This is a genomic window from Pelagibius sp. Alg239-R121, from assembly GCF_947331435.1.
Lineage (GTDB): Bacteria > Pseudomonadota > Alphaproteobacteria > Kiloniellales > Kiloniellaceae > Denitrobaculum.
In genome coordinates this window covers 114802-171888 of the sequence record NZ_CAMZOF010000005.1, presented here as the reverse complement: position 1 = coordinate 171888, position 57087 = coordinate 114802, and the positions used below count along the sequence as shown (strand labels likewise).

The following is a 57087-nucleotide window of genomic DNA, read 5'->3' as shown; positions in this document are numbered from 1 at the left end:
CGCGCATGGCCACGGTCGTCTCCTGGTCCAAGATCGCTTGAACCTCTTCAGTATCGATCACGAGTTTCTTGTTCACTTGGCAGGTAATGCACCAATCGGCTGTCACATCGACAAAGACAAGGGTGCCTTGCGAGACGAGGAGCGCAATCGCACTTTGATCGAGCGGACGCCAGCTATCCAGCACCACCTCTGCCTTTGGCGCTTCGGCGAAGCTGCGCGGCAACGCAAATACACCGAATGCCAGCGCCAAAGCGGCGATTGATACCAGCGCACCACCAGCCCGCGCCGGACCTCGTCCAAGCCACAGCACCACGCCCATGATGACCAGCAGGGCTGCGGCGATCCCTGCCGCGAGCGTGCCGATTTGACTGGCAAGTACCGTCAGGAGCCAGATTGCCGTAGCCAGCAGGGCAAGGCCGAGAACACGTCTCAGCGTTACCATCCACGCACCCGGTTTGGGCAGACTGCTGGCCAGGCCAGGCATAGTCGCAACCAGCAGGAAGGGTGCGGCGAGACCAATGCCGAGCATAGTGAAAATCAGGAATATCTCGGAGGCACCGCGTGCCAGGGCAAAGCTGACAGCGGTTCCCAGAAAGGGCGCCGAACAAGGGGTCGCCAAAAGCGTCGCGAAGGCGCCGCTGCCAAAATGGTTTGCGAGATTGCGAAACCCCGAAGGCTCGGTACCGCTCTGAGGGGCCGGGCGTCCGAGAACATCAGCCAAAGCAGACGGCAGACCGATCTCGAAAAAACCCATCAGGTTAAACGCAAAGAGAGAGACGACAAGTGTAATTGCGGTGAGAAACAACGGCTGCTGAAACTGAATCCCCCAGCCAACAGCCGCACCGCCGGACTTCAGGGCCACCGCAACTGCAGCAAGGACCAGGAAAGACGTGATAATGCCGGCGGCGGAGGCAAGGAAGCCAGCCCTTACGTCACGACGGCTACGCCCGCCCTGCTCGACGACCGACAGCAGTTTGATGGAGAGGACGGGCAGCACACATGGCATCAGGTTCAGGATCAGGCCGCCGAGAAAAGCGAAACCTAAGATCGGAAGCAGTGTTAAAAAGTCGAATTCCGCGACACCAGCTGCCATGCTTTGGAACCGGGCAATGGCCACCTGCTCCATCCCACTGTTGCCATCGGTCACAGTGACCGTCAGGCGTTTTCCCTCGATCACGCCCTCCGCAAGTGCAGTCTTGCCAATCGCGGCCAGCAGCGTCACCGTCTTGCCGCCATCGCTTAACTCAACAACGGGCTTGCCGAACGTAAAGCCCGGCGGCCCTTCCAACAGGAGATCCGGTTGGGAAAACGGAGTATTGGCCCGCGCAATCACCTCGAGTGACGGCGAATCCATTTCACCAACCAAAGATGCTGAGCCGAGTGTCCAACCCGCGCGGCTGCCATCATCAGGAACGAGCGCGGTGTAACTGTCGATCAGAAAACCTTCCGGCGAGCGGCTGTCAGGTCCCGCTGCCAGGTCGAGGGAGATTTCTTGATTGTGGGGAATGCAGATTTCGTCACAAACCAGATAGTTGATTTGTCCGCGTAGCTTCAAAGCTTCTCCAGCGCGCTCGACTTTGGCCGTGATGGGAAAAACAACCTCGTCGCCATAGCCGAAGGTCTCCAACCCAAAAAGCGAGAATCGATGCGGGACCGGCCAAAACTGCGAAAGCTCTGCCAGGTTGTCCGATGCTGACCAGTCGGTCATCGGTGGGAAGCCGGCATCCCCCGGTGAACGCCAGTAAATCTTCCAGCCGGGTTCCAGCTTGAAGTGAAGGCCTAGTTGTATCTCGCCGCTACTGCCAGCCGTAGCACCGGAAGACAGCAACCGCACGGACGCCTGATCGTTCTTCGCCCAAGGACCGGCTGCCGCCAATCCTGCGGCAGAATCGGCAATCGCGATGGGAATTGCCAAGGCCAAAATCGCGCAGAACTGGGCAAATCGCCGGTATAGGTGCGTTAACGGCAAGATTCTTTACATCCCTATTGAAACCATGTGAGATAATATAGGTGTGGATAGAGGTTCTGCACGCGTAACATTATCGTGTTGATGATTTGTTCGCGACTGCGAGCTTTGGCCGCAGGGTAGAGCCTGATTGGTTTTCTTTGAATGAAGGAAAGTTGTGGGTCAGTCTCAAGCTTAACAAGCAGGAGGATGATCTACATTCTTGATTGTTCCAATCGAGAACGACCGCACCCATAGTAAACGACGCGCAGGGCAGTAACCACTTGCGCTTCAACCTTTTTTGAGCGCTTAGGACCGATGAGCGAAGCTAGCGACGAAACCTCCCTTACGGGTCAACTTCTCATTGCCATGCCGCAGATGATGGACCCGAGATTTACGCGCACCGTCATATATGTTTGCGCGCATAACGATAACGGCGCCATGGGGCTGGTTATCAACCGGCTGGTCGGCGCCATCACCTTTCCAGATTTGCTGGAACAGCTTGGCGTGGCGCGCGGTGATGCTTCCGATGAGATCAAGGTGCACTTCGGCGGGCCAGTCGAATCAGCGCGCGGCTTTGTTCTGCACTCAGGTGAGTACATTCAGGACTCCAGTCTCCAGGTCGACGACGCGGTGGCGTTGACCGCGACAATCGACATCCTGCAAGACATGGCCAATGGTAACGGCCCGCGCCGCAGCCTGCTCGCACTGGGTTACGCCGGTTGGGGACCTGGTCAACTGGATGGAGAAATCCAAGCGAATGGCTGGCTGAATGCCAGCGCCGATGAAGATCTGATCTTTGACACCAGTCTGGATGACAAGTGGGAACGGGCAATTGGGAAACTTGGCATCGACGTCTCGATGCTTTCCGGCGAAGCAGGTCACGCCTGACCTCTTGTCCCCAAGATCCACTCCAATCTTATGAGATTGAGTGAATAGGACTCAAGATTGAGGATTCATATTCCTAGCTGGTCCAGCCGACCGGGTCGGAACTGCGTTGGCGCTGATCGTCCCTCAAAACCGCGAAAAGCACATGATCCTGCCATTGCGCATTGATCCGAAGATACTGCCGTGCGTAGCCTTCTTCGGAAAATCCGACTTTCTGTAACAAGCCCTGACTGGCTTCATTGATGGGTAGGCAAGCTGCTTCCAAACGATGAAGCCCAAGCTGGTCAAATCCATAATCCAGAACCGCGACCAAGGCCTCGCTCATAAAGCCCTGGCGTGCATGGCGCCTTCCGATCCAGTAACCGAGGCTCGCACACTGGGCGACACCCCGGCGCAGATTTGACATCGTAATCCCACCCAGCAGAGCATCATCTTCACCGCGAAATACAAAAAAACTGTATCCCACGCCTTGTCGCCATTCGCTGCCGTACTGACGCAGACGGCGTCGAAAGGCACCACGCGTCAGGGCGTCATAAGACCAAGTTGGCTCCCAGGGAGTCAAAAAATCCCTGCTCTGAGCCCGCACATCCGCCCAGGCCCGCCAATCGCTTGATTGCGGTGCCCGCAGGTAGACCCGTTGATTGATAAGGCGTAGCGACTTGGCATCCTGGGCACGGAAGTTCGACAACAGCACCGCTCTTCACCTCAGCCGGCTGACAATTTGATCAAAAGGCATAACTTCGCCGATCGGCCCCATGGTTGCTGCAGTCGGTGCCGATGCTATCATACGCCGCGCCAAATCAGCGATCCGAGTGCTGTCGACTGCCGAAATCTTTTCCACAATCTCAGCGGCACCGACCGGACGGCCGTAGACCAGGAGTTGCTGCGCAAGCTGCTCGCAGCGGGAACCGCTGCTCTCCCGGCTCATCAGGATTGAAGCCTTAAGCTGCGCGGCCGCGCGCGAAACTTCGTCTTCGCCGACACCTTCACAGAGCTTAAGCAGTTCGTCGCATATTACCGGCACCATCTCCGCTGCCTCGGCTTCGCCGGTACCGGCGTAAATTCCGAAAACCCCGTCATCACGATAAGACGAAGCAAAGGAGTAGATGGAGTACACAAGTCCCCGCTTTTCGCGAATTTCCTGGAACAGCCGTGATGACATGCCACCGCCGAAAAGCGTCGAAAGCAACAAAGCGGCATAGTAGTCAGGATCGTGATAATCGACGGCTTGGAATCCCAGCAGGAAGTGTACCTGCTCCAGGTCTCGGCTCTCCCGAAAATTTCCGCCCTTATAGTCGGCTTTTTCCTCGTCCAGGGAAGTGCCGGACCCCAGGCCGCCGAAGTGTGCTTCGACCAGATCAACGAACTTTCGGTGATCGACCTTTCCGGCAGCGGCGATCACCATGTTCTCCGCGCCGTAATGATTTGTCATATAGTCGCGCAGGGTGTCGCGCTGGAAGCCACCGACAATTTCACTGGTGCCGAGGACCGGGCGCCCCAAGGCTTGCGCCGGATAGGCGGTCTCCTGGAAATGGTCGAATATAATATCGTCCGGCGTATCAGCGGCCTGTCCAATCTCCTGCAAGACCACCGCCCGTTCACGCTGCAGTTCTTCCTGATCGAAAATTGAGGACTGAAGGATGTCGCCGATGATATCGACGGCTAATGGCACGTCTTCAGCCAGGACCCGTGCATAAAAAGCGGTGTTTTCACGGCTGGTATAGGCGTTCAGATGCCCGCCGACAGCCTCGATCTCTTCCGCGATCGCATAGGCAGACCGGCGTTTCGTGCCTTTGAAGGCCATATGTTCGAGCATATGGGCAACGCCGTTCACCGCCGCCGGTTCATGACGTGTGCCGACACCGACCCAGGCGCCGAGCGACGCGGTCTCCACCGTATCGATCCGATCGGTTGCGACCCGCAAGCCGTTGGAAAGCGTAGAAACCTCAATACTCATGCCGACTTCTCCGACGAAACTGCCGCTCCCTGGTTGGACGGCCAGCGATTGCTCTCCACAAAAGACATGAGTTGAGCCAGATCGTTCGGCAGGCTGGTCAGGCGCTCATCGCGCTCATAAAGATCAGAGAGGCCATCCGGCAGTTCCGGCCTGATACCGCAAGCGCGTTCGACCGCATCGGGAAACTTCGCAGGATGGGCAGTGGCCATCGCGACCATGACCGGAACGTCGTCCCGGCGTTTGGCGCGGGCGGCAGCAATACCGATTGCCGAATGTGGATCGATCACCTCACCTGTCGTGCGATGCAAACGCGCAACTTCGGCAAGGGTCATTTCATCGTCCAGGCGATAACCGTCGAACAAGCGCTGTGCACGTTGTAAGCGATCGGACGCCAACTCGAACCGGCCGGTGGAGCGGAAGTTGGACAGGGTCTCTGTAACTGCTGCGCCGTCCTGATCAAGAAGGTCAAATAGCAGGCGTTCGAAGTTGCTGGACACCTGAATATCCATGGAGGGCGACAGACTCGCTTCAACGGGCAGCATATCCATCGTACCGGTCTCGAAGAATCGGGTTAGAATATCATTCCGGTTCGAACCCACAATCAATTGCGAAACCGGCAAACCCATGCGGCCCGCAGCGTAGGCCGCAAAAACATTACCGAAGTTGCCGGTCGGCACAGAAAATCCGATGGGACGGTCAGGGGCACCCAGGGCAACGCCAGCCGCAAAATAATAGACGATCTGAGCCATGATGCGGGCCCAGTTGATTGAATTGACCGCCGACAACGAAACCCGGTCACGAAATTCGCCATCGTTAAACATGGCTTTTACTGCATCTTGGCAGTCGTCAAAGTTACCATCCAAGGCAATATTGTAGACGTTCGCCGCCTGCACAGTCGTCATCTGGCGGCGCTGAACTTCCGAAACCCGGCCTTGGGGATGCAGAATGAAGATGTCGATCTGGGAACGATCACGGCAGGCTTCGATGGCCGCCGAACCGGTGTCGCCCGAAGTCGCGCCGACAATCGTCACGCGCTCCCCGCGGCGGGTTAAAATATAGTCAAACAGACGCCCGAGTAACTGAAGCGCGAAGTCCTTAAAGGCCAGGGTCGGCCCATGAAACAGCTCCATGACCCAGAGGTCGGAATCAAGCTGTTTCAACGGCGCCACCGCGGCATGCCCAAAATCCGCATAAGCGTCGTCAATCAGGCCCTTCAGGTCATCCTCCGGAATGCTGTCGCCGACAAAAGGACGGATGATATGAAATGCCAGGTCCGGATAATTCATGCCGACGAAGGAGCGAATCTCCTTGGCTGAAAAGCTTGGCCAGCTCTCAGGCAGATACAGACCACCGTCCCGTGCCAATCCGGCAAGCAGCACATCATCGAACTTCAGGATCGGGGCATTTCCCCGCGTGGAGCGATACATCATCGGCGTTTACTCAAAAGATGGAGGAACAATTTAGACGCGGGCTGGGTCATCAGCAAGCCCGGCCAACGCCCATTCCCCACTGTAACGGCCGCTGCTGGACGATCCGCGGCAGCGACCCAGGGTTTGTGGGATAACAGTCAGTTAAGGTACCGGCTCGTCAGATGCGCTTTGAAGATCTCGGCATCGAGACCCTTGCCTGTCGCCTGTTCCAACAGTTCATCCGTGCTCAGCAATGAACCCTTGCCATGAACGTTTTCGCCCAGCCAGGCCATCAAGCGGCTGAAATCCCCCTTGGCAATGTCAGCGGGGATTTCCGGTTCAGCCGTCTTGGCGGCGGCAAAGAGCTGCGCTGCCGCCATGGCGCCAAGCGTATAGGTTGGGAAATAACCCCATGCGCCATCGTACCAGTGAATATCCTGAAGACAGCCCAGACGATCGTCGGGTGGCGTGATGCCAAGCAATTCCTGCAGGCCGTCATTCCACGCCGCGGGCAGATCGGCCAGCGACATCTCATCCGCAATCAACGCCTTTTCCAAGCGATAACGCAAAATCACATGGGCAGGATAGGTCACTTCATCAGCGTCGACTCGAATGAAATCCGGCTTCACCCGATTGTAAATCGCAAGAAGATTGGCCGGTTCCCAGGCCGACCCCTGACCGCTGAACGCGTCGCGCGCTAGCGGAGCGGCAAAGGTCATGAACTCGGAGCTGCGGCAGGCCTGCATCTCGATCAGCAACGATTGGCTCTCATGAACAGCCATGCCCCGCGCCTCACCCACGGGCTGCAACCGCCAGTCTTGCGGCAGGCCGCGCTCGTACAGCGCATGCCCGGTTTCATGCAAGACACCCATCAGGGCCTTCATAAAATCTTCGCTGTCGTAGCGCGTGGTAATGCGGACATCGTCCGGGACGCCGCCACAAAAAGGATGAAGGCTGACGTCTAACCGGCCATGTTCAAAGTCGAAGCCCACAGCCTGCATCATCTTGCGGGCCAACGATTCCTGAGCATCCAGGGCGAAGGGACCAGCGACCGCGATGGGTTGTGGCTTATCCGACTGACGATCCAGAACATCGGAGAGAAAGTTCGGCAGGAATGCGGCCAATTCATCGAAGATCAGATCGATTTTCTGAGAGGCACCACCGGGCTCGTATTGATCCAACAGAGCATCATAGAGAGAGCAGCCAAAAACTTCCGACTTGGCAGCAGCCGCTTCCCGGGAAAGATTGAGAACTTCGGTCATCGCCGGCAGGACGGCGGCAAAGTCGCTCTTCGGCCGTGCATCTCGCCAAACCATCTCGCAATTCTTGCCGGCTTTGGTCATGGCTTCGACCAGCCGCGAATCCAGGGCCGTCGCGTGGCGCCAGCGCCGGCGCATCTCGCGTAGATTCGCCCGCCGCCAAGTATCTTTTTGCCCGTCTAGCTCCTGTCCGTCTAACTCCTGTTCGGCCGCACCGAAGATCTCGGTCATTTCAGGAGCGGCCAGAAGTTCGTGGCAGGTCACGCTCAAAACAGCCAGCTGTTCGGTGCGCGCCTGGGCACCGCCCGCCGGCATCATAGTCGCCATATCCCAGTGCAGCATACCCGCGGCTTCACTTAGAGCATGCAAACGGCGAAAACGCTGTTGCAGGGTTTCATACGCGGTCATCGAACAGGTCTCGCTCCCGGTGCTGTTAATCTCATTGTGTTCTCAGATGAAGGCGCTCTGCGGAGCGTGTCCATGGCTGGTTACTCTTCTTCCGGCCGGAAATGGTAGACGAAGTAGACAGCAGCCAGAATCAATGCCAGCGCATACCAGGTCAGCACGTACTGAAAATGGTCGTTGCGCAACGTAATTCTGGTCTGCCCGCCAATCGGGTATCCCCCTGCATTTTCCGCCGGTCCCGCATCCAAGTAAGCCGTCTGGATCATATTTTCTAGGCCGGTTGCGACCGCCATGGCTTCGAAATCGACGTAGAACCAGAAGTTTTTGGCCGGGTCGTTATCCGGTCGAATGAAGTCGTAGCCCTTCCAGCCGCCCAAACGAAGCAATCCGTCAACGGTGCCATCTCCCTGGATCTGACCTTCACTTCGGGTTTCTGGATCGCGTTTCTCGCTCGGCACCCAGCCCCGGTCGATCAGCAGGACGCGCCCATCCGACATCTGGAAAGGGGTAACGATATGCTGCCCCACATTGCCGTTCAGAGAGCGGGCCGCGAGGTAGAGTTCCTTGTCGTGCAGGAAACGGCCCGTCACTTCGACATGAAAGAATTCCTTTTCCGCGGGCACATCGAGGACTTCGGAAACGGGAACAACGGGCGCATGCGCCCGCTCCTGACGCAGCTCGATTTGCTCTTGCTTCCACTGCAATCGCTGGACCTGCCAGGTCCCCAGACCGAGCAAAATAATTAGGGCCGGAATTGTGACGGCTGTTGCCCAGAAACTGGGCCGGAACCGGCGCTTGCCGCCGAAGGAACTCTCAGGTGCTGACATGAAAACTCAATCGTAGTCGATACTGCCGGAATCGCTGGCTTTGTGCTTGAACTGCAAAGCGATCATCAAGCCTTTCAGCGGGCGCAGCAGGCCGATTGCGCCGCCCAGGATAACTGCGGGCCAGATTGCCATATGGACCCACATGGGTGGTTCGGCCTTGGCTTCAAGCAGCAGAGCCATCGGTACCACCAGGAAACCGAGAATAAAAATAATAAAGACAGCGGGGCCATCACCGCTGTCCGACTTCTCAAGATCCACTCCGCAAACCGAACAGCTCTTCGCCACAGTCAGAAAACCGTCGAACAGCTTACCCTGGCCGCACCTGGGACAGCGGCAGGCCAGCCCGGTTTTGACTGGCGACGGTGATCCATAATCCTTGTTGTCCGCCATGGAGCACTCTCGGGGTTAGTTAGGAATCAAAAGGGGCGGCGCAAATTTTCGACCGCCCCCCCGATTGCGTCAAAAGCCCCTTGTTCGGCGCCGGTAGCGCGGATCAGCCGCCCCACCAGTAGACACAGGCGAAGAGGAAAAGCCAGACGACGTCGACGAAATGCCAGTACCATGCAGCAGCTTCGAAACCGAAGTGGTGATCTGGCGTGAAATGGCCTTTCACTGCACGTACCCAGCATACTGCGAGAAAAATAGTCCCTATTATCACGTGAAAGCCGTGAAAACCGGTCGCCATGTAGAAGGTCGAGGGGTAGATGCCGTCGGTAAAGCTGAAGGCAGCGTGGCTGTACTCGAATGCCTGCAGAGCGGTGAAGAAGACACCCAATATGACCGTTATTCCCAGCCCGGCGAGAAGCCCGCGGCGGTCGCCTTCCTGCAATGCGTGGTGTGCCCAGGTAACGGTACAGCCCGACAGCAGCAGGATCAGGGTGTTAAGGAACGGGAGATCAAAAGCTTCGAAGGTTACGACACCTTCGGGAGGCCACATGAAGCCGGTGGCTTCCTTCGGAAACAGCGAAGCGTCGAAGTATGCCCAGAAGAATGCGGCAAAGAACATCACTTCAGAAGCGATGAAGAGGATCATGCCGTAGCGCAGGCCGATCTGAACGATCGGAGTGTGGTGTCCCTGGAAGGTCGCTTCATTGACCACCTGAGCCCACCAGCCGTACATGGTCACAAGCACCATTGCGAAGCCGACGGCGACAAGCCACGGCGTAATGTCGTGCATCAGCAGCACCAGCCCAACGGCCAGAATGCCGGCCGAAATAGCGCCGATCAGAGGCCAGGGGCTAGGATCGACCAGATGGTAGGGATGTTGCTGTTCGTGGGCTGCGCTCATGATCTTCCTCTTAGCACCTCACGCCGATCTTACGATACGGCGTCCGTTAAGCAAAACTGCTTCGCCTTCACTAATTCACCTCGGTCGCGGAACCCGATCCGCTTCCAAGCCTGTTTTCCGTCGTCTTCTGTTCTTCTTCCGCCGACTCGTCCAGATCGTCAAGATCGCGGAAAAAGGTGTACGACAAGGTAATGGTATTCACATCATCCAAGTTCGGGTCGTCGAGAATAGCGGGATCGACGAAGAAACTCACCGGCATATCCAGTTCCTGGCCAGGCTCCAAGCGCTGCTCCGTAAAGCAGAAGCAAGCGACTTTGCTGAAGTACTGCCCGGCCTTTAAAGGCGTAACATTGAAGGTCGCCGTTCCGGTAACAGCGCGCCCTCCGACATTCTTGGCACGATAGAAGGCAAGGCGGTTTTCACCAACCTTAACCTGCACTTCCCGCTGCACCGGACCAAAGCGCCAGGGCAGCTTGTCGTTCACATCCGCATTGAAGCGCACGGCTATGACGCGTTCGCTGACTTCAGCCGGGGCCACATCGGCGACCTGTGTGGTTCCCCCCCAGCCCGTCACCTGGCAAAAGAGGCGGTAGAGCGGCACCGTCGCAAAAGACAAACCGATCATACCGAACACGACACCGCCCAGAACAAGCGCTGTGCGCGCGTTCTTGCGCCCTTTACCTGTTGTCTGCAGCTTGTCGTCAGCCACTGTACATTCCCATGCGAACAATCGACACGAAGTAAACCAACACGATGAAAGCGACCAGTGCCGCAAGAAGAGTCCAGTTCTTCGCCTTCTGCCGGCGATGCACTTCGCTCCGTTCCTCTTTCTCAAGCATCGCCATCACCCTCCCAGCCCAATCTGCATGCTTCCATTAAACCCGAGATTCGAGAGAACACCGGGGGCGCGGTCAAGCATCAGGAGCGCAAAGAGCGCAAAGAGATAGACGATGGAAAAGCCGAACATTTGTTTGGCGTAACGAACGCCGTCATCGCGCAAGACCTTCACGGCAAGATGGAGGAATCGCAATCCCAGGAGTGTCGCGGCGAGACCATAAACAATTCCCGCTGTCCCCAGAACGCTGGGCAACAAGGTAATCGGCACCAGCACGAGAGTATAAAGCAGCATCTGGCGTTTGGTCGCCGCAATACCCGCAACGACGGGCAGCATCGGCACACCGGCCTTGGCATAGTCACCTTCACGAAACAAAGCCAGCGCCCAAAAGTGGGGCGGCGTCCACATGAAGATGATCAGAAACAAAATGGAAGACTGAAGATCCACGGAGCCAGTCACTGCCGCCCAGCCGATCATCGGCGGAAAGGCGCCAGCAGCGCCACCGATCACGATGTTATGCGGCGTACTGCGTTTCAGCCACATAGTGTAGACAAAGACGTAAAACCCGCTGGCGAAGGCAAGGAGTACCGCAGCTGTCCAATTGACGGCAAGTCCCATCAGCATCACTGAGAACAGGGTGAGAGTAACGCCGAAGCTCAGTGCCTCGTCCGGAGATACTCTGCCCATCGGAAGTGGCCGGGATTTGGTACGTTCCATGATCGCATCGATATCGCGATCATACCACATATTGATGGCACCCGCGGCACCTGCACTGACGGCGATGCAAAGCACCGCGACCGCCGCAAGAAACGGATGCAGATGGCCTGGTGCCGCAATCAGGCCTGCGAGTCCTGTGAAGACCACGAGAGACATCACGCGCGGTTTCAGCAGCGCTATAAAGTCACCGACACGGGCACCGTCCGCAAGAACGACGCCCGTTGTCTCAGCCTTGATGTCAATCGACGTATCCGTCACGGCACTGACTTACCTGTTCTCACAAGCCGCCGGCCCAACGGGCCAGCGGCGTTCACTGAATGAGTTACTTGATTTGCGGCAACTCGTTGAAGGTATGGAACGGCGGCGGTGAGGGCACCGTCCACTCGAGCGTCGTCGCTCCTTCTCCCCAGGGATTGGCCTGGGCTTTCCGGCCTGCCGCGAGCGTGTAAAGCAGGATTACGACAAAGAAGACCGAGCCAGCGAAGGATATGTAGGAACCGATCGACGAAACATAGTTCCAGCCGGCGAAAGCTTCCGGGTAATCGATATAGCGGCGCGGCATCCCCTGCAGCCCCAGGAAGTGCTGCGGGAAGAAGGTCAGGTTCACGCCGATAAAGGTGACCCAGAAATGCAGCTTGCCCGCCCACTCGGGATACTGCCGCCCGGACATCTTGCCCAGCCAGTAATACATCGCTGCGAAGATCGCGAAGACGGCTCCCAGGCTCAGCACATAGTGGAAATGCGCCACCACATAGTAGGTGTCATGCAGCGCCAGATCGATGCCGGCATTCGCCAGCACAACGCCGGTCACGCCGCCAACCGTAAAGAGGAAGATAAAGCCGATCGCCCAGAGCATTGGCGTGTCAAACCGCAGCGAGCCGCCCCACATGGTCGCGATCCAGGAAAAGATCTTGATGCCGGTCGGCACCGCGATCACCAGGGTCGCCGCGGTGAAGTAGGCCCGGGTATCGACGGACATGCCCACGGTGAACATGTGATGCGCCCAAACCACAAAGCCGACGAAGCCGATAGAAACCATGGCATAAGCCATACCCAGGTAACCGAAAATCGGCTTACGGCTGAAGGTCGAGACGATGTGGCTGATGATGCCGAAGGCCGGCAGGATCATGATGTAAACTTCGGGGTGACCGAAGAACCAGAAAAGATGCTGGAACAGGATCGGATCACCGCCACCGGCAGGATCGAAGAAGGTCGTGCCGAAGTTACGGTCGGTCAGCAGCATGGTGATCGCGCCACCGAGAACCGGCACCGCCAGAAGCAGCAGGAAGGCAGTGATCAGCATCGACCAGACAAACAGCGGCATCTTGTGCAGTGTCATGCCCGGCGCGCGCATGTTGAAGATAGTCGTGATGAAGTTGACCGCACCCAGGATCGAAGACGCACCCGCCAGGTGGAGCGAGAAAATCGCCATGTCGACCGACGGCCCGCCATGTCCTAGCTTTGCGGACAATGGCGGATAGACCGTCCACCCCGTCCCTGCCCCCTGATCGACGAAGGCCGAACCAAGCAGCAGGCCGAAAGCCGGAACCAGGAGCCAGAAAGAGATATTGTTCATGCGGGGGAAGGCCATATCAGGCGCGCCGATCATCAACGGCACGAACCAGTTGCCGAACCCGCCGATCAAAGCCGGCATGACCACGAAGAACACCATGATCAAACCATGGGCCGTGATCACCACATTCCAGAACTGGCCGGGATCGGCAGCGGAGCCGAACATATCGCTGACGCCGGGGTTCTGAAGCTCGGCACGCATCATGACAGAGAAGACGCCGCCGATCAGACCGGCGATGATCGCGAACAGCAGATAAAGCGTCCCGATGTCCTTGTGATTCGTTGAGCAAAACCAGCGTACAAAAAATCCGGGCTTGTGATCGTGATGATCGTCGTGGCCGTGGGCCGCGGTCGTTTCGTTAGCCATATCTTCCACCTCTCTAGGGCTCGTCGCGCGGCTTGTTTACTGGGCGCCGATTTCGTTCATGTTCTGGTTCACAGGATCGGCAGCGTTCTCACCGCCCTCGGGCCCGGACTGGGCTACACGAACCGTCGGCGCCGGTCCATCGACCCTCGCGAATTCTTCCTTAGCCGTTTCCACCCACGCCGCATACTCCTCCTTGGAGACGATCGTGAACATGATCGGCATGTAGGAATGACGCGTGCCACAGATCTCGGAACACTGACCGTAAAAGGTGCCGGTGCGGTCAAAGTAGACGGCCGTCTCATTGATCCGGCCCGGAACCGCATCGATCTTGCGTTGTTGGGTCGGCATGGCGAAAGCATGAAGTACGTCACCTGCCGTAACCAGAACCCTGATCTTCGTATCGACCGGAAGAACGACCGCGTTATCGGTCTGCAGCAAATACGGCTGTCCGTCCTCTAGATCCTCTTTTTCCACCATGTAGGCGTCAAAGGTGAAATTGCCGTGGTCCGGATACTCATACGACCAATACCACTGCTTTCCGATCGCTTTGATCGTCATCTCGGCATCGTCGACTTTTTCCTGGTTATAGAGCAGGCGGAAAGACGGGATCGCGATGACCACCAGGATGATGACCGGCACCGCGGTCCAGATCACTTCGATCAGCGTGTTATGAGTCGTTTTGGAAGGATTGGGGTTACGCTTTTCCGAGAAACGGAACATGACGTAAAGAAGAAGGATCAGAACGAAAACCGTTATCGCGGTAATAATGACCAGCAGCTCAGTGTGGAAGAGCTCAATCTCATTTGCGTTCGGCGACGTCGGATTCTGGAAACCCAAACCCCAGTTTTTCAGGCCGTTGAGATCTGCGGGTTCAGCGAGCACTGTGCCCGAAACAATCGCGGCCATGCTCGCAACCAAGGCGAAAACGCCGGCGATGAGAGCTCCACGCTTCAAAAACGCCATGTAATTCTATCCTGTCTTCTATCGGGTAAGGTACCCATGATCGATCTGGCAACCCCGGCACCCAAGTAATCGAATCCCCTCGCCGGTGCCCCCTAGCTTGGTTGCGCGGCAACCTAACGCAGCCTGTCCGTCCCGACAAGCCTCGGAAACGGGTCTTTAGTCGCAGAAACCTCGGTATTTCCGGTTGCGGGTCTTATACTCAGTTTATTAAGGATTGGGCACTATGCGACGTAATGTCGCAAACTAAGTTGGGGTGCTCAGGATTTTGTTGGCGAAACAGGGCGAAAATCACCTGTTTTCGCTGGCTTTCAGCCCCCTCGATAACTAGGTGTATAGACGACTTAGCACGCTGCTGATCCGCGTCCCGCCTGGTAAGGCCTCAGGGACGCAACAGCCAAGCTTGAACACGGAGTTTCTTGATGAGCCATGTTGCCGATACGGACGATATCTTTTACGCCCGCGCCGGGCTTGACCGTAACCGTCTCGAATCGATCGTCGACGATGCCCTGACCGGCGCCGACGACGGAGAGCTTTATCTTGAATATTGCCAGTCCGAAGGCTTGGCATTTGATGACGGGAAGCTCAAGAGCGCGAGCTTCGATACGACCCAGGGCTTCGGTTTGCGTGGCATTTCAGGCGAAGCCGCGGGTTATGCGCACGCCAGCGAGCTGTCCGAAGCAGCCATAAAACGCGCGGCGGAGACGGTCAAAACGGTCAACGCGGGCCATGGCGGTACCATGGCCGAGGCACCGCAGGGCACCAACGCCAAGCTCTACAGCGATATCAATCCGCTGAACGAGGTCGCCTTTGACGCTAAAGTCAAACTTCTGGCGGACATCGACGCTTATGCGCGCGCTAAGGACCCGAGGATCGTCCAAGTTAGCGCCTCGTTGTCCGGTGAGTGGAGTGCGGTTCAGATTTTACGGACGGGCGGCGAACGCATGGCCGACATCCGTCCACTGGTGCGCCTGAACATCTCCGTCGTGGTAGCCGAAGGCGACCGCATGGAAAGTGGCGGCTACGGCGGCGGCGGACGTTTCGCATACGACAGCCTGCTCGAACCTTCCTATTGGCAAGGCGGTGTCGACGAGGCTTTGCGACGCGCACTTGTAAATCTCGAATCCGTCGCTGCACCTGCAGGTGAAATGCAGGTCGTTCTGGGTTCCGGCTGGCCCGGCATTCTGTTGCACGAAGCCGTCGGGCATGGCCTCGAAGGGGATTTCAACCGCAAGAAAACCTCCGCCTTTTCCGGACTGATCGGTGAACGGGTTGCCGCTCCGGGCGTCACCGTCGTGGACGACGGCACCATGATGGACCGACGCGGGTCGCTTACGATCGACGACGAAGGCACACCAACCCAGTCCACCACCCTGATCGAGGACGGTATCCTGGTTGGCTATATGCAGGATCGGCAAAATGCCCGGCTGATGGGCATGACTCCAACCGGAAACGGACGCCGTCAAAGCTACGCCCACATCCCCATGCCACGCATGACCAATACAGTCATGCTTGCGGGCGAGCGTGACCCCGGCGAAATCCTGACATCGGTGAAAGACGGCCTCTACGCAGCGAATTTCGGCGGTGGGCAGGTCGATATCGTTTCAGGCAAGTTCGTCTTCTCCTGCACCGAAGCTTATATGATCGAAAACGGAAAACTCGGCGCACCGGTGAAAGGCGCGACGCTGATCGGCAATGGGCCTGACGTCATGAAGAAGATCTCCATGATCGGAAACGATCTGGCGCTCGATGACGGCGTAGGCACCTGCGGTAAGGAAGGGCAAGGCGTCCCGGTCGGCGTCGGCCAGCCATCAATCCTGATCGATGGCATTACCGTCGGCGGGACCGCGGCCTGACACTGCGGAAGCAAGATCGAGCAGTTCGCCAAAATAGAAGTAATTCTACTTTTGGGCGCCGCTGTTAATGGCTTCTTAAGACATCGGGACGCAGGATATAGTCATAGTCTCCTAAACACCCTCGCTAATAGAGAGCCGCAGTTTCCCCCGACTGCGGCTCTCTTTCCCTTTTGAGCGGACCGCACCCTGCACCGATTCAGTGAAAACCAATCAGACTCTAAGGTACGGGTTTGCGAAGGTTTAATAGGCGTACTGTTCGAACAAGGGGTCGATTCGCCCGCCCCACTCGCCATGGAACTGTTCCAGTTGCTCGTCCGCGGGCGTTTTTCCACTCTCGGCAACCTTCTTGAGCGGTGCCACGAAGTGCGTTTCATCCAGCAAGCTGCTGTCGAGCCGATTGCGGTGTCTCAAGCCCTGCTCCGCCAAAGCCACCATTTGCTGCGCGACTTCGCGAACACTTGAGTTTTGGAACGGCGTCGCCAAAGCCTGGCGCGGCACCTCGGCGCGAAGGTAGTCGTGATCTTCCATGGTCCAGTTCTTGACCATGTCCCAGGCTGCGTCGAGTGTTTCCTGGTCGTAGAGCAAGCCGACCCAAAGCGCGGGAAGGCCGCAAAGCGAGCGCCAGGGACCGCCATCTGCACCACGCATTTCGATGAATTTCTTCAGTCGGACTTCCGGGAACAGGGTCGTAAGATGATCGGCCCAATCGCCCATGGTCGGCAGCTCACCCTTCCGCCCGGGAAGATTACCCGCCATGAAGTCGCGGAACGACTGTCCGCTGACATCAACATAGGTGCCGTTGCGGTAAATGAAGTACATTGGAACATCGAGAACATAGTCGACATAACGCTCGAAGCTCATGTCCTCGTCAAACACGAAGCTGGGCACGCCACAGCGATCCGGATCGGTGTCGGTCCAGATATGGCTACGATAGCTCAGGAAGCCATTCGGCTTTCCATCGGTAAAGGGCGAGTTGGCAAAGAGCGCTGTAGCTATCGGCTGAAGAGCAAGGCTTGTTCTGAACTTCTTGACCATGTCGGCTTCGGACTCGAAATCCAGATTTACCTGAACCGTGCAGGTTCTCAGCATCATGTCGAGACCAAGGTTACCCTTCTTCGGCATGTAGGAACCCATGATCTTGTAACGGCCTTTGGGCATCCAGCTGATGTCACTCCGGCCCCATTTGGGCTGAAAGCCCACACCGAGCATATGTACGCCGAGCGGTTCAGCCACCTCTTTGACCTGCGCCAGATGGGTATGAACCTCATCGCAGGTCTGATGGATATTTTCGAGCGGCGCGCCCGACAGTTCGAACTGCCCCCCTGGTTCCAATGTGATGCTGCAGCCATCCTTGGTGAGCGCGACCGGATTGCTGCCTTCGCAAATCTTCTGCCAGCCGAAACGATCGCTCAGGCCTTCGAGAAGCGCGCCGATTCCAGCCTCTCCGTCATAGGGAAGCGGCCGCAAATCGCGTGTGTTGAAGGCGAACTTCTCGTGTTCGGTCCCAATGCGCCAATTGCTCCGCGGCTTGCAGCCAGCGGCGAGATACTCGACCAGCTGAGACTTACTGGTGATCGGAGGGTTATCGGCGCCGGTGGCGACGGATTCGGGTTGCGCGGACATTAACTTCCCCAGCTGATAAATCGATTCGCGGCCGAGCCACGATCCTGCAGCACATTGTTACGCTTTAGCCGTCAATCAAGCATCCGTTCGATGCGGCGGCCGTTTTTCCCAATCGCCAAGCACAGCCTGCCAACAGGCAAGCGCCGCTACGGCAGCGGTATCGGCCCTGAGGATACGTGGTCCAAGGCCGACAGACGTAACAAAGGGCAGTTTTGTTAAGGCGTCAAGTTCACCTTTAGTAAAGCCTCCCTCAGGACCGGTCATCACGGCCCACGGCGCCCTGCCCGCTTGGCTGTCTTCAGCACGAACTTCGTGCAAGGCGTCGGCGACCGGCTGCGCCACCCCCGATTCCGCGCAGAGCAGCATCCGCCGATCAGCTGGCCAGCTATCAATAAGTGCGTCGAGCGAAATCACGTCTCGAACCGCCGGCAGGCTCATGCGCTCGCACTGCTCGGCTGCTTCGCGCGCGTTGGCGGCAAGCCGTTCGCTGTTGACCCGGGAGACGTCTGTGTAGCGGGTAAACACCGGTTGTAGGAGCGAACAGCCGAGCTCGACAGCTTTTTCAGCGACAAAGTCGAGGCGTGCCCGCTTGATTGGCGCAAATACCAGCCAGAGATCGGGTTCTGGCTCTGGCCTTCGGCGCAATTCGATCACCTCCAGCGAGCACCAGCCTTTCCCGATGCCATCGATGCGGGCCGACCATTCGCCATCCCGACCGTTGAAGACCGCGAGCATCGCCCCAGGCTTCAGGCGCAGGACCGAACGCAGAAAGTGCGATGCGGCGTGGTCAAGCCCGACAGCCGTTCCCGATTCAAGTGGTGCGTCAATATGCAGTCTGGTCTCAATTTTCGCGGCCATGGTACTACCGGCTTTCCTATGGGCTTTTCGTGAGCTCGCAGGGGGAGTAAAGAATAGGCCATGCGCAGCACAGGAAACGCAACGGTGAATGACACGACGATCAAAAGCGATATCGTCCGAAGCCACTGGACCTTGCGCCTGACACCCAAATCCGTCTGGCCCTACATCAAGCTCGCCCGGCTCGACCGGCCGATCGGTGTCTGGCTTTTGCTGTTTCCCTGCTGGTGGAGCCTTGCCATGGCGGTCTCGGTGCCGGGCACCGACCTGCCCTACGGAACGTTCCTGTGGCTGCTGTTGCTGTTCGGTGCCGGCGCCCTGGTTATGCGCGGCGCGGGCTGCACCTTTAACGATATCGTGGACCGTGACTTCGACATCAAGGTCGCACGCACGTCCGACCGCCCCATCCCCAGCGGTCAGGTCACGACACGACAGGCCATTGCGTTCCTGGGCCTGCAGCTGTTTATCGGCCTGATCATCCTGCTTCAGTTCAATTTCTACGCGGTGGCCGTCGGCGTGGCGTCACTGCTGCTGGTCTTCACCTATCCGTTCATGAAGCGGATCACCTATTGGCCGCAGGCCTGGCTGGGACTGACCTTCAATTGGGGCGCGCTGGTTGGTTGGGCCGTCGTTCAAGCCGGGCTGGACTGGCCAGCCCTGATCCTTTATGCGGCCGGAATCGCCTGGACTCTGGGTTACGATACTATCTACGCCCACCAGGACAAGGAAGACGATGCGCTGATCGGTGTGAAGTCCACCGCGCTCAAGTTCGGCAACGCGACCAAACCATGGCTTTGGCTGTTTTATGCGCTTACCAGCTTAATGTTGGCCGCAGCCGGGACCAGCCTGGAACTTCCCTGGCCCTACTGGCTCGCACTGGCAGCCGTCAGCGCACATTTTTGCTGGCAGATCGTGACCCTGGATATGGATGACCCGCATGATTGCCTAAGCAAGTTTAAGTCAAACAGGCAGGTGGGATGGATCCTGTTCGTCGGCCTGCTCGTTTCCAACGGCATTTAGATCCGGCAGCGGACAGAAAATCGGTATGCTGCCCGATCTTACCAAAGAAACGCAGTTCGTGCGTGCGAACACGGCGCTCCTGACCGCACCGCTGATCCCGGAAATCCGTCTTTTTCTCGCGAGCGAGATCTCGCCCATCTGGCAGGCAACAGAAGAAGAGCTCGCCGCAAAGAATCTGCCACCGCCCTTTTGGGCATTTGCCTGGGCGGGTGGTCAGGCCCTGGCAAGATACCTGTTGGATCACCCGGCGAAAGTTTCAGGAAAACGCGTCCTGGATTTTGCCTCTGGTTCAGGCCTTCAAGCCATCGCAGCCATGCAGTCCGGCGCAAGCCGCGTTGAGGCCGTCGACATCGATCGCTTTGCGGTTGCCGCCCTTTGTCTGAACGCCAAAGAGAACGGTGTAAAAATCGACGTCGCCCTTGAAGACTATATCGGACGCGAAAATGCCGGTTGGGATCTCGTTCTTGCCGGTGACGTTTGCTACGAGGAACCCATGGCGAGCCGGACAATCACCTGGCTTAGGATGCTGGCCGCAAGCGGCGCCACAGTGCTTCTGGGCGATCCGAGCCGGAGTTATCTGCCCAAATCCGGCCTGGAACGGGTGATTTCCTACGCAGTGAAAACCACCCGTGAACTCGAGGACACAGATGTCCGCAATGCCATAGTTTGGCAGGTGTCAGCTGAGGCCTGACTGAGTTTGGGTCAGCGGATCAGTTCGGATACGTAAGGCGGAAGAGCAAAAGCCCCCTGATGAACCTCCGGCGAATAGTATCGTGCTTCCACGGGATCGGATTTGAACCGAGACTCGAGCTCGGTCAGCGCGGTTGTCCGCAAGTCCGGATTATCCGTCGCCCAGCCGAACGCCATAGGTCCACCGACATAGGTCGGGACGGTCGCCAGGTAGCAGGTGGCGTCGTCGAACAGTCCCCGGAAAAACGAGACTGACGAAGTCAGCTCCTCACCCTGCATGAAGGGAACGCCATTCTGTGTCACCAGGATACCGCCTTCGGTGAGACAGCCGCGGCAGTCTCGATAGAAGGTTTCGGTAAAGAGGACCGCGCCCGGACCGATGGGATCCGTGGAATCTATGATCACCAGATCGTAGCGCTCTTCGCAGTTCGCCACGAAGTCGCGCCCGTCGGCAATCACCAGATCGGTCCTGGGATCATCGAAGGCACCGTTTGAAATCGAAGGCAGGTGAGTCGTGCAGAGATCGACGACACTGCGGTCGATCTCCACCATGGTGACTTTTTCGATCGCAGAGTGCTTAAGCGCCTCTTCCAGCATTCCGCCGTCGCCGCCGCCGATGATCAGCACCTTTCGGACAGCGCCGTGGGCATAGATCGGCAGATGCGTTAACATCTCGTGATAGATGAACTCGTCTTTCTCGGTCGTCTGCATGACGCCGTCCAGCGCCATGACCCGCCCGAAGGTCTCGTTCTCGAAGATCACCAAATGCTGATGTTCGGTCTGGCTGTCGAAGAGAATCCTGTCGATCTTCAGTTTGACGTGCAGATCGTCGTGCAGGGTTTCTTCAACCCAGCCGCTCATACCTCGCGGCCCCGGCGGTGCTCCTCCACCTTGACCCGATCAGGCTGAAACGCCTTGCGCAGGACTTCCACCGCCTTGTGCGGTTGTGCGTCACCGCACATGAAGACGTCCAGCGCCGCGTAGCCGCACTCCGGCCAGCTGTGGATGGAGATATGGGATTCGGCGAGAACCGCGACACCCGACACGCCGCCATTGGGCGTGAAATGATGCAGGTGGATATGCAGCAGGGTCGCACCGGCGGCCGTCACGCATTCACGCAGCGTCTCTTCGACGTATTCGAGGTCGTCGAGGCGCTCGGCCTGCATCAGGTCGATAATCAGGTGCGTTCCCGCGAAGCGTTCGCCATCGCGTTCGATAAAGAAGTCCTTGCGGTCTTCATTGTCGTTTTGAGCGTGTGTATCAGGCAATGCCTGGCACTCGAAAGTTAAGTCTTCCGTTTGGGTGGTGCTTGAAACGTCGTCCAAGTCCATCCCCAATTGGAAGAGGGCGTGTACATTGGACATAGTCCGTCCTCCCCAACCAGTAGATGACCCAGGCAATGCCAGGAGCGGCGGATATAGAGAGAGCTGCGGCGAAAAGCAATCAAATTCTTTGCGCTCACCCGCATGCCATCCATGCAATCAGAGCAGGCTGAGGTCATTGTTGGCGGAAATACTCACGCCTGCCGGTGAACTCGAGGCCTTGAGCCTCAAATTCTAACCCTCCGTCGACAGAAAGGAATCTAGCTGTCAGAGGGTCGCGGATCCAGAAATTCGAAATGAGGCGCCTCGAGCGGAACCGCATCAGCGCGTAGGGCATCGATGGTCGAGCGGCGAAATTGCGGATCGGCGATGACGTCCAGGATGACATCATCAAGCGCACGATCGGGGTATAAACGGCTCCGGACGGATTCGAGGGCATCAAGCTGGCTCAGAGCAGGAAAACGCCGTGCCGCAGCCGGTATCGCGGCGATTCCGGCCGGCAGGTTTTGCACCCGCAGGCAACCGGCACTGCTCAAATAAACGAAAACACTCTCCAAGGGCGGCAAAGGTCCAGCGGGCTGTTCCAGTTTTACAGCCCGCAGGCGGCCGAAACGGTAAATTTCACCTCCCAGCTCGGTGTCGTGCATACGCTGCAACTGAGGTTCGTTCAGCCAGGTGATGAAGATCTCGACGACCGCCCCCGGTGCGTGCTGTAGATTGGCCGCAACCGCGCCGTAGCGGGTCATATGTGCCGAATAAACCACTTCATAGTCGTGCAGCCGGGTGAGTGTAACGGGGATTTCCTCGACACCGGATGCCGACGAAGGAGTCGCGGTTTCTTGAGAACCGGATAGCCCTGTGTACTTGCGCGCCAGCTGTTCGGGGGCGCGGTTCGAGCCGTGAGCGATAACAGGAGTGCGGCCTTCAAAGGAATTTTCCGGCCAATGGAGTGGGGGCGACAGTTCAGCAGCGCCGCGGCGGAACAGATAGGACGACGACGGCGCTGCGTAGGGGTAACCCTTCGCGAGTTCGAGCCGCGCAGCCTTACCGCTTGGTAAAGGCCAAGGCAAAATCAGGATCTAATGTTCAGTCGGTGCAGAGCGGCGGTGCGTCGGGGTCGATGCGTTCGATACGATAGCGGGTCGCACAGTCGTCAACCGTCAGCCACGCTCGTTTCGCCCACTCTTCCTTTGCCGCTTCGTAATTCCCAAACGGCCCGATCCACTGTTCGTCGCCACCCACTGCATCCTGAAACCGGGTATCGACGTACTCGCCACCAACTACGTAAAATTGCGCCATGTCTTCTTCTCAGACGTTGCTTCGCCTATTTGGTCCGGCACGGTCTAGCCGACGTAAACCGTCGTCTCTCACCATAACCTCATGGAATCTTATTCCAATTCACATATTTGTAATAGTAACAAATAAACCCTTCATGAACCTTTCTGCCTTGAAAAAAAAACATACCTCGATTATTGCTTTCTTCTGTAGATTGCCCCCGTAGCCGAAAAATTTCGCCAGGGCAAAATCCCCATAAGTCAAAAGCTTACGGCACGACCCTGAGTTGACGGGTAATTTATCGCCCGGCGCTAGTGCTCATCCCGGACTTTACCATTATTATTTCAGCTCTTCTTTAGGCGTAATGAGGGCGGAAATACGGCGGATTTTGGGCAAAAACCGAGTGAAAATAGCGACTTAAACTCAACTCTTCCGCGTCCGAGCCGCCCCTGACAGCAATCCCTTCTCAGTCAAACGCTTTCGCGCACGCACGGATGCCGGTAATATCCCGCCTGCAATGGTACCGCCGAAAGCGGCACATGAAGTGAATTTCCACAGCCCGTCTTCCTGGGCCGTATCTAGAGAGAGTGCATATGCCGTTTGATATCCCGGCCTTTTCCATCTTCGTCATCGTTGTCGTGGTTTTCGCGCTCATCCTCATTTTCATGGGGGTCAAATCCGTTCCGCAGGGCATGGAGTACACCGTCGAGCGCTTTGGCCGCTATACCAAGACCCTCACGCCCGGGCTTAATCTCATCGTTCCGGTTATCGACAAAGTCGGTGCTGAACTGAACATGATGGAAACGGTCATGGACGTCCCGTCCCAGGAAGTCATCACCAAAGACAATGCGGTGGTCCAGGTTGACGGCGTCGTCTTCTATCAGGTCCTGGATGCGGCAAATGCGGCCTATCAGGTACGGAACCTCGAGCGCGCGATCCTCAATCTGACCATGACCAACGTCAGAACCGTCATGGGGTCCATGGACCTCGACGAACTGCTCTCAAAGCGCGACAAAATCAATGCGGAGCTGTTGACCGTAGTCGACGACGCGACCGAACCCTGGGGGGTCAAGGTTACCAGAATCGAGATCAAGGACATCACGCCGCCCAGCGATCTGGTGGATTCCATGGCGCGCCAGATGAAGGCTGAGCGTGAAAAGCGCGCGACAATCCTGGAAGCCGAAGGCGAGCGGCAAGGCCAGATCCTCAAGGCCGAGGGTGCCAAGCAAGCCGCGGTTCTGGAAGCCGAAGGCCGCCGGGAGGCCGCTTTCAAGGATGCGGAAGCCAGAGAGCGTGAGGCCGAGGCGGAAGCCAAGGCGACGGAAGTGGTTTCTTCCGCGATCGCCGAGGGCGATGTCAATGCCATCAACTACTTCGTGGCGCAGCGCTATGTCGACGCTCTGGGGCAGTTCGCCAATTCGCCCAACCAGAAGACATTCTTTCTGCCTGTCGACGCGGCCGGAGTTATCGGGGCAATCGGCGGTATCGCGGAAATCGCTAAAGATTCCCTTGCCGAGCGAGAAGCCAAGAAGGAAGAACGCCGCCGCGGCCCGTGGGACAATGAAGGCGGTGAAGGATGATCGGCTTCGACCAAATCGAATTCTGGCACTGGTGGATCGCCGCGGTCGCTTTTGCGGCCATCGAGGTCTTCGCCCCCAGTGCCGCCTTTATCTGGATGGGTGTGTCGGCAGCGATCGTCGGCTTTGTTCTGATGCTGTTTCCGGGTATCGACTGGGAATATCAGCTCCTGGTCTTCGCCGTATTGTCGGTCGCCTCGGTCGCAATTTGGCGGATTTACAGAAGCCGCAATCCCGCCAAGGCCATCGCCCCCAATCTTAATCGCCGCGGAACCCAGTACGTGGACCGCAGCTTCACGATCGATGACGCCATCGTCGACGGGCATGCCAAGCTGAAGATTGACGGTGTTATCTGGAAAATTCGCGGCGGCGACCTACCGGCCGGAAGCAAGGTGCGCGTCACGGCCATTGAAGGCACTGTACTGCTCGTCGAGCCCGACTAGACCATGCCTCCATAAACTGCGCCGGGTACCGCCGGATTGTACCTGTCCGCAAGGATTCGAACCTCTATGCCATATAATTCGCTCCGCGATTTCATCGACCGGCTTGAAGAGACTGGCCGCCTGACCCGTGTCTCGGCCCCTGTCTGCGCCGAGCTGGAGATAACCGAGATCCAGACCCGCTTGCTGGCCGAAGGCGGCCCTGCTGTCCTGTTCGAGAACGTCCAGCGCGCCGACGGTTCTCCCTATGACATGCCTGTTCTGGCAAACCTCTTTGGGACGGTTGAACGGGTGGCCTGGGGTATCGAACGCGAGCCGGACCAATTGCGCGAGGTCGGTGATACCCTTGCGTTCCTGCGCCAACCCGAACCGCCCGGCAGCCTCAAGGAAGCGTGGGATTCCCTGCCCCTGCTGAAGACCGTTATGGCGATGAAGCCAAAGACCGTCTCCACTGCGCCTTGTCAGGAAGTGGTGCTTCAGGGAGATGATATTGATCTTTCGCAGATCCCTATCCAGACTTGCTGGCCCGGCGAGCCGGCACCACTGATCACCTGGCCCTTGGTGGTGACGAAGGGTCCGGGCAAGGGCAAAACCGACGATTTCAATCTTGGCATCTACAGGATGCAGGTGCTTGGCCGGAACCGGACCTTGATGCGCTGGCTCAAGCACAGAGGGGGCGCCCAACACCATCAGCGCTGGAAGAGCGAAAAGACCGAGCCTCTTCCGGCGGCAGTGGTGATCGGCGCGGATCCTGGAACCATCATCGCGGCAGTAACCCCGGTGCCCGACACCCTGTCAGAATATCACTTTGCAGGATTGCTGCGTGGCCAGAAGGTCGAACTGGTGGACTGCAAAACCGTCCCCCTGAAGGTCCCAGCCCAGGCTGAGATCGTGCTCGAAGGTCATGTCAGCCTGGACGACTACGGTGACGAAGGCCCCTACGGCGACCATACGGGGTACTACAATTCGGTCGAATCTTTTCCGGTCTTTACCGTGACCGCCATAACCATGCGCCGTAAGCCGATCTACCTAAGCACCTTTACCGGGCGTCCACCCGACGAGCCCTCGATACTGGGAGAGGCTTTGAACGAGGTCTTCATTCCCCTGCTACAGCAGCAGTTCCCTGAAATCGTCGACTTCTGGCTGCCGCCGGAGGGCTGCAGCTACCGTGTCGCTGTCGTATCCATGAAGAAAGCCTATCCCGGTCATGCCAAGCGGGTCATGCTCGGCGTTTGGTCCTATCTGCGCCAGTTCATGTACACCAAGTGGGTGATCGTCGTGGACCACGATATCGATGCCCGGGACTGGAAAGACGTGATCTGGGCCGTCTCAACCCGCATGGATCCGGCGCGCGATATCACCGTTATCGAAAACACCCCTATCGATTACCTAGACTTCGCCTCACCGGAAAGCGGACTGGGATCCAAAATCGGCTTGGACGCGACCGACAAATGGCCGCCAGAGACAAAGCGGGAATGGGGAACACAAATACTTATGTCCGAAAAAGTAGTCGACAAAGTCAACCATCGCTGGTCCGAATATGGTCTTCCCGGCTCGGGGAAATCAATCTGGAAATAAAAATACGTTTGCATCAAGTTAATCAAAAAGCGAGTATTTGGCGCGTTGGAGGGTTGGGGCTTCAACACTTCGGCTTAGGCCAAACTTGTTAGAATGTTCAAAACTTTGTCTCCAAACGGTTCTGATAAAACGAAATCCGATCGCCCTGAGAGCGAAACAGCCACCGAAAGCTTTTTGGTCGCAAAGCCGGGTATTGCCGAGACCCGTATCGCGAACTGCACGCCATCCGTAGCCGCTACGCTGGCGCTTCGCTCGAGCATTAATCGGCAAGCGTTGGATTATTGGATCAAGATAAGGGACTCACGTCCAATGCCGTCCCGTGCGGACCTTGACCCGCTCGACATTCGGGACCTTCTGCCGAATGTCGTGCTCCTTGACGTCGCAAATGATCCTCTGGACTTCCGATATCGGCTGATCGGTACGAAAATCGTGTCCCAGCTCAACAACGACCACACCGGAAAATGGATGTCGGAGATTCCGCACCAGAAGCCACCGAGCACCATCTGGTCCAGCTGCGAGACCGTATCGAAACAGAAAATCCCAATGACCACTGAAATCCCTTATACAGGCAGGAACAAGGATTTTGCGGTCTCGGAAGACATTTTGATGCCGCTTTCTGCCGATGGAGTCACAGTCAACATGCTGTTTGTCGTCATCGATTTCTTCAGGCGATCCGTCGAAGACCTCTGAAGGTGCGTTCCCCGCGATTGCCGGGAAGCGGAGACCAGTGCCTGGGGCTTATCCTGTCCAGGATTTTCCAAGCTGCCGCTTTACCATCTGGCCCGTGGACCAGAAAGCTTGACCTAGTGAGAAAAGGCGGCAATGTTAGCGCCATGACAAATTTCGGATCGGACAACATCCTACGACTTATTAACCCGGCCTCCTAAAGGGAGAGTCGGGAAAGATCACGTACGATCTTCGTCCAAGTCGTTAACAGGTTGTCCATAGGTCCAAGCGTCATGTCCGCTCATTTTAGTTTCCCTCAGTCCTGCTCTCCAACGTCTGCGCGCGTTAAGCCCGCCTGCGCGGCGCCCGTTTGCATCTCACTCCTGCATCGGCTTCTTGAGCACCGACTTATTAACGGTCGCCGGGCCTAGCGGCGCCCCGGTGGCTGGAGCTTCCATCCGCAAATAGATAAACAAGCCATAAGACCAAGATATAACCTAACGCCGGCTGCTGCGGCTCGCGCAAGGCGCAAGCGCCACCGGCAATTGGAGAGAGACCCAAGTCATGAACCGCATGCCGATCGAAAAATACCGACCGTTCCAACCGGTCAACCTGCCGGACCGCCAGTGGCCGGGCAAAGCGATCACCAAGGCCCCTATCTGGTGCAGCGTCGATCTGCGCGACGGCAACCAGGCGCTGATCGAACCCATGGACCCGGCGAGAAAGCGCCGCATGTTTCACATGCTGGTCGAAATGGGCTTCAAGGAGATCGAAGTCGGGTTTCCCTCAGCCTCTCAGACCGATTTCGACTTCGTGCGTGAACTCATCGAAGAGGACCTGATCCCGGACGACGTCACGATCCAGGTCCTGACCCAGGCACGTGATCACTTGATCGAACGCACTTTCGAATCCATCAAGGGCGCAAAACGGGCAATCGTTCATCTCTATAACTCGACTTCAACTCTGCAGCGGCGCGTCGTTTTCGGGTTAGATCGCCAGGGTATCATCGATATCGCCGTGGAAGGTGCGAAGCTGGTCAAAAAGCTGATGGCGACCGTGCCTGAAACAGAGATCATCCATCAGTACTCGCCAGAAAGCTTCACCGGCACCGAGTTGGACTTTGCCGTCGAAGTTTGCGAAGCGGTTATGGATGTCTGGCAGCCGACGCCTGAGAAAAAGGTCATCCTCAATCTGCCTGCGACCGTCGAGATGGCGACACCTAACATCTACGCGGATCAGATCGAGTGGTTCAGTCGCAACATCAAGAACCGTGAAAGCATCACTTTGAGTCTGCATCCGCACAACGACCGCGGAACCGGTGTGGCTGCGGCCGAACTGGGTTTTGTCGCCGGTGCAGACCGCATCGAAGGAACCTTGTTCGGGAATGGAGAGCGGACAGGCAATGTCGATGTCGTCAATATCGCCTTGAACATGTTCACCCAGGGAGTAGATCCGGAACTGGATGTCAGCAATATCGACGAATTGCGCGAAACCGCCGAATACTGCAATCAGCTCCCCGTACATCCCCGTCATCCTTATGCCGGTGATCTGGTGTACACGGCCTTCTCGGGATCACATCAGGACGCGATCAAAAAGGGCATGTCGGCGATGAAGCAAAGCAACAGCGGCGTCTGGGAGGTTCCTTACCTGCCTATCGATCCGCAGGACGTCGGCCGCAACTACGAAGCCATCATTCGGATCAACAGCCAGTCAGGCAAAGGCGGTGTCGCCTACATTCTGCAAAGCGAGTATCACCTGGAGCTGCCGCGCGGCCTGCAGGTGGAGTTCACGCAGCGCATCCAGGAAGATGCCGACAACACCGGCAAGGAAATCAGCCCGGAGCACATCTGGCAGAGTTTCCAGGACACCTATCTCTCGTCGAAAGGGCCGATCGAATTCGTCGATCATCGCTCCGTTCCGGATGCCCATGCCTCGGAACAGCGTGTTTTGACGGCGACCTTGAAGATCAAAGGCGAGGAGCGGGAAATCACCGGTCAGGGCAATGGCCCCATCGCAGCCTACACCAACGCCCTGAAAACAGAAATCGGCATCGAAATATCGGTGCTGAACTACTATGAGCATTCCACCGGCAGCAGCTCGGACGCAACGGCCGTCGCCTATGTCGAGGTTGAAACCGGAGAAGGCCACAAAATCTGGGGTGTCGGCCGGCACCCGAACATTGTGAAAGCGTCTCTCATGGCTGTCACCAGTGCAGCCAATCAGGCCAGCGGGATGTCGAACTGACCGACTGGGCTCTAGCAAAGGCTGAACAGCGGGGAGCAAGGCAAATGGAGTTTCTCACCGCGGCAGCTTTTACCGGAAAAATGTGGCTGGGATGCCTGGGCGGTCGCCGAAATCGATGGTGCGACCGTCCGGCTCCATTGGACCGATGAAGCTGATACCAAGGAGCGTTGATAATGACTCATAGAGACGTCATTGCACGTATTCTGGTTATTGAGCGCAAGGGCAGTGTTTAGCACTCTTGCTTCAAATTCGGATCGCCTCACTATAAGCTCGTCCCTTCGGAACATGCTCTGGCGAAAAAAGCTACAGGATAGTATGGAGCAAACTCTAAAGAGCGACACACCCCGTATATGTCTTCACCCTCTCACCTATGAAGACGCCCGGAATTTTGCCCTGCTCCTGGGCGGCGACCGAAAATCGATCTCGATGATGGTCCGGATGCCGCATCCCTGCACACCGCAATCCGCCAAAAACTGGATAGCAGACCACTCGGCACCAGGTTCCTGCACTTTCGGGATCGTTAGAAAAAGCGATAAAGACTTTCTCGGCGTCATCGGGCTCAATACCGATGAATCGGTGCCCGAACTGGGTTACTGGGTCGGCCGCCCCTACTGGTCTCACGGCTATGCCACGGAAGCCGTCAAAGCGATCGAAAGTGTCGCCGAAGCGCTTGGAATTGATCGATTGGCCGCCGAAACCTTTGTCAGCAATCACGCCTCTCAGCGTGTGTTGAGCAAAGCCGGCTATGATCACAAGGGTGTTTTCGACAGAAACTTCCCGACGCTGCGGGGCCAGGATGCCGTCTATCGCTACGAGAAGCGCCTGCACAACTGCTAAGGCACGCCTCGAAGTCGCAGCGCTTTATGCAAATCCATAACACCGAATAGATTGCGTTGTAGCGACCGTTGCACATATATGAGCAGTCAAGACTAACTACACGCCACCGCCCTTCCAGTTCAGGATCTCTTTCATGACCACCGATAGCGAAGCCCTCAATCTGCTCGAAGACCTGATCAAAAAGGCCAAAGCTCTCGGCGCAGACGCCGCAGATGCACTGGTGTTCGAATCGGCTGCTCTTTCCCACTCTCAACGCCTCGGTCAAACCGAACGAATGGAACGGGAAGAAAGCAGGGACCTGGGTTTGCGCGTGTTCAAAGGACAACGGCAGGCCATGGTGTCCTCGACCGATATGGCGGATGAAACTCTTTCGGCACTTGCAGAGCGTGCCGTCGCGATGGCCGGCCAGGTTCCGGAAGACGAATACTGTGGCTTGGCTGATCCAGAACTTCTGGCCACCACTATCCCGGAGATCGATCTCTACGACGCGGAAGAGCCCACACCCGAGACCCTGATCGAACGAGCGCGCCTTTGCGAGGAAGCGGCCATGGCGGTTTCAGGCGTCACTAATTCGGAAGGCGCCGAGGCGGGATGGGGTTCGACCCATGTCGCACTTGCCACAAGCACAGGCTTCGCCGCCAGCTATGCCTCTTCCGGTCATTCGGTTGGCATCGCCGTCCTCGCCGGCGAAGGCAGCGGAATGGAACGAGATTACGATTTCTCCAGCGCGGTCTATGGATCGGACCTGGAAGCCTCAGACGCGATCGGTCGAAAAGCCGGTGAAAAGGCGGTTCGGAGACTGAACCCGCAAAAACCCGCAACGGGCCACGCAAGTGTGGTTTTCGATCCTCGGACTTCGGGCGGGCTGCTCCGCCATCTTGCGGGCGCCATCAATGGTGCAGGCATCGCGCGCGGAACCAGCTTTTTGAAAGACAAGCTCGATGCCCAGATCTTCGCTGAAGGGATTACGATTGTCGACGATCCGCACCGACCGCGCGGGCTGAGTTCCAAGCCCTTCGACGGCGAAGGAGTCGCCAACAAACGCCGCTCCATTGTGGAAAACGGCCGCCTCACGACCTGGATTATGGACTTACGTTCTTCCCGGCAACTGGGCCTCGCCACCACCGGCCATGCGTCGCGCGGCACCTCAAGCCCGCCAAGTCCGTCCACCACCAACCTGCACATGGAGGCCGGATCTCAGTCGCCCGACGAACTGATCGCCGATATCTCCAGCGGCATCTATGTCACAGAACTCATGGGCATGGGCGTGAACGGTGTCACCGGCGATTACAGCCGCGGTGCAGCTGGCTTTTGGATCGAGAACGGCGTTATCACCCACGCCGTCTCGGAGGCGACCATTGCAGGTAATCTGAAGGACATGTTCCTGAACTTGACCCCTGCAAACGACCTCGTCTTTCGCTATGGAACCAATGCGCCAACCCTGCGGATCGAAGGTATGACCATCGCGGGGGCTTGAGCAGGTCAAGCCCGAAGCGCCGAAACCTGAAGAAAAAAGGGTCTGAAAAGCAGAGAGGTCCGATTTTTCGAAGGTTTAATTGTTCGGGGACCTCGGGCGCAAGACACCTGTTTCTTTAAGTGCTTTCCACCATCGAATACTGCCTGCAGAACGTCTTTCGGGAAGCCGGTCACCAAAAACGATTGCCCCTGCAGGCTGGTGTCGGTCCGCAAGGAAAACGGACACGCCCTTTAATTCCGTCAGTATGAAACAACAACCGACCCGGCGCTGCCGGATAATGGATCAGTCATGACGCCACAAGCCATCCCAATACAACAGGAAATCGTCAGATCGTCGGCGCTCAAGGGTATCATCCTCTATGTTCTGGCGATGGCAATCGTGCCCTTCATGGACGGTATCGCCAAGCACCTGAGTACGGAGATGTCAGTCCTGCAGGTTAGTTGGGCAAGATACTTCGCTCACTTTGCGATCCTGCTGCCAATCGTTCTGATCAAACACAAACCCAAAGCGCTATTGCCCAGGCGGCCGCTTCTTCAAGTGGTGCGGGGCGCGCTTCTTCTGATCTCGACCGTTTGTTTTTTCTGGGCAATTTCACTTATGCCCCTGGCCGATGCACTGGCCATCATCTTTGTCTCGCCGCTCGTGGTCACCGCACTCTCTCCTTGGTTGCTGGGCGAAACGGTGGGTCTGCGCCGCTGGAGTGCGGTGCTGGTCGGCTTTCTCGGTGCCTGCATCATTATCCGCCCTGGTCCCGAAATGTTCGGCAGCGGCGCACCCTTCGCACTCGCAGCCGGAGTCTGCTATGCCTTCTATCTCATCTCGACACGACGTCTGGCCGGCAGCGCGCCCCCTTCAATCACCCTTTTCTACACAGCACTTGTTGGGGCCGTGGTGCTTTCTTTCGTCGTTCCCTTCACCTGGATCACACCAAACCTGGAGCAGATCTTTCTGATCGCTGCGTTAGGCATAATTGCGGCAACCGGGCATCTGCTGGTTATCAAGGCGTTCGACATGGCGCCCGCGTCCCTGCTTGCGCCTTATGGCTATTCAGAGATTGTCATGGCGACCGCCGTCGGATTTTTGGCTTTCGGTGATTTTCCCGACTCCTGGACCTGGGCCGGCGTTGCCATCGTGATCGCGAGCGGGGTTTACGTGTCTTTCCGTGAACGTAAAGTCAAAGCAACAGTCACTTAACAGCGCGCCAGAATGCGATCGTTCTTGATTAAAACGATTAAGAACGTCAATCGCCCTCTAACCATAAGAAGAAGAGTCTGATTTACGTTTATACTAAAACAGTAAAAAACGATCAGACTCTAGTGCTGCGCTTGCGGCGCATGGTAAGGTCCGCGCGACATTTATCTTGAACAGGCGAACTTTGACCGAAACATCTTTAGCGGCCGACAAACCGGCGAAAGTCAAGCTGGCACTGGATGCGACCACCAAGGTGCTTTTGGGGCGTCTGATCCGTGTATATGTAAAGCCGCAGGTTTCGCGGATTGTCATGGCCGTGATTTGCATGGCCATCGTCGCCGCCTGCACAGCCGCGTTCCCGCAGCTTATTAAGCCGATCATCAACGAGATTTTCGTCAGTAAGAACGAAGATGCGCTGATTCCCATCGCCATTGCCTGTCTTGTGGTGTTCGCGGCCAAAGGCATCGCGGACTATGCCCAAACCGTGCTGATGAGTTTCGTCGGGCACCGAATCGTGGCCGACATACAGACCCAGCTTTTCAAGCGCTTGATCGATGCACCCTTGGCCTTCTTTCACAGCGTCGCACCAGGTGTTCTGATCGCGCGTTTTATCAACGATGCCAATCTGTTGCGCTCCGCTGTCTCCACCTCTCTGACATCAATCGGCAAAGACAGCCTGACACTGATCGGCCTGACATCGGTGATGTTCTACGAGGATTGGCAGCTATCGGCGCTGGCTCTGTTTGCCTTTCCGACCGCGATCCTGCCGATCCTCCGGGTCGGACGCCGGATGCGCAAGGTTGCCGGCAATACGCAGGTCCAAGTCGGCAACCTGACCACCGTATTGGACGAGGCTTTCCAGGGGATCCGCTACGTTAAAGCCTACTGCATGGAGACCTACGAAACCCGGCGCGCCGGCAACACCATCGACGAGGTCTTTTCCCTGAACCTCAAGGCCGCACGAACCCGCGCCACCCTGCGCCCAGTCATGGAAATTCTCTCCGGTCTCGCGATCGTCGCCGTGCTGCTGTACGGCGGCAATCAGGTTATTGACGATGTACGGGACCCAGGGTCGTTCTTTGCTTTTGTTTTCGCGCTTCTACTGGCCTATGAACCGGTCAAGAAACTGGCCAGGCTGCACGTGAACCTCCAGGAAGGCATGGCCGCCGCGCAACGGCTGTTTTCGCTGCTGGACGAGGAAGAAACCATCGTTGAGCAGCCGAATGCGAAAGCGCTCGTTCTTTCCGGCGGCGAAATTGTCTTCGACAAAGTCGATTTCAGCTACGACCCCGAAGCGCCAGCGCTGCACGAGCTGTCCCTGAGGGTGCCCGCGGGCAAGACCGTTGCCCTGGTTGGACCCTCGGGTGCCGGCAAATCGACCCTACTCAACCTCATTCCGCGGTTCTACGACGTGAACAACGGGCAGGTGACAATCGACGGCCAAGACATATGCGATGTCACCCTCCGCAGCCTGCGCAACTCCATCGCCCTGGTCAGCCAGGAAGTGCTGCTGTTCGATGACACGGTGCGCGCCAACATTGCCTATGGACGGCCCGAGGCAAGTGACGAGGAGATCATTGCTGCCGCCCGGCATGCCGGTGCTCATGACTTTATCGAGGAGTTGCCCGACGGATATGCCACCGACGTCGGACCGCGGGGCAGCAAACTCTCCGGAGGGCAGCGTCAACGCATCGCCATCGCCCGGGCGATGGTTCGGGATGCATCCATTTTGCTGTTGGATGAGGCCACCTCAGCCCTCGACAGCGAATCCGAGCGCAAGGTGCAGTCGGCGCTCAGTACACTGATGTCGGGAAAGACCACAGTGGTGATCGCGCACCGGCTCTCGACGGTGGTCGAAGCGGACATCATCTACGTCATGGACGGCGGCCGGGTGATCGAAAGCGGCGGACATGCGGAACTGTTGGCCAAAGGTGGCGCCTATGCAAAGCTCTACGCCCTGCAGTTCGCTGAACAGAGCGAGGAGCCCGACGACTCCGGCGAGCTGAGAATCCAAGCTTAGCAGGATTGTTTATTCGCCGTTATGCGCCTCTCCAAGCGATTTTTCAAATCCAGCACAGTCCAGGCTCTTATTGCGGCACTCGCCGCCGGCTATGTGACGTTGGTCACCCGGACCGTACGCTGGACGGTTCAGGAGTCTGAAGTATCCAAAGCCCTTCGCTTGGGCAATCAACCCTTTATCGCCTGCTTCTGGCACGGCAGGATGCTGTACCTGCGCCGTGCATGGAACCGCGAGCGGCCGTGCCATGTGCTGATCTCGGCGCACAGCGATGGTGTCCTGATCTCGCGGGCGATTGCACGATTGGGCGTTTCGACCATCAAAGGCTCAAGCAAAAAGGGCGGTATGTCGGCTTTACGGGCAATGCAGCGGATACTGGAACAGGGCGACATTGTTGGGATTACCCCGGACGGCCCCCGGGGACCGAGAATGCGCGCGAAATCCGGGTCCATCAAACTGGCACAGCTGTCGGGCATGCCCATTCTACCCATCACCGGTAACACCTCGCGAAGAAGGATCTTCAAATCCTGGGACCGTTTCTGCCTGCCCCTGCCCTTCGCCCGCGGCGTCATAATGGTCGGCGATCCCATAACGCTCACTTCAAACGCCGATGACACGGAATTGGAAAGCTGCCGGCAAAACCTGGAAGAAAGCCTGAACAGGCTGACCGCCGAAGCCGACCGGCATTTTGGCCAGATCACGATCGAGCCCGCCGATGCGCGCCCCTGAATTCTGGGCAGAGGACGGACTCCTTTCTCGCCTCCTGTCACCGCTGGCCTTTCTCTATGCATTAGGCGGTGCGTTGCGGAACCGTTTCACAACACCGCAGAAATCGAGCATACCCGTCATCTGTATCGGCAATCTTGTCGCCGGCGGTGCCGGCAAGACACCGGTTGCTCTCGACGTGATCAGCCGCCTGCGGTCGCGTGGCCTGTGTGTTCACGCGCTGACACGCGGATACGGCGGGACCGAAAAAGGTCCGACAAAGGTCGCACTGGGCCGTCACAGCGCAGCAGACGTGGGAGACGAGGCTTTGCTCCTTGCTGAAAAAGCAACCACATGGGTCTCCGCCGACCGGCCCTCAGGCGCTAAGGCTGCGGCAGCTGACGGTGCCGACATCATCGTCATGGACGACGGTTTCCAAAACCCTTCTTTGGAAAAAGATCTTTCATTGGTCGTGATCGACAGTGGGTTCGGCCTGGGAAACGGCCGCGTGATGCCGGCCGGACCCCTGCGTGAACCGGCGAAGCGTGGTCTGGCACGGGCCGATGCCGTCATCCTGCTTGGCAACGAAAATGCAGCATTACAACAAAAACTTACTGAAGAATTTGACCGCCCGCTGCTGCAGGCTGGGCTGGCGCCCAAAGCCAGCGCTGAAAATCGGGCAAAGCAGGCGGTTTTCGCCTTTGCCGGGATTGGGCGTCCGGAGAAGTTTTACGCAACTCTGCGGGATTTATCACTGGAGGTCTTAGAAACACGAGACTTTCCCGACCATCACCCTTATACCGACAGCGAGATCGACGAACTGCTCGAACGGGCAGCCGCGTTGAACGCCATCGCAATTACCACGGAAAAGGACACCGTGCGCCTTTCACCTCAATACCGTTCCAGGATCGCAACCCTGCCCATCGAAATCTCCTGGCAGAATTCGAGCGACGTTGACGTGCTGATCGGGCCATTTGTAAAGGGATCCTCCGTCAGTGGCTAAATTGCGATCGAACAAGCGGTTCCAGAAGTTCGTCAAACACCCCTTCGAAGCTGCCGGCCTTTTCGTGACGCTCGGCCTGTTCCGCCTGTTCCCGGTCGATGTCGCATCGAATTTTGGCGGCTGGCTCGGGCGCATGGTGGGGCCGCGCCTGGGGATTTCACGGCGTGCGCGCAGAAATCTGCGGCTTGCCTTTCCCGACAAGACGCCTCTGGAGATCGAAAAGATCGTCGCCGGGATGTGGGACAATCTGGGCCGGGTGCTGTTTGAATATCCCCATCTCGATCAGATCACGGCACGCGAAGCCGGACGGGTCGAGGTTGTCGGAGCCGACCATGTCTACGGGGCAGCAGAGTCGGATCGCGGCTCGATCCTGGCGGCCGGACACCTGGCAAACTGGGAAGTCATGGCCTTCGTCGCCGGTCAGCATGGCGTAGACCTTACGATCATCGTCCGGGAGCCGAACAATCCCTATGTACAGCCTGCCGTCGACCGGCTGCGCGGATCATCCGGCGGAAAGCGGATTTCCAAGGGATCCGACGGCGCGCGCCAGGCGCTGCAGCTCTTAAAGCGCGGCGGTGTACTGGGCATTCTTTTCGATCAGAAAATGAACGACGGTATTCCGGTCTCCTTTTTCGGCCATACCGCCATGACTCCGGCAGCACCCGCGCAGCTGGGCCTCAGGTTCGGCTGCAACATTATCCCGGTCCGTACAGAACGTCTCGGCGCGGGGCGGTTTAGAATGACCTGTTACCCGCCGATTGAGCATCCGGACAGCGGTAACCGGAAGGAAGACATTTCATCGGCAATGGAGAGTCTCAACAGAAGCCTCGAGACCTGGATCGCGGAAAAGCCTGAGGATTGGCTTTGGCTGCACCGTCGCTGGCCACAGAAAACCTACGACTCCATGAGCCCTGAAAGCTGAATAGCCGGCACAACAGGGCTAGTTCGTGGCAGGCATGGGTCCGACCAGGAGCTGCGGGTCGATGCGCTCGTCAAACCAATTGATCCGCCAGTCCAGGTGAGGGCCGCTTGAACGGCCGGTGCTGCCCAGCTTGCCGATTTCAGTGCCTTGTTTGATTTCCTGACCGACCTCGACGGAAACCGCGTCCATATGAAGGAAGGCGGAGGTCAGCCCATGCCCGTGATCAAGAATGACGGTGCCGCCACTGTAATAGAGGTCCTTCTCGGCGAGGGTGACCACACCATCTGCCGGCGCGGCAATCGGCGTTCCCCTGGGCGCCGCGATATCGACGCCGAAGTGCGGCCGCTTCGGTTCGCCGTTGAAAATTCGCTGGCTGCCATACACGCCTGAGATCCGGCCGATCGCCGGCCAGACGAACCCGGTTTCGAACAGAGGCTCCGGGTGATCGATGGCGCGGACGCGGGCGATCTCGGCATTTTCCTTTTTGATCCGTTCCAGCACCTCTTGCGGCGGCGAGACATACTTCTTCGCCACTCCGTCGATACGTTGGATGTCATAGGTCCGTGCCTTGACGGGCAACAGGCGGGCTTCTTTGGAGCCGTCCGGATAGGTGACGTTGAGTTCGATCTCGGCCTCCGCGTCTCGGCCGAATCCGACGATAAAGCGCCCGTTGTCCGAGACCCGCAATGTCCGATCACCGATCCGCACTTCCGCCCCCGGAGGCACGCTCCCGATGATCAAGCCACCCTGAACGAGGTCGCCATCAAGAACCAGATCCCCCGCAGCAGAGGCGGGGCCGGAAAATGCCAACATCAGCACAAACGCCAGAATGCTATTACTCAACTTTGTCCAATTCATAACAAAGATCCTTGAGGGTCGTCTTTTACCGGGTTGTTGTCCTGAGGCTTAGTCCGCTTGGCCTTTGCGGCATCGGAGCCCTTGCCCGCGGCAGGCCCCGTCCCCGAAGAATCCGCAGTGGAAGGTTTGCCTGCGAACGTCGAAACCTGACCGTCATGAAACTCGATATCCAGCTTCATGCCGTCGGAAACTTCAGCTGCGCGCATCACGGCGCCGACGCTGCCTCGCACCACGGCAAAGCCGCGCTGTAACACATTCTTATAGGAAACACTCTCGAGCACGCGGTTGAGTTCGGTAACGGCGCGCCGCCGCTCCAGGATCAGATCGCGCCCGGAATCGCCAAGGCGCCGCGCGGCGTCGACCCGCTGGAAAGCCTGGCGAAAGGGCTCGACCAGACGCGGGCGAAGGGACTGCAGCCGCTCGCTCTGGGCAGTAAGCTGCTGGCGTGACAGGCGGATTTGCTGACGCGGATGGGGGAGTTGTGCCGCCAGCTCCACCAGAGCGCCGCGCCGGTATGCGACCAGATTGCCCATCGCATTGGAGAGACGTTCCGCCGAATCGTCCAGGCGCTGCGCTTTTTCTTCGAGCAGTCGTTTCGGGTCCGGCAAGCCGCGCCCCAGACCTTCGACCGCCATGCGGCGCTCGGCAAGAAACCGGCCGGCACCACTCAGCAGACGCCGCTCCAGATCAAGGGTCTGTGCCGTCAGCTCGGCCCGCACGGGCACGGCGATTTCCGCTGCGGCCGTCGGAGTTGGCGCACGGCGATCCGACGCAAAATCGATCAGGGTCGTGTCGGTTTCATGTCCGACTGCCGAGATCAGAGGGATCTGGGACTCCGCGGCAGCACGGACCACCACTTCTTCGTTGAAAGCCCAAAGGTCTTCCAGGCTTCCACCTCCGCGCGCGACAATCAGCACATCGGGCCGTGGGACAGCGCCCTCCAGGGGAAAGCCGTTGAAGCCGCGGATAGCCGCAGCGACCTGTTCCGCCGCCGTATCGCCCTGCACGACAACCGGCCAAACCAGTACCCGTCGCGGAAACCGGTCCGACAGGCGGTGCATGATGTCGCGAATAACGGCCCCGGTCGGCGAAGTAACCACGCCGATGACCTTGGGCAGAAAGGGTAGTTTGCGTTTGCGTTCAGCGTCGAACAGGCCTTCGGCGGCCAGTTTGCGTTTGCGGTCCTCCAGCAGCTTCAGCAGGGCGCCCGCGCCCGCCAGCTCCATTCCGTCAATGACGATTTGATATTTGGAGCGCCCGGGATAGCTGGTCAGTCGCCCCGTGGCGATAACCTCCATCCCGTCTTCGGGCTGCATACCCAGGCGGCCGGCAACACCGCGCCAGCAGACTCCGTCCAGCACCGCCGATTCGTCTTTCAATGCCATGTAAAGATGGCCTGACGCCGCCCGTTTGAAGCCGGAGATTTCCCCGCGCACCCGGACCCGCTCGAAGCTGGTCTCCAGGGTCCGCTTTACTGCCTGGGAGATTTCGGAGACCGAAAACTCCGGCAGGTTGCCCGGTCCGGGTGGTTCTCCTGGAACCCGCCCGCCGCCGTCTGTAGAAAAGTCGCTCATTGCGTCGGCATCCTATGCTAAAAAGCCGCGCCCGGTGAAGGACGACTCGGGCTAAGAGGGAAGTTTTTTGATGAAAGTTCTTGTAATCGGTTCCGGCGGGCGTGAACACGCACTTTGTTGGTCTCTTGCGAAGTCGCCGCTCTGCAGCGAGTTGTATTGCGCGCCGGGCAATGCAGGGATCGCTTCGGTTGCGACCTGCGTAGCGATCGGCGCTGACGACTTAGAGGCTATCGCCAATTATTGTGGCGAAAACAAGATCGATTTTGTTGTTGTCGGCCCGGAAGGACCACTGGTTTTAGGCCTGGTCGACCGCCTGACTGCGCTTGGTGTAAAAACCTTTGGCCCCTCGGCGGCTGCAGCCGCGCTCGAAGGCTCCAAAGGCTTCATGAAGGATATCTGTGCCAAGTACGGCATACCGACCGCTGCCTACGGCCGCTTTCGCGATCCCGCATCGGCCAAGGATTTTATCCGTACTCAAGGCGCGCCCATCGTCGTCAAGACCGACGGGCTGGCCGCCGGCAAGGGTGTGATCATCGCGGAGACGATTGAGGAAGCAGAGCAGGCTGTCGATGCTGCCATGACCGATGCGGTTTTCGGCGAAGCCGGCGCCGAATTGGTGATTGAGGAATTCATGACCGGCGAGGAGGCCAGCTTTTTCGTCCTGACCGACGGCGTCTCGGCGCTGGCTCTGGCCTCCGCCCAAGATCATAAGCGCGTGGGCGAAGGCGATACCGGTCTTAACACCGGCGGCATGGGCGCCTATTCCCCCGCGCCGGTGCTGACCGCCGAGATGGAACAACGGGTTCTGGAAGAAATCGTCCAGCCGACCATCGATGGACTGCATTCCGAAGGCAAACCTTTCCGCGGGGTGCTCTTCGCTGGGCTGATGCTCACCGCCGAGGGCCCCAAACTGATCGAATACAACGTCCGTTTCGGAGATCCCGAATGTCAGGTGCTGATGCTGCGGCTCCAGTCGGACCTTCTGCCTGCTTTAATCGCAGCCTGTGACGGCAACATCGATCAAGTGAAGCTTCAGTGGCACGACGAAACAGCGCTGACAGTTGTCATGGCAGCACAAGGCTATCCCGGCAGCTACGCCAAGGGCGATGCGATTGGCGGCCTGTCCGCTGCCGGATCTGAAGAAGGTGTGGTGGTTTTTCACGCGGGGACGAAAATAGGAGAAGACGGCGCGGTTCTTGCCAACGGCGGACGCGTCCTCAACGTCACGGCCAAGGCGCCGGCTATTGCTGCGGCGCAAGGCCGCGCCTACGCCGCCGTCGATCGTATTGACTGGCCCGGCGGCTTTTGCAGACGTGATATCGGTTGGCGTGAGATAAAGCGAGGCTAGAGTAGATCTGGTTTAGCCGAGCGTTGTAACTCGCGGTCTCGGTCCGGCTATTCCTTCGCTGCGGCTAATTTACCCCGGATGGAATCGGCCCAGACAACGTGACCCGGCTCCTTGCCGCCCAGAATCGACATCATCAGCGCTTCGTTATCGGATATATTTTCAAATGCCCGCATCACGCCGGACGGACAGCAGATACCGTCGAGGTATCCAAGCTCAACGCTTTCTTCGCCCTGGTCACCCCAGAACACCTTCCAGCGTCCTGTCAGGCAAACGAAGGTTTCCTCGCTGTCGTGCGAATGCAGGGCCGCACCATTACCGGGATTGGCACGAATGAAATCGATGTGATAGTTCTCCGCCTGCTCGACCTGGGAACTCAGGTTCTCGTCAGACGTCCCGCCGCCTAACGCCCCCATCAAAATCCGGCTATGCCCCGGCACGACCGCATCGATGAAGGCGATATCCGAGTGCGGAAGTTCATTGAAACGAAAAACCCGTCCGAGCATGTCTTCCTGCGCCATGGGTCGGGTTTTTCCAAAGTAGGCACCAACCTTTTCATCATACTCGACGTCTCGTTCCAGTCTCATCGCTTCTTCCTTACCTTTCACATCCATCGAAAATTGCAACAAAGTCTCAACCAGACCATCTGGATTGGTGAGCATCATTTCATGTCCACCGGTGAGCGCCGTCACGCACCAAGCGTCATCATCGAAAAAACGGTCGACAAAAATTTGATAAGGCTGTGGTTGGCGGTCACTGGCGTAGAGGTAAAGCTTCGGCCCGGCAAAGCCCGACGCCTCCAATGTCACCTTGTCCGTAAAGGCCTTGAGCGGCTGGTCCGTGAGCCGCCTGGAAAGATAGTCGATCGTATTGCGGTCTCGAATAGCGAATTGTGCCGGGTCGGGAGGTGGAATGCGCCAACCCTCGCCGCGCTCCCTGGCCGCGGACAGGAAGTTATCGCGCGCTAACGCCGGAATAAGGTCCAATAAGGCTTCACCATCCTCTGGCACAACAGCTTCGATGTAGACAACACCTGCAAGCCGCGCTGCACAACGACCTTCCAGCACCCGGCCGATCATACCGCCATAGGAGTGCAGCACCAGCACAACATCTCGAAGGTCCTCATCCCTCAACAAGCCTTCGATATCGGCAACATGATCGGCCAAGCCGGTCGCACGCGTGAGATCTTCAGCCCCTGCGCCCAGGCCCGAAAGGGTTGGCGCAAATGCCCTGTGGCCGGCTGATTCCAAAGCGTTTACGACTTCCGACCAGCACCAGCCACCATGCCAGGCGCCATGCACGAGAACAAAATCTTGTGCCGGCAGTGTCACCGCGCGGACCATAGGCGTTCAGACGCAATCTCTGCGCCCTGCGCAAGCGACTTCAGCTTGGCAAAAGCAACGTCAGCATCAACCAATCCATCGCCGGCAAAAGTCGAGAAGCCGCAATCCGAACCTGCAATGACCCGGTCCCGGCCAACGATGGCGGCAAAGGTTTCGATGCGCTGCGCGACCAGTTCGGGGTGCTCAATAAAATTCGAGGTCGAATCGATACAGCCCGGAGCAAGTATCTTTTCCTCGGGAATCTTTACATCCCGGAAAACGGTCCATTCATGGGCATGGCGCGGGTTGGAGGCTTCGAACAGAAGTGTTTGCGGCCGTGCCTTCAGCACGACATGGATAATCTTTTCCAAAGGGATATCCTTGTGATGCGGCCCCTCGTAATTTCCCCAGCAGAGGTGCATGCGCAATCGCTCAGGCGGCAAGCCTTCGAGCGCATGATTCAGCGCCTCGATCTGTTCTTCTGCATGTTTCAGGAAGGTCGCATCGTCTTCCTTTTGAAAGATCGTGTGACGGCCCATAGCAAGATCGGGACAGTCAATCTGCAGCATGAATCCCGCCTCCACGATGGCGGTGTATTCTTCGCGCATGGCAGCGGCCAGAGCTTCCAGATAACTTTGATGATTTCCGTAGAAACGATCAGGCTGAAACACCGCGATCACACCCGGCGATGCTGCGTTCATGAAAGCCCCAATCGGCCTGTGAGAATCCACTGCACTCTTAAAGGCAGAGAGGTCGGCCTTGAGTGGCTCACGGTCTTTGACCGCAATTTCGCCTGTACAGCAGGGCCGCGGCAAGGGCAGAGCATTCTTGCGCCATTCGCCAAGCATCTTGGCGAAACCTGGGAATTCAGCAAGGTCCGCGCCCGGGATACGCTCGCTGTCTCCCGAGAATCCGGTCAGGCGGTCCTTGATGTAGTTGGCATACCCGATTTTCGAAAATTCACCATCCGAAACGACGTCAACACCACAGGCGACCTGCCGTCCAACCACCGCATCCACGGCCTTCGCGACCGCTTGATTGAATTCCTCAAGACGCACGATCTCGCCGCGTTCTTTCGCAAGAAGCAGGTCGCAGACATGATCGGGACGAGGAAGAGAGCCGACATGGGTTGTTAGGATCCTGTCATTACTGTTCACGGCATTGCCCCCTCAACCCTTGACCGAGCCGGCCGTCAAGCCGCTGATGATCTGACGTGCGGCGAAAAAGGTGAAGAGCAAAGGTGGAATGACGATCAAGGTGCCCATAGCCATGATGCGCCCCCACTCCACACCGGTGTCGGTGATAAAACCCGCAGCGCCAACAGGGAGAGTCCGCGTTTTCCGGCCCGTCAGCAAAAGCGCCAGGATGAATTCGTTCCAGGCGATACGGAACGTAAATATTCCGGCGACCGCGTAACCCGACTTCATCATGGGAAACAGAACTTTGAAGAAGACCTGCAGAGGTGACGCGCCATCGACAACCGCTGCCTCCTCCAATTCGACCGGGATCTGTTTGTAGAATCCGAAGAGAAGCCAAATCGCAAAGGGAAGATTAAGCGCCGTATAAAAGAAAATCAGGACTGCCAGATCGGCGTTCAGACTAAGCGTCACCACCATGGCGAACGCCGGCACCGCCAGCACGGCAGGCGGTACCATGCGCACCAGCAGAGTTGCATTAGCGACGAAACGGCGGCCCTTGAATTCAAGACGCGCGAGAGCATAGGCACAGAGACCACCGAGAAAGAGCGTCAGAAAGGTCGAGATCGTCGCCACGATGACCGAGTTGATAAAGTAACGGTCGAACTTTCCCCGGGTCAGGATGTAATCGTAGTTCTCCATGGTTGGGAAAAAGAAAAACCAGACCGGCTTTGCATCGAAAATCAGGACTTCGTTCTTGAACGAAGTCGAGATCATGACCCAGATCGGTGTCAGGCAGATGATGGCGAGAATCACCAAACCTGCATAATGGCTCCAAACTCTCGAAGGACTGTCGATGCGCTGCATGCTGGTCACGCTTTCATATGCCGGAACAAACTCATATGTCGGATTTGTCCTTCATGGGATTGCCGACGACGAGGATCCCGAGGCTCAGGATAAACACGATGAGGATCAAAAGAACCGAGATGGCCGAGGCATAGCCCAAAAGCTGTGCATCGAAGGCCCGGTTATAGATGTGCAGCGACAACAGCTCCGTCGCGCGCCCCGGCCCGCCGCCAGTCAGGATGTACATGACCTCCATCGCCCGGAAGACATCAATCAGACGCATCAGGAGGGCGATCAAGAGGATCGAGCGGATCATGGGGAGCTTGACCAGAAAGATCTGCTGCCACCAGTTGGCCCCGTCGATACGGCTGGCCTCCAGCACCTCCGAAGGTAGAGCCTGCAGGCCCGCGATCACGATGATGAAGATGAAGGGTGTCCACTGCCAGATGTCGGTGAAAACAATGGCGAAGAACGCAAGTTCTGCATCGCCCAGCCAGACCTGTGGCTCAATGCCGATAAAGCCGAGGTAGTAGTTGATCCAGCCGACCCGGGCGTCGAAGAGATAGCGCCAGATCAGACCGACCACCACGGGAGAGACCATCAACGGCAGGATAAAGATGGTTCTAAAGATGCTGGCTCCCCGGATCGGCTTTTCCAGAAGCAGTGCGAGCGAGACGCCAATGACCATTTCGATCAGGATGGTCCAGAAACCAAAGCGAAAGGTCACCCAGATGGATTCACGGACATCTGGGTCGCTCAGTAACCGAATGTAGTTATCAAAGCCGACATTATCCGCTTTCGCGAATTTGGTTCCGATCTTCCAATCGAAGAAACTGAGGTAGAAGGCATCGGCGACGGGATACATCAATCCCGCAATCATAACGATGGCTGCCGGCAAGACGAAGAAGTACGGCGTCAGTGTCCTGCCGCCGGGACGCGGTTTGGGTACCGCTATGTCCGTTTCCTCCGCCACCAATGACTCCGAGAAATTCTATATCGTAGTTTACCTGGACCAGGTCGACGCAAGGACGCTGCCTCACGCCGACCGGCCAGGAGGAATGATGAGACGCCAGGCTTACTGCCGGTACTTGGCCCAAGCGTAATAGCCTTCCCGTTCCATGATCGCGCGGGCCTTTTCGTTGGCCTCATCCATGATCGGTTGGATCGGGTCGTCGGTGGTGATGACCTTGGTCAGCGCCTGGCCGAGCACGTCGATGTTGAGCTCATTCCACTCGGGGATCAGGGGACGCCAATCCGGGTCGGCACAGGGAAGCTGTTCGGCCACCACTGGATATTCCGGAAACTGTTTCACGAATTCGGGATTGTTCAAGGTCGATATCCGGACCGGATCGCCCCCCAGTTCTACCATCCGCTTATCGCCGGCTTTGGATGTCATATACTGGGCGAAGAGAAACGCGGCTTCCTTGTTGAGGGAGTTCGCAGGGATGCCCATGGCGAAGCCGCCCGTCTCGGACCCGCAACGCGAGCCGACTGGGTGAAGCGCAAAGCCAACTTTGCCATCGACCTTGGAGAGTTTCGGGTTCCGCGACATGGCGGCGATCTTCAGGCTGTCGATGTACATGGCCGCATCGCCCTGCAGGAAGGCAGCGGACATCTCCGAGAAACCATAAGAGGGAATGCCTGTCGGGCCGGTGTTGGAGATTGTGCGCAGAACCTCGGCCGCCTTGACTGCCTCGGGACTGTTGATCACCGGATTCCACTGATCGTCAAAGATCTTACCGCCGAGTGGCGCCAGGTGAAGCAACCAGGCCGCAGTCACCTGGTGACCGGTCTTGCCGCGTGAGGTCAGGGCGCCCATACCCTTTTTGTCCTTGATCATTTGGGCCGCGGCGATCAGTTCGTCGTAGGTCTCCGGCGGCTCAAGACCGAGTTCCTCGAAGACGTCCTTCCGATAAGCCAGGATCGAGGTCTCTGCGCCGAAGGGAACGCCGTAAAGCGCACCCGATTTGCCGGGCATGTAGCCCTTGGTACCACCAACGACGCCGCCGTTCTGCAGATAGGCGTCGGCGATATCATTGATGTCATATTCCGGATCCACCAGCGCGCCGTTGGTGAAGAACTGGCTCAAAGGTGTCAGGAGGCCCTTGGAGACATACTCACCCTTCCACATGACAACCCAGGAAACGATATCGTACTCGCCTTCGTCCTTAGACATCTCGAGGATCTGCCGATCACGCAGCTTGAGGTACTGCAGTGCATCGATTTCGACCTCGATACCGGTTTCCTCGGTGAATTCCTCAACCAAGGTTTCGGCCGCCTTGAAATGGCTGAGCGCAGGCCAGCTGACAACGATGGTCGTCCCCTTGTATTTTTCATAAGGATTGGCGAATGCCGAACCGGCCAGCGCCGACAAGGCGACGGCTGTCGCCGTACCCAACACGGTTGCTTTTCCAAACCACTGTTTCATTGTTTTCCTCCCATGACCCTGTTTGTCCATGCTTCTGGTTTGTAACGACTTACGTAACGATGCGGCCCTCTGTAGGAAGCCGGTTAAAGTGCCTGTCCGCTTTCGCGGTCAAACAGGTAAAGTCTGTCGGTATCGAAATAGTAGGTGCCGGATTCCATCGGCGAGGCGTCGGGCCCCACCTCGACCGCAGCCGTGAAGTGCTTGCCGCCAACGGACGCAGCCAGGAACTGACTCGAGCCGATGTATTCCGCGACATCAACGGCGAGCTCGATAGGCGCAAATGCCCCGTTGCCGCGGTCAGCCGCAGAGAAGTGCTCAGGCCGCAGACCCAGCGTAATGTCCCGAGATGTCGCGGCAGTCGCGCGTTCCTGCAAGCGGCCGGGAACCGGCAGTTCGAAACCCTGCCCCTTCACCGACAAAGCGCCTTCGTTGCGTGTCAGCTCCGCGTCGACCAGATTCATGGAAGGCGAGCCGATGAAGCCGGCAACGAAAAGATTGGCGGGCGCTGTATAGACTTCGCGCGGGCTGCCGATTTGCTGAATAATGCCGTCCTTCATAATCACGATCCGGTCGGCCATGGTCATCGCTTCGATCTGATCATGGGTGACGTAGACCATCGTGCGTTCGAGCTTCTTATGCAGGATCGCAAGCTCCGTGCGCATTGTGGCCCGCAGCTTGGCATCGAGATTGGAGAGAGGCTCGTCGAAGAGGAAACAATAGGCGTCGCGCACAATGGAACGTCCCATTGCAACCCGCTGGCGCTGTCCACCGGACAGATCCTTGGGCTTGCGCGCCAGATAGGGGGTCAGTTCTAGCATCTCTGCCGCAACCCGCACCCGCTCATCGATCTCGGCGCGCGGCACACGTGCGAGCCGCAGGGCGAAAGACATATTGCCGGCGACATCCATATGCGGGTAGAGCGCATAAGATTGAAACACCATGGCGATGTCGCGGGCCTTGGGCTGTGCGTAGGTGACATCCTTTCCGGCAATAAAGATTTCACCCGCGGATACTGCTTCGAGACCGGCAATCATCCGCAGCGTGGTGGACTTGCCGCAGCCGGAGGGCCCCACGATCACGACGAACTCGCCTTCATCGATCTGAAGATTGAGTTTCGGAATCACGACGACGTCGCCAAAGGCTTTCACGACATCTTTCAGTACAACGCCAGACACCTGCGCCGTCTCCCTCCCGCTATTTCTTTCCTGTGCAATTCGCCTTTGTTGAGGGGTTGCGGCTGCGCGCAAACCCGAGGCCATTACACCAGTTCGCCGCATTCTTACTGTTCAGTGCGGCTGCATTTTGTTATCGATAACACTATTCAAGAATGAGAATCAACGTATAATGTCATACGCTAACATTTTCGGCCGACAAACACCATGAGCGAAAAAAAGCCCGTAAAACGGCGCACGCGCCGATCCCAAGGATCAGGCACCTTGAGTGAGGTGGCGCAAGCCGCACAGGTCAGTGAGATGACCGTGTCACGGGTTCTGCGGCGAAAGGACAAGGTTGCGGACAAGACGCGCGACCATGTTCTCAAAGTCATCCAGGATCTCGGTTACGTGCCCAACAGGCTGGCCGGCGCCCTCGCCTCCTCGAGCTCCAACCAGCTGGCGGTGATCATTCCTTCCCTGCGTAACATCGTCTTTCCCGAGGTACTCTCCGGGATCACCGACCGGCTGGATGAGGCAGGCTATCAGGCTGTCATCGGGATCTCCGACTACAACCAGGAGCGTGAGGCGTCGCTGATCGAGGCCATGATGTCCTGGCGTCCGGCAGGGATTATCGTCACCAACACCCGGCACAGCGAACAAGCCACGAAAGTGCTCCGCGTCACCAAGAGTCCGGTCGTGGAGATGATGGACCTGACGGGTTCGCCCATCGACATGTGTGTTGGTCTCGACCACCATAAGGCGGGGCGCGAGATGGCGCGGCATCTGGTCGCCAAAGGCTATCGAAACATCGGCTATCTCGGTTGCGACCTAATCAAGGATGCGGCCGCCGGAAAACGTTATGCCGGTTTCTGCGATGCCCTGCGCGACGCCGGACTTTGCATCGCAACCAGCCTGACGGTGGATGAGCCCTCCGGGGTCGGCCTCGGTCGCCACCACATGTCGGCTCTCCTGGCAAAAGTGCCGCAGGGGCAGAAGCTCGACGCGGTATATTTTTCCAACGATGCCGTCGCGGTCGGCGCGCAGATGTACTGCATGGCCGAAGATATCCGAACACCAGAAGACCTCGCTCTCGCCGGTTTCAGTGGCCTGGAAATCGGTCAGGCCATGCCGATCCCCCTCACCACGATCCGCTCGAAGCGCTACCACGTCGGCTGGCTGAGTGCGGATTATGTTGTCAGGCGCTTGCGCGGCGAAGATCCGCCGCGCGTGACCGACGCGGGCTTTGAACTCATCGAAGGTGCGACGGCCTGACGAACACTGGTCCGTCAGGGTTTTCCCCCGCTGTTTCCCGGGTGGTTTTTATCAGGTCCCCAGATCGCCTGATAAGTATCTTTGCGCAACCCCAGACGTTCGAAAACGACAAACAGGATCCAGAGCGCGAGCGTAAAAACCACGGCCAACCCGAAGATCATCTCGGACCAGCCGATCATGAGCATCCCAGTTGCGATGGCCGCAAAGGCCAGGCCCATGGCCAGATAGCCGCCGCATTTGTGCCAGGCTTCAAAGGAAAGGCGCCGCCCGGTCATGTCGTAGTGATCGCCACGCCAACTTGAGGTGTCATCCGGAGTCGCATTCCGGTCGGTCGGTCCGCCCTTGCTGCCACGAAGCCAGCCGCTCAGGACCTGGCCACAGGCAAGAATTACGGCAGCAAGTCCGAGGATGCCATGGATCGAAAGCCCGAGTTCACCGCTCTCCGAGACAGCGATATAGACCGCGATCAGCATCAGTACGACACCGCTGTACTGGGTGAATTGATGCAGTTTCCACCAGGCCTGATTGTCCAGTTGCCGCGGCCAATCCTGTCGGGGAAGGACCTTGAAAAAGCGGGCCGCCAGAACTCCGATTGGGATCAAAACCAGCCATGCAAACAGCATGACAAGCGCGTGAATGACGAGGGGCTCCAAAGGTCGGCTCCGGCACAACTTAGGCAAATCGCGCTGCTGGCATAACCGACCTTGGTGGCCTTTGCCAAGCCTGTTGCGTGCAGAGGTTCACCAAAAACGTGCAGCCGGCCGAGGTCTAACGAATTGTTTTTTCTAACCTTTTGGATCTTGAAAACGCTCACGAGGGATCTCGGCAATCGCCGTGATTTCGACCAAGAGGTTCGGATCATACAAACGCGAGACTTCGACAGTCGTCGTCACCGGGTAAGGCTTTATGAAAAATCTTTTTCGCACCTCACCAGCCAGCATGAAAGCTTCAATGTCAGTGACGTACTGAGTCAGCGAGACGATATCGGCCGTCGTTCCACCGACATAGTCGAGCACCTTGGCAATGTTGCTCAGAGTTTGGCCAAGCTGCGCCTGCATATCGCCAGTTCCCACGATCTCGCCAGCCGGATTCAACGAAACCTGCCCCTTCAGGTAAACGATGCGACCCTCGCCTTGAACGACCCCCATCGAAAACGCGCCAAAGGGCGACCAGACATCGGGTGGATTAAAGCTGTCGATCATCGCAGTCAGATCCTCATACCAATGAAAAACGGGGCGTCCGATGTTACCGCCGGGCCTGGAAAAACGCGCGCAGCACCTCGGCACAGGCGGTTTCTTCGAGGCCGCCGATCACCTCAGGCGCATGATGGCAGGTAGGCTGTTCGAAGATGCGGGGGCCATGATCAACGCCGCCGCCTTTGGGGTCGTAAGCGCCGAAATAAACCCGGCGCAGGCGCGCGAAGGAAATCGCCGTCGCACACATGGGACAGGGCTCAAGCGTGACGTAAAGATCCGCCTGCTCCAGCCGCGTCCGACCCAGGCGCGCAGCCGCCTCGCGAATGACCAGAAGTTCCGCATGCGCGGTCGGGTCGTGCTGCGTCTCGACCAGGTTGTGCCCTTCAGCCAGGACCGCTCCGCTACCGCCATCGATCAGAACAGCGCCGACCGGCACTTCACCCGCCGCAACAGCCGTACGTGCCAGTTCAAGCGCCCTGCGCATAGGGCTTTCACGTTCGTTCGCCATGCGCGGACCCTGCAGTTTCATGGAAAAACGGTCAAGCAAGATCTCGTCGTTTATCGGCCGCTATCACCCGCGAAAAGATCACGCAGACAGTTGAAGGAACTGCTCCAGCCTTGTCGGTGCTGATCGCGAACCGCAGTGTCGGCAAAGCCCTCCTGCGTGAAACTCAGTTCACAGCCGTCGTCCCGCTCGAGAAATTCCAGGGTAATAAGGGTCTCCGGTCCCGGTCCATCCGGCGTGTCCCATGCCCAGGTGAAGGCCAGCTTCTCCGGAGGCACGATTTCCTTGTAGACACCGCCGACACAGTTGTGCTCGCAGTTGGCGCCCTGCATGCAGGTGCGCCAGGAGCCGCCGACCCGCAAGTCAATGCGGCATTCCGGAATAGTGACACCCTCCGGCCCCCACCAGCGCACGAGCACCGCCGGGTCGGTAAAAGCCTCGAAAAGAGTCTCTCGGGTCGCGTCAAAAATGCGCGACAGACGCAGAACGCGATCCTCGTTCCGCATGTCCGGCGCAGGTGCCAGTGCGTCACTTGCGGGGTTTTCCATTGCCTCTCTCCATCGCAGTGGGATCCAAGCTTGCTTTCTCGGCGCGCAATTGAATCTCGCGTGCCCGGTCCAGATAACGCGCTAGCTGATCGAACTGCCGTTCCCAGAATTTTCGGTGCTGGCCGATCCACTTATCGACCGCCATCAGAGGCTCCGGCTGCAGGCTGCAGCGGCGCCACTGCGCGTCGGTCTGACGCCGGACCAGACCCGCTTTCTCCAGGACTTTCAGGTGACGGGAGATCGCCGGCGCCGAGATATCGAAGGGGGCCGCGAGCTCTCCCACCGGTGCAGCGCCTTTCGTGAGGCGCTCAAGGATGGCGCGGCGGGTTGGGTCTGCCAAAGCGGCAAAGGTTTGGCTCAAGGGGTCGATCGCTGGCATTGATTAACGCTTTATTTAATTAACGTTAGTGTTAATTAATGCCTTTTGGCGACCCGGTCAATCCGGCAAGGAAAGGTAGGGTCCGAAAAAGCGCAAAAATGAGAGGCACTGCTTTAAGCGAGCTATTGCTCCGCCCCTGTGCCGCGCCTACATTCGCGCCATGTCACGAATTTCCACATCTAACCGGCCTCTTGTCGGCCTCACACTGGATTCAGAAGCGGCGGGAGGCTGGTCGAAATTCCCGTGGTACGCGCTGCGTCAGAATTATTGTGACGCAGTCGTGAAAGCGGGCGGGCTGCCGGTCGCCTTGCCTCATGAGCCGGATTTGGCTGAAAGCTATCTGCAGCAACTCGACGGCTTGATCGTCACGGGAGGAGCGTTTGATGTCGATCCCGCAATCTTCGGTGCGAACGCGCGCCACGCGACAGTATCGACCAAGACCCGCCGCACCGACTTCGAACTCGCCATCGCGCGCGGGGCGCTCGACCGCGACCTTCCCGTTTTGGGCATCTGCGGGGGACAGCAACTGTTGAACGTTGTCTTGGGTGGCGCACTGATTCAGCATATTCCGGGCGAGGTTGAACGGCCCCTGGCGCATGAGCAACCCAACCCGCGCGACCAAGCGGGACATGACGTCACTTTGGTCGCGGGAACGCTGTTGCATTCCATCTGCCGAGCCGAGACCCTTGCGGTGAATTCAGCGCATCACCAGGCCGTTAAATCGGTAGGGGCCGGAGTCCTGGTCAATGCCACGGCGAACGACGGTGTCATTGAAGGGATCGAAGCGCCAGGCTACCGCTTCTGCCTGGGTGTTCAATGGCATCCTGAATTTTCCATTTCCAGCGGCGACGATGCCATCCTCAAAGCCTTCGTGACTGCTGCCGATACGAACGCAGTAACGGCACAACACCAGAATCGAGTCACTCATGCCTGACGACAGATCGGGAAAGACCGCACGGAAGAAGGTTGCTCCGAGACAGGCTCTTTCCGGAAAGCCGGCGCGTAAAAAAAACACGCACGTACAGGCTAATAAACCTGTAACGGAAGGCACGTACAAAGCACCGAAGAAGCAGACTGCGGCCATGCGCGCCAAGCCAGCACATACACCAACCGAAAAAGAGAACGCCTCAAAGGGCGAGCGCATTGCGAAGATCATCGCACGCGCCGGTCTCTGTTCGCGACGTGATGCCGAACGCTGGATCGCTGAAGGACGTGTTCAGCTTGACGGCAAGACGCTGGAGACCGCTGCCGTCGTGGTCACGCCCGGGCAGTCTATTGTTGTCGACGGTCAACCCTTGCCGGCGGCCGAACAGGCGCGGGTCTGGCGTTTCCATAAGTCGAAGGGCGTCATCACCACGCGCAAGGACCCGGAAGGCCGACCGACGGTTTTCGACGGATTGCCCAAGGACCTGCCGCGTCTGGAGCCCGTCGGCCGCCTCGACTACAATTCCGAAGGCCTCCTGCTCTTCACCAACGACGGTGAATTGAAACGCCGCCTTGAACTCCCCTCCACCGGATGGTCACGGCGCTACCGGGTCAGGGTCCACGGCAAAGTCGACCCGGCGCAGATGAAAGCACTGGAGAAGGGTATCACCGTCGAGGGCGTCAATTACGGCCCTATCCAGGCCCGGCTCGAACACCAAGCGGCAAGCAACGCCTGGATCGCAATGACTTTGCGCGAAGGCAAGAACCGTGAGATCCGCCGGATCTGCGAACATCTCGGGCTGGTCGTCAACCGCCTGATCCGGGTCTCCTACGGCCCCTTTCCGCTCGGCGATCTGGAGCCCGGAAAGATCGAAGCCATCCCCGCCCGCATTTTGCGGGATCAACTGGGGCTGACAGGCGCAGACGCGGATGACGCATCGAAATTGCCCGAGAAACGCCCATCGGGCCGAAAACCCAGTAGAAGCAAAGCGGGCATTTCCGCCAAAACCGGCAAAGAAAAGAGCACCGTACCCAGTCGCCGTAAGACGGCTTCAGCGCTTGCAAGTGCCCGTCCACGCAAAGGTGCAACGGACCTCACCGACATAACGGTCAAAAAGCCGAAGAGAGCCGGCGGCAAAAACCTGACCTCCAAGCCGGGGAAGGCCAGCACTCCACACTCACGGCCCGCAAAAGCAGCCGCAAAGAAAACCGCGCCTGGACGCGCTGCGGCACCTTCGGTTTCCCCTAAACGTGGAGGCAAGAATGCGAATCGTCGGCGGACGTCATAGAGGGCGGCCTCTGGATGCGCCGGATGGTCTGACCGTCCGCCCCACGGCAGACCGCACTCGGGAATCCATGTTCAACATCCTTTGCCAGGGCAAGCTCGCCGATGGTAATCCGCTGGTTGATGCCCGGGTACTCGATGCCTTTGCGGGCACCGGTGCTCTGGGTTTGGAAGCGCTCTCGCGCGGCGCTGCCAAAGTAACCTTTCTGGAGAATCAGGCGGCCTCCTTGAAAGCTTGCCGGGCCAACATCAAAGCGCTCAACGAAGAAGATTCAAGCGAGATCCTACAGGGCGATGTACTGCGCCCACCGCCTGCCCGCGAAGCCTGCTCGATCGTTCTGATGGACCCGCCCTACAACCAGGATCTGCCGCATCCGGCGATCGTCGCTCTGAACGAGGCGGGCTGGATTGCGCCGTCGGCTATTGTTGCGGTCGAGCTCATGGCGCAGGAGAGCTTTACTCCGCCAGACGGATTTGAAGAGCTGGACAATCGCAAATACGGCAAGGCCCGGGTCATATTTCTGCGTCGGATCTAAGCCGCGCCCGTGGCCCCGCCTGCGAGAATCTGCCGCCGCAGGCGCTCGGCAAGAACAAACACCAGCGCCATGAAGAACGCGCCGGCGATGTAGGGCCAATCGGGTCCAATTCTCTGGAACAGAAACCCGGCCCACAGCGGCCCAATGACCCGTGCCAGGCTGCTGGCCGCCTGTCCCATGCCGAGGGCCACCCCGGCGATCTCCGGGCGGCTCAGTTTGGTGATCAGGCTCTGGATTGACGGATTGCCCAGGCCGAAACCGGCCGCAAGGCAAGCAATGGCAACCAAGAGCTGGACCAAACCCGTCGCGCTTGGCACCAGCGCCATACCACCGCCCAACAGGATCGCTGAAAAAACCACAAGGCGCGCCTCGCCGAAACGGCGGGTCAATGGTCCAAGCAGGCCAGCCTGAAAGATAACCGCGATGACACCCGCGAAAGCAAAGAGGTAACCGACCTCCCGCGCGTCCCAGCCGAAGGCGATATCTGCCCAGAGCGCCAAGGTCGATTCCATATGAGCAAACACGAAACCCACTAAAAACAAAATGGCCGTTACGAGCGCAAGATGCGGATAATGGAGCGCACGGAGAGTTGTGATCATGCGTTCATACAACGAGCGCCCCAGGGCTTCCTTGCGCGCGGCCTCGGTCTCCTCTGCACGTTCTTCACGGGATTTAACCCTGTGGGATTCAGGCAGAAAAAACAGTGCGAAGAAAAAGGCTGTCATCGAGAGGCTGGCGGAAAGCAGAGGGGGGAAGAAGTAATCCGGTCCGCTTGCCGCCTCATCGAACAGCATGGCCGTCACGTTCAATTCGGACAGATAGCCACCGAAGCTTGCGCCGACAATGAAGCTGAGCGCGAAAGCCGCCCCCAGTAGACCCATGCCCTTGGCCCGGCGTTCCGGAGTGGTGATATCCGCCACGTAGGCCGGTGCGGCTGATAGATCGCCGCTGAGCGCGCCCGCCAGGGCACGTGCCGCGACCAATACCCAAAAAGACTGCGCGAAAGCCAGCATCAGGAACGCAGTGGTCGTCGCCGCGAAGCTGATCAAAAGGACGGGTTTACGGCCCCATCGATCGCTCGCACGCCCCCAGAGCGGTGCCGCAAAGAGCTGCATGAGGGAATAGCTGGCGATCATGGCTGTGACCTCCAACGGCGATGCGTCAAAGCGCAAGGCCATGAAGGTCAGCAGAGGAACGATCAGGCCGAACCCAAGCAGGTCGATGAAAATGCAGGTAAAAAGACGCCCCATAGACGGTTAACGACGCCCGAAGAGTTTTTCGATATCGGCAAGCTGCAGCTCGACATAAGTCGGTCGGCCGTGATTGCACTGGCCCGAATGGGGCGTGGCTTCCATCTGCCGTAGCAGAGCGTTCATTTCATCCCCATTGAGTTTACGCCCCGCACGCACCGAGCCGTGGCAGGCCATGGTCCCGCAGACATGTTCCAGCTTTTCGCGCAACGCCAGCGCTTCGCCAAGTTCCGCCAATTCATCGGCCAGATCGCGCAACAAACCCTGCACGTCGACCTCGCCCAGCAAGGCAGGCACCTCGCGTACTACGACAGCCCCGGGACCAAAGGCTTCCAGATGAAGACCGAGTTCCGCCAGTTCTTCGGCGCGCGCGGTAAGACGCTGCACCGACACTTCTTCAAGTTCGATCACTTCCGGGATCAGCAGCATCTGACGCGCGACACCAGCCTCGGCCAATTGCGCTTTCATGCGCTCATACACCAGCCGTTCATGGGCCGCGTGCTGGTCGACAATGACGATGCCGTTACGCGTCTGTGCGACCACGTAGGTTCCATGAACCTGCGCGCGTGCGGCACCAAGTGGATAAGCTTCCAGGCTTTCCGCTTCGGTGCCGTCAGTCGAACGCGGATCGTAAGCCTCCTCACCGGCAAAGGTGCCGGCACCCGGACCCGCCGACGCCGGGTTATTGGCTTGAGGCGCCCCTTCGAAGCCCGGTAGAGGGGCATGATAGCCCCTGGCCGCTTCCGCCATACCCGCAGGAAGACGTGCGCTGGGCTGCCAGCCGTAGCTTCCCTGAAACGCA

The 57087-nt window shown here is 58.1% G+C and carries 55 protein-coding genes (2 of these 55 cut by a window edge); 21 read left to right on the top strand and 34 right to left on the bottom strand.

What is annotated here, in order from left to right:
• Positions 1 to 1969, bottom strand: the 5' portion of a protein-coding gene (locus tag QMZ18_RS17170) for a protein-disulfide reductase DsbD (protein ID WP_282607554.1). 206 nt of this gene lie to the left of the window's left edge; the window shows 1969 of its 2175 coding nt (coding positions 1-1969); it begins with the start codon at positions 1967 to 1969; its stop codon lies off the left edge, out of view.
• Positions 1970 to 2263: 294 nt separating this feature from the next.
• On the opposite strand from QMZ18_RS17170, the gene QMZ18_RS17165 reads away from it, so the two are divergent.
• On the top strand, positions 2264 to 2836 hold the full coding sequence (locus QMZ18_RS17165) for a YqgE/AlgH family protein (protein WP_282607553.1): 573 nt from the start codon (positions 2264 to 2266) through the stop codon (positions 2834 to 2836).
• A 73-nt stretch (positions 2837 to 2909) separates the two neighbouring features.
• On the opposite strand, the gene QMZ18_RS17160 is transcribed toward QMZ18_RS17165, so the two are convergent.
• The 12 genes from QMZ18_RS17160 to coxB all read right to left on the bottom strand — a co-directional run bounded on the left by QMZ18_RS17160 (position 2910) and on the right by coxB (position 14432).
• Positions 2910 to 3527, bottom strand: a complete 618-nt coding sequence (locus tag QMZ18_RS17160; protein ID WP_282607552.1) for a GNAT family N-acetyltransferase — start codon at positions 3525 to 3527, stop codon at positions 2910 to 2912.
• A gap of 6 nt (positions 3528 to 3533) precedes the next feature.
• Entirely contained in the window at positions 3534 to 4790 is a 1257-nt protein-coding gene (locus tag QMZ18_RS17155; protein WP_282607551.1) for a pitrilysin family protein, read from the bottom strand.
• On the bottom strand, positions 4787 to 6220 hold the full coding sequence (gene thrC / locus QMZ18_RS17150; protein ID WP_282607550.1) for a threonine synthase: 1434 nt from the start codon (positions 6218 to 6220) through the stop codon (positions 4787 to 4789). The genes QMZ18_RS17155 and thrC overlap by 4 nt, the downstream gene beginning before the upstream one ends.
• Before the next feature lie 137 nt (positions 6221 to 6357).
• Positions 6358 to 7866: a carboxypeptidase M32 gene (locus tag QMZ18_RS17145; protein WP_282607549.1), complete on the bottom strand. Its 1509-nt coding sequence runs from the start codon at positions 7864 to 7866 to the stop codon at positions 6358 to 6360.
• Positions 7867 to 7946: 80 nt separating this feature from the next.
• Positions 7947 to 8690: an SURF1 family protein gene (locus QMZ18_RS17140; protein WP_282607548.1), complete on the bottom strand. Its 744-nt coding sequence runs from the start codon at positions 8688 to 8690 to the stop codon at positions 7947 to 7949.
• A gap of 6 nt (positions 8691 to 8696) precedes the next feature.
• The gene (locus tag QMZ18_RS17135) at positions 8697 to 9080 is read right to left on the bottom strand and encodes a DUF983 domain-containing protein (RefSeq protein ID WP_282607547.1); all 384 of its coding nucleotides are present in this window, start codon (positions 9078 to 9080) and stop codon (positions 8697 to 8699) included.
• A gap of 103 nt (positions 9081 to 9183) precedes the next feature.
• Positions 9184 to 9978, bottom strand: coding sequence for a cytochrome c oxidase subunit 3 (locus QMZ18_RS17130; RefSeq protein ID WP_282607546.1), 795 nt, complete (start codon positions 9976 to 9978; stop codon positions 9184 to 9186).
• Between the two features lie 70 nt (positions 9979 to 10048).
• Positions 10049 to 10687 (bottom strand): cytochrome c oxidase assembly protein, encoded by a 639-nt coding sequence (locus QMZ18_RS17125; protein ID WP_282607545.1) that lies wholly within the window; start codon positions 10685 to 10687, stop codon positions 10049 to 10051.
• Entirely contained in the window at positions 10680 to 10817 is a 138-nt protein-coding gene (locus QMZ18_RS17120; protein ID WP_282607544.1) for a hypothetical protein, read from the bottom strand. Before QMZ18_RS17120 ends, QMZ18_RS17125 begins: the two co-directional genes overlap by 8 nt.
• Before the next feature lie 5 nt (positions 10818 to 10822).
• The gene (cyoE, locus tag QMZ18_RS17115; RefSeq protein ID WP_282607905.1) at positions 10823 to 11773 is read right to left on the bottom strand and encodes a heme o synthase; all 951 of its coding nucleotides are present in this window, start codon (positions 11771 to 11773) and stop codon (positions 10823 to 10825) included.
• A gap of 79 nt (positions 11774 to 11852) precedes the next feature.
• Positions 11853 to 13469 (bottom strand): cytochrome c oxidase subunit I, encoded by a 1617-nt coding sequence (ctaD, locus tag QMZ18_RS17110; RefSeq protein ID WP_282607543.1) that lies wholly within the window; start codon positions 13467 to 13469, stop codon positions 11853 to 11855.
• Between the two features lie 36 nt (positions 13470 to 13505).
• Positions 13506 to 14432: a cytochrome c oxidase subunit II gene (coxB, locus tag QMZ18_RS17105; RefSeq protein ID WP_282607542.1), complete on the bottom strand. Its 927-nt coding sequence runs from the start codon at positions 14430 to 14432 to the stop codon at positions 13506 to 13508.
• A 419-nt stretch (positions 14433 to 14851) separates the two neighbouring features.
• On the opposite strand from coxB, the gene tldD reads away from it, so the two are divergent.
• Positions 14852 to 16285: a metalloprotease TldD gene (gene tldD, locus QMZ18_RS17100; protein ID WP_282607541.1), complete on the top strand. Its 1434-nt coding sequence runs from the start codon at positions 14852 to 14854 to the stop codon at positions 16283 to 16285.
• A gap of 240 nt (positions 16286 to 16525) precedes the next feature.
• Here the strand turns inward: tldD and QMZ18_RS17095 are convergent, their stop codons facing one another.
• On the bottom strand, positions 16526 to 17908 hold the full coding sequence (locus tag QMZ18_RS17095) for a glutamate--cysteine ligase (protein ID WP_282607540.1): 1383 nt from the start codon (positions 17906 to 17908) through the stop codon (positions 16526 to 16528).
• Between the two features lie 75 nt (positions 17909 to 17983).
• On the bottom strand, positions 17984 to 18766 hold the full coding sequence (locus QMZ18_RS17090; protein ID WP_282607539.1) for a 16S rRNA (uracil(1498)-N(3))-methyltransferase: 783 nt from the start codon (positions 18764 to 18766) through the stop codon (positions 17984 to 17986).
• An 84-nt stretch (positions 18767 to 18850) separates the two neighbouring features.
• On the opposite strand from QMZ18_RS17090, the gene ubiA reads away from it, so the two are divergent.
• Positions 18851 to 19783 carry a 4-hydroxybenzoate octaprenyltransferase gene (gene ubiA, locus QMZ18_RS17085; RefSeq protein ID WP_282607538.1) on the top strand — a complete coding sequence of 311 codons (933 nt, stop codon included), beginning with the start codon at positions 18851 to 18853 and terminating at the stop codon, positions 19781 to 19783.
• Positions 19784 to 19808: 25 nt separating this feature from the next.
• Positions 19809 to 20474, top strand: a complete 666-nt coding sequence (locus QMZ18_RS17080) for a methyltransferase (RefSeq protein ID WP_282607537.1) — start codon at positions 19809 to 19811, stop codon at positions 20472 to 20474.
• Between the two features lie 11 nt (positions 20475 to 20485).
• Here QMZ18_RS17080 and speE read toward each other — a convergent pair whose 3' ends face one another.
• The 4 genes from speE to QMZ18_RS17060 all read right to left on the bottom strand — a co-directional run bounded on the left by speE (position 20486) and on the right by QMZ18_RS17060 (position 23094).
• On the bottom strand, positions 20486 to 21334 hold the full coding sequence (gene speE, locus QMZ18_RS17075; RefSeq protein WP_282607536.1) for a polyamine aminopropyltransferase: 849 nt from the start codon (positions 21332 to 21334) through the stop codon (positions 20486 to 20488).
• Positions 21331 to 21837, bottom strand: a complete 507-nt coding sequence (speD, locus tag QMZ18_RS17070) for an adenosylmethionine decarboxylase (protein ID WP_282607535.1) — start codon at positions 21835 to 21837, stop codon at positions 21331 to 21333. Before speD ends, speE begins: the two co-directional genes overlap by 4 nt.
• A 218-nt stretch (positions 21838 to 22055) precedes the next feature.
• Positions 22056 to 22865, bottom strand: coding sequence for a hypothetical protein (locus QMZ18_RS17065; protein WP_282607534.1), 810 nt, complete (start codon positions 22863 to 22865; stop codon positions 22056 to 22058).
• A 16-nt stretch (positions 22866 to 22881) separates the two neighbouring features.
• The gene (locus tag QMZ18_RS17060; protein WP_282607533.1) at positions 22882 to 23094 is read right to left on the bottom strand and encodes a DUF4170 domain-containing protein; all 213 of its coding nucleotides are present in this window, start codon (positions 23092 to 23094) and stop codon (positions 22882 to 22884) included.
• A 569-nt stretch (positions 23095 to 23663) separates the two neighbouring features.
• On the opposite strand from QMZ18_RS17060, the gene QMZ18_RS17055 reads away from it, so the two are divergent.
• From QMZ18_RS17055 to QMZ18_RS17000, 12 genes are all read left to right on the top strand, one after another.
• Entirely contained in the window at positions 23664 to 24650 is a 987-nt protein-coding gene (locus QMZ18_RS17055; protein ID WP_282607532.1) for an SPFH domain-containing protein, read from the top strand.
• Positions 24647 to 25090, top strand: coding sequence for an NfeD family protein (locus QMZ18_RS17050; protein WP_282607531.1), 444 nt, complete (start codon positions 24647 to 24649; stop codon positions 25088 to 25090). The genes QMZ18_RS17055 and QMZ18_RS17050 overlap by 4 nt, the downstream gene beginning before the upstream one ends.
• A gap of 66 nt (positions 25091 to 25156) precedes the next feature.
• Positions 25157 to 26665 (top strand): UbiD family decarboxylase, encoded by a 1509-nt coding sequence (locus QMZ18_RS17045; RefSeq protein ID WP_282607530.1) that lies wholly within the window; start codon positions 25157 to 25159, stop codon positions 26663 to 26665.
• 93 nt (positions 26666 to 26758) lie between these two features.
• Positions 26759 to 27355, top strand: coding sequence for a PAS domain-containing protein (locus QMZ18_RS17040; RefSeq protein ID WP_282607529.1), 597 nt, complete (start codon positions 26759 to 26761; stop codon positions 27353 to 27355).
• A 540-nt stretch (positions 27356 to 27895) separates the two neighbouring features.
• Positions 27896 to 29575: a 2-isopropylmalate synthase gene (gene leuA / locus QMZ18_RS17035; protein ID WP_282607528.1), complete on the top strand. Its 1680-nt coding sequence runs from the start codon at positions 27896 to 27898 to the stop codon at positions 29573 to 29575.
• Positions 29576 to 29890: 315 nt separating this feature from the next.
• Positions 29891 to 30412 carry a GNAT family N-acetyltransferase gene (locus QMZ18_RS17030; RefSeq protein ID WP_282607527.1) on the top strand — a complete coding sequence of 174 codons (522 nt, stop codon included), beginning with the start codon at positions 29891 to 29893 and terminating at the stop codon, positions 30410 to 30412.
• A 133-nt stretch (positions 30413 to 30545) separates the two neighbouring features.
• Positions 30546 to 31889 carry a TldD/PmbA family protein gene (locus QMZ18_RS17025; RefSeq protein WP_282607526.1) on the top strand — a complete coding sequence of 448 codons (1344 nt, stop codon included), beginning with the start codon at positions 30546 to 30548 and terminating at the stop codon, positions 31887 to 31889.
• A gap of 288 nt (positions 31890 to 32177) precedes the next feature.
• Entirely contained in the window at positions 32178 to 33083 is a 906-nt protein-coding gene (locus QMZ18_RS17020) for a DMT family transporter (protein WP_282607525.1), read from the top strand.
• A gap of 181 nt (positions 33084 to 33264) precedes the next feature.
• Entirely contained in the window at positions 33265 to 35100 is a 1836-nt protein-coding gene (locus QMZ18_RS17015; protein ID WP_282607524.1) for an ABC transporter ATP-binding protein, read from the top strand.
• A gap of 21 nt (positions 35101 to 35121) precedes the next feature.
• Positions 35122 to 35826 (top strand): lysophospholipid acyltransferase family protein, encoded by a 705-nt coding sequence (locus QMZ18_RS17010; RefSeq protein WP_282607523.1) that lies wholly within the window; start codon positions 35122 to 35124, stop codon positions 35824 to 35826.
• Entirely contained in the window at positions 35813 to 36805 is a 993-nt protein-coding gene (gene lpxK, locus QMZ18_RS17005; protein ID WP_282607522.1) for a tetraacyldisaccharide 4'-kinase, read from the top strand. Before QMZ18_RS17010 ends, lpxK begins: the two co-directional genes overlap by 14 nt.
• Positions 36798 to 37727 (top strand): lipid A biosynthesis lauroyl acyltransferase, encoded by a 930-nt coding sequence (locus tag QMZ18_RS17000; RefSeq protein WP_282607521.1) that lies wholly within the window; start codon positions 36798 to 36800, stop codon positions 37725 to 37727. The genes lpxK and QMZ18_RS17000 overlap by 8 nt, the downstream gene beginning before the upstream one ends.
• Before the next feature lie 18 nt (positions 37728 to 37745).
• Here the strand turns inward: QMZ18_RS17000 and QMZ18_RS16995 are convergent, their stop codons facing one another.
• Positions 37746 to 38585 (bottom strand): peptidoglycan DD-metalloendopeptidase family protein, encoded by an 840-nt coding sequence (locus QMZ18_RS16995; protein ID WP_282607520.1) that lies wholly within the window; start codon positions 38583 to 38585, stop codon positions 37746 to 37748.
• Positions 38582 to 40159: an exodeoxyribonuclease VII large subunit gene (gene xseA / locus QMZ18_RS16990; RefSeq protein ID WP_282607519.1), complete on the bottom strand. Its 1578-nt coding sequence runs from the start codon at positions 40157 to 40159 to the stop codon at positions 38582 to 38584. Before xseA ends, QMZ18_RS16995 begins: the two co-directional genes overlap by 4 nt.
• A gap of 70 nt (positions 40160 to 40229) precedes the next feature.
• On the opposite strand from xseA, the gene purD reads away from it, so the two are divergent.
• Complete coding sequence (purD, locus tag QMZ18_RS16985) at positions 40230 to 41507, top strand: phosphoribosylamine--glycine ligase (RefSeq protein WP_282607518.1); 1278 nt, start codon at positions 40230 to 40232, stop codon at positions 41505 to 41507.
• Between the two features lie 47 nt (positions 41508 to 41554).
• Here the strand turns inward: purD and QMZ18_RS16980 are convergent, their stop codons facing one another.
• The 6 genes from QMZ18_RS16980 to QMZ18_RS16955 all read right to left on the bottom strand — a co-directional run bounded on the left by QMZ18_RS16980 (position 41555) and on the right by QMZ18_RS16955 (position 48411).
• Positions 41555 to 42847 carry an alpha/beta fold hydrolase gene (locus QMZ18_RS16980; protein ID WP_282607517.1) on the bottom strand — a complete coding sequence of 431 codons (1293 nt, stop codon included), beginning with the start codon at positions 42845 to 42847 and terminating at the stop codon, positions 41555 to 41557.
• On the bottom strand, positions 42832 to 43983 hold the full coding sequence (locus QMZ18_RS16975; RefSeq protein WP_282607516.1) for a cobalamin-independent methionine synthase II family protein: 1152 nt from the start codon (positions 43981 to 43983) through the stop codon (positions 42832 to 42834). Before QMZ18_RS16975 ends, QMZ18_RS16980 begins: the two co-directional genes overlap by 16 nt.
• Positions 43984 to 43995: 12 nt before the next feature.
• Complete coding sequence (locus tag QMZ18_RS16970; protein ID WP_282607904.1) at positions 43996 to 44829, bottom strand: carbohydrate ABC transporter permease; 834 nt, start codon at positions 44827 to 44829, stop codon at positions 43996 to 43998.
• 31 nt (positions 44830 to 44860) lie between these two features.
• Positions 44861 to 45781 carry a carbohydrate ABC transporter permease gene (locus QMZ18_RS16965; protein ID WP_282607515.1) on the bottom strand — a complete coding sequence of 307 codons (921 nt, stop codon included), beginning with the start codon at positions 45779 to 45781 and terminating at the stop codon, positions 44861 to 44863.
• Between the two features lie 102 nt (positions 45782 to 45883).
• Complete coding sequence (locus tag QMZ18_RS16960; protein ID WP_282607514.1) at positions 45884 to 47236, bottom strand: ABC transporter substrate-binding protein; 1353 nt, start codon at positions 47234 to 47236, stop codon at positions 45884 to 45886.
• An 83-nt stretch (positions 47237 to 47319) separates the two neighbouring features.
• Positions 47320 to 48411: an ABC transporter ATP-binding protein gene (locus QMZ18_RS16955; protein ID WP_282607513.1), complete on the bottom strand. Its 1092-nt coding sequence runs from the start codon at positions 48409 to 48411 to the stop codon at positions 47320 to 47322.
• A gap of 204 nt (positions 48412 to 48615) precedes the next feature.
• On the opposite strand from QMZ18_RS16955, the gene QMZ18_RS16950 reads away from it, so the two are divergent.
• The gene (locus QMZ18_RS16950) at positions 48616 to 49662 is read left to right on the top strand and encodes a LacI family DNA-binding transcriptional regulator (protein ID WP_282607512.1); all 1047 of its coding nucleotides are present in this window, start codon (positions 48616 to 48618) and stop codon (positions 49660 to 49662) included.
• Positions 49663 to 49676: 14 nt separating this feature from the next.
• On the opposite strand, the gene QMZ18_RS16945 is transcribed toward QMZ18_RS16950, so the two are convergent.
• The 5 genes from QMZ18_RS16945 to QMZ18_RS16925 form a co-directional block, all read right to left on the bottom strand.
• Positions 49677 to 50315 carry a cytochrome b561 domain-containing protein gene (locus QMZ18_RS16945; protein ID WP_282607511.1) on the bottom strand — a complete coding sequence of 213 codons (639 nt, stop codon included), beginning with the start codon at positions 50313 to 50315 and terminating at the stop codon, positions 49677 to 49679.
• Between the two features lie 132 nt (positions 50316 to 50447).
• Positions 50448 to 50864, bottom strand: a complete 417-nt coding sequence (locus QMZ18_RS16940) for a RidA family protein (protein WP_282607510.1) — start codon at positions 50862 to 50864, stop codon at positions 50448 to 50450.
• Between the two features lie 43 nt (positions 50865 to 50907).
• Complete coding sequence (locus tag QMZ18_RS16935) at positions 50908 to 51366, bottom strand: nucleoside deaminase (RefSeq protein ID WP_282607509.1); 459 nt, start codon at positions 51364 to 51366, stop codon at positions 50908 to 50910.
• Between the two features lie 50 nt (positions 51367 to 51416).
• Positions 51417 to 51911: an SRPBCC domain-containing protein gene (locus QMZ18_RS16930; RefSeq protein ID WP_282607508.1), complete on the bottom strand. Its 495-nt coding sequence runs from the start codon at positions 51909 to 51911 to the stop codon at positions 51417 to 51419.
• Positions 51892 to 52290 carry a helix-turn-helix transcriptional regulator gene (locus QMZ18_RS16925; protein ID WP_282607507.1) on the bottom strand — a complete coding sequence of 133 codons (399 nt, stop codon included), beginning with the start codon at positions 52288 to 52290 and terminating at the stop codon, positions 51892 to 51894. The genes QMZ18_RS16930 and QMZ18_RS16925 overlap by 20 nt, the downstream gene beginning before the upstream one ends.
• Positions 52291 to 52450: 160 nt before the next feature.
• Here QMZ18_RS16925 and QMZ18_RS16920 point away from each other — a divergent pair, with 160 nt between their 5' ends.
• The 3 genes from QMZ18_RS16920 to rsmD are packed head-to-tail and all read left to right on the top strand — an operon-like array spanning position 52451 to position 55035.
• A complete protein-coding gene (locus QMZ18_RS16920; RefSeq protein ID WP_282607506.1) occupies positions 52451 to 53224 on the top strand; it encodes a gamma-glutamyl-gamma-aminobutyrate hydrolase family protein in 774 nt (257 codons plus the stop codon).
• Positions 53217 to 54503 carry a pseudouridine synthase gene (locus QMZ18_RS16915; protein WP_282607505.1) on the top strand — a complete coding sequence of 429 codons (1287 nt, stop codon included), beginning with the start codon at positions 53217 to 53219 and terminating at the stop codon, positions 54501 to 54503. Before QMZ18_RS16920 ends, QMZ18_RS16915 begins: the two co-directional genes overlap by 8 nt.
• Positions 54478 to 55035, top strand: coding sequence for a 16S rRNA (guanine(966)-N(2))-methyltransferase RsmD (rsmD, locus tag QMZ18_RS16910; protein ID WP_282607504.1), 558 nt, complete (start codon positions 54478 to 54480; stop codon positions 55033 to 55035). Before QMZ18_RS16915 ends, rsmD begins: the two co-directional genes overlap by 26 nt.
• Here rsmD and QMZ18_RS16905 read toward each other — a convergent pair.
• Both QMZ18_RS16905 and mutL read right to left on the bottom strand, forming a co-directional pair.
• Complete coding sequence (locus tag QMZ18_RS16905) at positions 55032 to 56285, bottom strand: MFS transporter (RefSeq protein WP_282607503.1); 1254 nt, start codon at positions 56283 to 56285, stop codon at positions 55032 to 55034. The genes rsmD and QMZ18_RS16905 overlap by 4 nt on opposite strands.
• Before the next feature lie 6 nt (positions 56286 to 56291).
• Positions 56292 to 57087, bottom strand: partial view of a DNA mismatch repair endonuclease MutL gene (gene mutL, locus QMZ18_RS16900; RefSeq protein WP_282607502.1) — the 3' portion only. It continues 1142 nt past the right edge of the window; 796 of the gene's 1938 nt are visible here — the last part of the coding sequence; its start codon lies off the right edge, out of view; it ends in the stop codon at positions 56292 to 56294.

Excerpts from the sequence above, each read along its gene's own strand:
- QMZ18_RS17165 (WP_282607553.1), top strand. The coding sequence starts at position 2,264 with ATGAGCGAAGCTAGCGACGAAACCTCCCTTACGGGTCAACTTCTCATT.
- QMZ18_RS17155 (WP_282607551.1), bottom strand. The coding sequence starts at position 4,790 with ATGAGTATTGAGGTTTCTACGCTTTCCAACGGCTTGCGGGTCGCAACC.
- thrC (WP_282607550.1), bottom strand. The coding sequence starts at position 6,220 with ATGATGTATCGCTCCACGCGGGGAAATGCCCCGATCCTGAAGTTCGAT.
- QMZ18_RS17145 (WP_282607549.1), bottom strand. The coding sequence starts at position 7,866 with ATGACCGCGTATGAAACCCTGCAACAGCGTTTTCGCCGTTTGCATGCT.
- QMZ18_RS17140 (WP_282607548.1), bottom strand. The coding sequence starts at position 8,690 with ATGTCAGCACCTGAGAGTTCCTTCGGCGGCAAGCGCCGGTTCCGGCCC.
- QMZ18_RS17135 (WP_282607547.1), bottom strand. The coding sequence starts at position 9,080 with ATGGCGGACAACAAGGATTATGGATCACCGTCGCCAGTCAAAACCGGG.
- QMZ18_RS17130 (WP_282607546.1), bottom strand. The coding sequence starts at position 9,978 with ATGAGCGCAGCCCACGAACAGCAACATCCCTACCATCTGGTCGATCCT.
- QMZ18_RS17120 (WP_282607544.1), bottom strand. The coding sequence starts at position 10,817 with ATGCTTGAGAAAGAGGAACGGAGCGAAGTGCATCGCCGGCAGAAGGCG.
- ctaD (WP_282607543.1), bottom strand. The coding sequence starts at position 13,469 with ATGGCTAACGAAACGACCGCGGCCCACGGCCACGACGATCATCACGAT.
- coxB (WP_282607542.1), bottom strand. The coding sequence starts at position 14,432 with ATGGCGTTTTTGAAGCGTGGAGCTCTCATCGCCGGCGTTTTCGCCTTG.
- tldD (WP_282607541.1), top strand. The coding sequence starts at position 14,852 with ATGAGCCATGTTGCCGATACGGACGATATCTTTTACGCCCGCGCCGGG.
- QMZ18_RS17095 (WP_282607540.1), bottom strand. The coding sequence starts at position 17,908 with ATGTCCGCGCAACCCGAATCCGTCGCCACCGGCGCCGATAACCCTCCG.
- QMZ18_RS17090 (WP_282607539.1), bottom strand. The coding sequence starts at position 18,766 with ATGGCCGCGAAAATTGAGACCAGACTGCATATTGACGCACCACTTGAA.
- QMZ18_RS17080 (WP_282607537.1), top strand. The coding sequence starts at position 19,809 with ATGCTGCCCGATCTTACCAAAGAAACGCAGTTCGTGCGTGCGAACACG.
- speE (WP_282607536.1), bottom strand. The coding sequence starts at position 21,334 with ATGAGCGGCTGGGTTGAAGAAACCCTGCACGACGATCTGCACGTCAAA.
- speD (WP_282607535.1), bottom strand. The coding sequence starts at position 21,837 with ATGTCCAATGTACACGCCCTCTTCCAATTGGGGATGGACTTGGACGAC.
- QMZ18_RS17060 (WP_282607533.1), bottom strand. The coding sequence starts at position 23,094 with ATGGCGCAATTTTACGTAGTTGGTGGCGAGTACGTCGATACCCGGTTT.
- QMZ18_RS17055 (WP_282607532.1), top strand. The coding sequence starts at position 23,664 with ATGCCGTTTGATATCCCGGCCTTTTCCATCTTCGTCATCGTTGTCGTG.
- QMZ18_RS17050 (WP_282607531.1), top strand. The coding sequence starts at position 24,647 with ATGATCGGCTTCGACCAAATCGAATTCTGGCACTGGTGGATCGCCGCG.
- QMZ18_RS17045 (WP_282607530.1), top strand. The coding sequence starts at position 25,157 with ATGCCATATAATTCGCTCCGCGATTTCATCGACCGGCTTGAAGAGACT.
- QMZ18_RS17040 (WP_282607529.1), top strand. The coding sequence starts at position 26,759 with ATGTTCAAAACTTTGTCTCCAAACGGTTCTGATAAAACGAAATCCGAT.
- leuA (WP_282607528.1), top strand. The coding sequence starts at position 27,896 with ATGAACCGCATGCCGATCGAAAAATACCGACCGTTCCAACCGGTCAAC.
- QMZ18_RS17030 (WP_282607527.1), top strand. The coding sequence starts at position 29,891 with ATGGAGCAAACTCTAAAGAGCGACACACCCCGTATATGTCTTCACCCT.
- QMZ18_RS17025 (WP_282607526.1), top strand. The coding sequence starts at position 30,546 with ATGACCACCGATAGCGAAGCCCTCAATCTGCTCGAAGACCTGATCAAA.
- QMZ18_RS17020 (WP_282607525.1), top strand. The coding sequence starts at position 32,178 with ATGACGCCACAAGCCATCCCAATACAACAGGAAATCGTCAGATCGTCG.
- QMZ18_RS17010 (WP_282607523.1), top strand. The coding sequence starts at position 35,122 with ATGCGCCTCTCCAAGCGATTTTTCAAATCCAGCACAGTCCAGGCTCTT.
- lpxK (WP_282607522.1), top strand. The coding sequence starts at position 35,813 with ATGCGCGCCCCTGAATTCTGGGCAGAGGACGGACTCCTTTCTCGCCTC.
- QMZ18_RS16995 (WP_282607520.1), bottom strand. The coding sequence starts at position 38,585 with ATGAATTGGACAAAGTTGAGTAATAGCATTCTGGCGTTTGTGCTGATG.
- xseA (WP_282607519.1), bottom strand. The coding sequence starts at position 40,159 with ATGAGCGACTTTTCTACAGACGGCGGCGGGCGGGTTCCAGGAGAACCA.
- purD (WP_282607518.1), top strand. The coding sequence starts at position 40,230 with ATGAAAGTTCTTGTAATCGGTTCCGGCGGGCGTGAACACGCACTTTGT.
- QMZ18_RS16980 (WP_282607517.1), bottom strand. The coding sequence starts at position 42,847 with ATGGTCCGCGCGGTGACACTGCCGGCACAAGATTTTGTTCTCGTGCAT.
- QMZ18_RS16970 (WP_282607904.1), bottom strand. The coding sequence starts at position 44,829 with ATGCAGCGCATCGACAGTCCTTCGAGAGTTTGGAGCCATTATGCAGGT.
- QMZ18_RS16960 (WP_282607514.1), bottom strand. The coding sequence starts at position 47,236 with ATGAAACAGTGGTTTGGAAAAGCAACCGTGTTGGGTACGGCGACAGCC.
- QMZ18_RS16950 (WP_282607512.1), top strand. The coding sequence starts at position 48,616 with ATGAGCGAAAAAAAGCCCGTAAAACGGCGCACGCGCCGATCCCAAGGA.
- QMZ18_RS16940 (WP_282607510.1), bottom strand. The coding sequence starts at position 50,864 with ATGATCGACAGCTTTAATCCACCCGATGTCTGGTCGCCCTTTGGCGCG.
- QMZ18_RS16935 (WP_282607509.1), bottom strand. The coding sequence starts at position 51,366 with ATGGCGAACGAACGTGAAAGCCCTATGCGCAGGGCGCTTGAACTGGCA.
- QMZ18_RS16930 (WP_282607508.1), bottom strand. The coding sequence starts at position 51,911 with ATGGAAAACCCCGCAAGTGACGCACTGGCACCTGCGCCGGACATGCGG.
- QMZ18_RS16925 (WP_282607507.1), bottom strand. The coding sequence starts at position 52,290 with ATGCCAGCGATCGACCCCTTGAGCCAAACCTTTGCCGCTTTGGCAGAC.
- QMZ18_RS16920 (WP_282607506.1), top strand. The coding sequence starts at position 52,451 with ATGTCACGAATTTCCACATCTAACCGGCCTCTTGTCGGCCTCACACTG.
- QMZ18_RS16915 (WP_282607505.1), top strand. The coding sequence starts at position 53,217 with ATGCCTGACGACAGATCGGGAAAGACCGCACGGAAGAAGGTTGCTCCG.
- rsmD (WP_282607504.1), top strand. The coding sequence starts at position 54,478 with ATGCGAATCGTCGGCGGACGTCATAGAGGGCGGCCTCTGGATGCGCCG.
- QMZ18_RS16905 (WP_282607503.1), bottom strand. The coding sequence starts at position 56,285 with ATGGGGCGTCTTTTTACCTGCATTTTCATCGACCTGCTTGGGTTCGGC.